The sequence below is a fragment of the Dactylosporangium sp. NPDC000244 genome, assembly GCF_040300725.1.
GTDB lineage: Bacteria > Actinomycetota > Actinomycetes > Mycobacteriales > Micromonosporaceae > Dactylosporangium.
The window spans coordinates 1-57671 of record NZ_JBEPEH010000041.1 but is presented as its reverse complement, the minus strand read 5'-3'; the positions used below and the strand labels follow the sequence as shown (position 1 = coordinate 57671).

Annotated in this window: 44 protein-coding genes (1 of these 44 running past the window's edge); 12 read left to right on the top strand and 32 right to left on the bottom strand. The window is 73.2% G+C overall.

Translation table 11 applies throughout. From position 1 onward, the window contains the following. The 8 genes from fxsT to ABT369_RS44390 form a co-directional block, all read right to left on the bottom strand. A protein-coding gene (fxsT, locus tag ABT369_RS44425) for an FxSxx-COOH system tetratricopeptide repeat protein (protein ID WP_350622258.1) crosses the window boundary here: on the bottom strand, nucleotides 1-3308 show its 5' portion. 625 nt of this gene lie to the left of the window's left edge; only the first 3308 of its 3933 coding nucleotides appear in the window; its start codon is at nucleotides 3306-3308; its stop codon lies off the left edge, out of view. Nucleotides 3309-3316: 8 nt separating this feature from the next. After that, complete coding sequence (locus ABT369_RS44420; protein ID WP_350622256.1) at nucleotides 3317-4540, bottom strand: TIR-like protein FxsC; 1224 nt, start codon at nucleotides 4538-4540, stop codon at nucleotides 3317-3319. Nucleotides 4541-4655: 115 nt separating this feature from the next. Next, complete coding sequence (locus ABT369_RS44415; protein ID WP_350622254.1) at nucleotides 4656-5858, bottom strand: ROK family transcriptional regulator; 1203 nt, start codon at nucleotides 5856-5858, stop codon at nucleotides 4656-4658. Between the two features lie 110 nt (nucleotides 5859-5968). Continuing rightward, nucleotides 5969-9526 (bottom strand): choice-of-anchor D domain-containing protein, encoded by a 3558-nt coding sequence (locus ABT369_RS44410; RefSeq protein WP_350622252.1) that lies wholly within the window; start codon nucleotides 9524-9526, stop codon nucleotides 5969-5971. Nucleotides 9527-9719: 193 nt separating this feature from the next. Continuing rightward, nucleotides 9720-10382 (bottom strand): response regulator transcription factor, encoded by a 663-nt coding sequence (locus ABT369_RS44405; protein ID WP_350622250.1) that lies wholly within the window; start codon nucleotides 10380-10382, stop codon nucleotides 9720-9722. Then, on the bottom strand, nucleotides 10379-11476 hold the full coding sequence (locus tag ABT369_RS44400; RefSeq protein ID WP_350622248.1) for a sensor histidine kinase: 1098 nt from the start codon (nucleotides 11474-11476) through the stop codon (nucleotides 10379-10381). The genes ABT369_RS44405 and ABT369_RS44400 overlap by 4 nt, the downstream gene beginning before the upstream one ends. Nucleotides 11477-11486: 10 nt before the next feature. Continuing rightward, complete coding sequence (locus ABT369_RS44395) at nucleotides 11487-13901, bottom strand: FtsX-like permease family protein (protein ID WP_350622246.1); 2415 nt, start codon at nucleotides 13899-13901, stop codon at nucleotides 11487-11489. A 1-nt stretch (nucleotide 13902) separates the two neighbouring features. Continuing rightward, nucleotides 13903-14631, bottom strand: coding sequence for an ABC transporter ATP-binding protein (locus ABT369_RS44390; RefSeq protein ID WP_350622352.1), 729 nt, complete (start codon nucleotides 14629-14631; stop codon nucleotides 13903-13905). A gap of 117 nt (nucleotides 14632-14748) precedes the next feature. On the opposite strand from ABT369_RS44390, the gene ABT369_RS44385 reads away from it, so the two are divergent. Beyond that, the gene (locus ABT369_RS44385) at nucleotides 14749-15771 is read left to right on the top strand and encodes an alpha/beta hydrolase family protein (protein ID WP_350622244.1); all 1023 of its coding nucleotides are present in this window, start codon (nucleotides 14749-14751) and stop codon (nucleotides 15769-15771) included. 6 nt (nucleotides 15772-15777) lie between these two features. Here the strand turns inward: ABT369_RS44385 and ABT369_RS44380 are convergent, their stop codons facing one another. Together ABT369_RS44380 and ABT369_RS44375 are read right to left on the bottom strand one after the other, a co-directional pair. Further along, entirely contained in the window at nucleotides 15778-16875 is a 1098-nt protein-coding gene (locus ABT369_RS44380) for a nucleotide disphospho-sugar-binding domain-containing protein (protein WP_350622242.1), read from the bottom strand. Between the two features lies 1 nt (nucleotide 16876). Further along, on the bottom strand, nucleotides 16877-18928 hold the full coding sequence (locus ABT369_RS44375; RefSeq protein ID WP_350622240.1) for an alpha/beta fold hydrolase: 2052 nt from the start codon (nucleotides 18926-18928) through the stop codon (nucleotides 16877-16879). A 235-nt stretch (nucleotides 18929-19163) separates the two neighbouring features. On the opposite strand from ABT369_RS44375, the gene ABT369_RS44370 reads away from it, so the two are divergent. Then, nucleotides 19164-19331 (top strand): hypothetical protein, encoded by a 168-nt coding sequence (locus ABT369_RS44370; RefSeq protein ID WP_350622238.1) that lies wholly within the window; start codon nucleotides 19164-19166, stop codon nucleotides 19329-19331. Nucleotides 19332-19594: 263 nt separating this feature from the next. Here ABT369_RS44370 and ABT369_RS44365 read toward each other — a convergent pair whose 3' ends face one another. Further along, nucleotides 19595-20386, bottom strand: coding sequence for an ROK family protein (locus ABT369_RS44365; RefSeq protein ID WP_350622236.1), 792 nt, complete (start codon nucleotides 20384-20386; stop codon nucleotides 19595-19597). An 87-nt stretch (nucleotides 20387-20473) separates the two neighbouring features. Here ABT369_RS44365 and ABT369_RS44360 point away from each other — a divergent pair, with 87 nt between their 5' ends. Continuing rightward, a complete protein-coding gene (locus tag ABT369_RS44360; RefSeq protein WP_350622234.1) occupies nucleotides 20474-22834 on the top strand; it encodes an RICIN domain-containing protein in 2361 nt (786 codons plus the stop codon). A gap of 63 nt (nucleotides 22835-22897) precedes the next feature. Further along, entirely contained in the window at nucleotides 22898-23551 is a 654-nt protein-coding gene (locus tag ABT369_RS44355) for a TetR/AcrR family transcriptional regulator (protein ID WP_350622232.1), read from the top strand. On the opposite strand, the gene ABT369_RS44350 is transcribed toward ABT369_RS44355, so the two are convergent. Continuing rightward, entirely contained in the window at nucleotides 23548-24648 is a 1101-nt protein-coding gene (locus ABT369_RS44350; RefSeq protein WP_350622230.1) for an RICIN domain-containing protein, read from the bottom strand. The two genes, ABT369_RS44355 and ABT369_RS44350, sit on opposite strands and share 4 nt — an antisense overlap. 228 nt (nucleotides 24649-24876) lie before the next feature. Here ABT369_RS44350 and ABT369_RS44345 point away from each other — a divergent pair, with 228 nt between their 5' ends. Beyond that, nucleotides 24877-25629: an ROK family protein gene (locus ABT369_RS44345; RefSeq protein WP_350622228.1), complete on the top strand. Its 753-nt coding sequence runs from the start codon at nucleotides 24877-24879 to the stop codon at nucleotides 25627-25629. Between the two features lie 206 nt (nucleotides 25630-25835). On the opposite strand, the gene ABT369_RS44340 is transcribed toward ABT369_RS44345, so the two are convergent. The 7 genes from ABT369_RS44340 to ABT369_RS44310 all read right to left on the bottom strand — a co-directional run bounded on the left by ABT369_RS44340 (nucleotide 25836) and on the right by ABT369_RS44310 (nucleotide 31706). After that, nucleotides 25836-26633: a hypothetical protein gene (locus ABT369_RS44340; protein ID WP_350622226.1), complete on the bottom strand. Its 798-nt coding sequence runs from the start codon at nucleotides 26631-26633 to the stop codon at nucleotides 25836-25838. Nucleotides 26634-26726: 93 nt separating this feature from the next. Continuing rightward, a complete protein-coding gene (locus ABT369_RS44335) occupies nucleotides 26727-27512 on the bottom strand; it encodes an SDR family oxidoreductase (RefSeq protein WP_350622224.1) in 786 nt (261 codons plus the stop codon). Between the two features lie 418 nt (nucleotides 27513-27930). Further along, on the bottom strand, nucleotides 27931-28629 hold the full coding sequence (locus ABT369_RS44330) for a hypothetical protein (RefSeq protein ID WP_350622222.1): 699 nt from the start codon (nucleotides 28627-28629) through the stop codon (nucleotides 27931-27933). A gap of 183 nt (nucleotides 28630-28812) precedes the next feature. Further along, nucleotides 28813-29250: a hypothetical protein gene (locus ABT369_RS44325; protein ID WP_350622220.1), complete on the bottom strand. Its 438-nt coding sequence runs from the start codon at nucleotides 29248-29250 to the stop codon at nucleotides 28813-28815. A gap of 312 nt (nucleotides 29251-29562) precedes the next feature. Then, nucleotides 29563-30123 carry a permease-like cell division protein FtsX gene (locus ABT369_RS44320; RefSeq protein ID WP_350622218.1) on the bottom strand — a complete coding sequence of 187 codons (561 nt, stop codon included), beginning with the start codon at nucleotides 30121-30123 and terminating at the stop codon, nucleotides 29563-29565. Next, the gene (locus tag ABT369_RS44315; protein ID WP_350622216.1) at nucleotides 30110-30616 is read right to left on the bottom strand and encodes an RNA polymerase sigma factor; all 507 of its coding nucleotides are present in this window, start codon (nucleotides 30614-30616) and stop codon (nucleotides 30110-30112) included. Before ABT369_RS44315 ends, ABT369_RS44320 begins: the two co-directional genes overlap by 14 nt. Nucleotides 30617-30734: 118 nt before the next feature. Continuing rightward, nucleotides 30735-31706 (bottom strand): helix-turn-helix transcriptional regulator, encoded by a 972-nt coding sequence (locus ABT369_RS44310; protein ID WP_350622214.1) that lies wholly within the window; start codon nucleotides 31704-31706, stop codon nucleotides 30735-30737. A 71-nt stretch (nucleotides 31707-31777) separates the two neighbouring features. Between ABT369_RS44310 and ABT369_RS44305 the strand changes: the two genes are divergently transcribed. Beyond that, a complete protein-coding gene (locus ABT369_RS44305; protein ID WP_350622212.1) occupies nucleotides 31778-32458 on the top strand; it encodes an alpha/beta fold hydrolase in 681 nt (226 codons plus the stop codon). A gap of 4 nt (nucleotides 32459-32462) precedes the next feature. On the opposite strand, the gene ABT369_RS44300 is transcribed toward ABT369_RS44305, so the two are convergent. Genes ABT369_RS44300 through ABT369_RS44290 form a run of 3 tightly spaced genes read right to left on the bottom strand, consistent with a single transcriptional unit; the run spans nucleotide 32463 to nucleotide 35166 of the window. Beyond that, nucleotides 32463-33098, bottom strand: a complete 636-nt coding sequence (locus ABT369_RS44300; protein ID WP_350622210.1) for a response regulator — start codon at nucleotides 33096-33098, stop codon at nucleotides 32463-32465. Next, the gene (locus tag ABT369_RS44295; RefSeq protein WP_350622208.1) at nucleotides 33095-34255 is read right to left on the bottom strand and encodes a sensor histidine kinase; all 1161 of its coding nucleotides are present in this window, start codon (nucleotides 34253-34255) and stop codon (nucleotides 33095-33097) included. The genes ABT369_RS44300 and ABT369_RS44295 overlap by 4 nt, the downstream gene beginning before the upstream one ends. Before the next feature lie 5 nt (nucleotides 34256-34260). Further along, nucleotides 34261-35166 (bottom strand): hypothetical protein, encoded by a 906-nt coding sequence (locus ABT369_RS44290; RefSeq protein WP_350622206.1) that lies wholly within the window; start codon nucleotides 35164-35166, stop codon nucleotides 34261-34263. Nucleotides 35167-35349: 183 nt separating this feature from the next. On the opposite strand from ABT369_RS44290, the gene ABT369_RS44285 reads away from it, so the two are divergent. Then, the gene (locus tag ABT369_RS44285; RefSeq protein ID WP_350622204.1) at nucleotides 35350-36414 is read left to right on the top strand and encodes a cellulose binding domain-containing protein; all 1065 of its coding nucleotides are present in this window, start codon (nucleotides 35350-35352) and stop codon (nucleotides 36412-36414) included. Here the strand turns inward: ABT369_RS44285 and ABT369_RS44280 are convergent. The 4 genes from ABT369_RS44280 to ABT369_RS44265 all read right to left on the bottom strand — a co-directional run bounded on the left by ABT369_RS44280 (nucleotide 36411) and on the right by ABT369_RS44265 (nucleotide 42353). Continuing rightward, entirely contained in the window at nucleotides 36411-39029 is a 2619-nt protein-coding gene (locus ABT369_RS44280; protein WP_350622202.1) for an EAL domain-containing protein, read from the bottom strand. The two genes, ABT369_RS44285 and ABT369_RS44280, sit on opposite strands and share 4 nt — an antisense overlap. A gap of 99 nt (nucleotides 39030-39128) precedes the next feature. Continuing rightward, entirely contained in the window at nucleotides 39129-40088 is a 960-nt protein-coding gene (locus ABT369_RS44275) for a carbohydrate ABC transporter permease (RefSeq protein ID WP_350622200.1), read from the bottom strand. A gap of 19 nt (nucleotides 40089-40107) precedes the next feature. Continuing rightward, the gene (locus ABT369_RS44270; RefSeq protein ID WP_350622198.1) at nucleotides 40108-41109 is read right to left on the bottom strand and encodes a carbohydrate ABC transporter permease; all 1002 of its coding nucleotides are present in this window, start codon (nucleotides 41107-41109) and stop codon (nucleotides 40108-40110) included. Further along, the gene (locus ABT369_RS44265; RefSeq protein ID WP_350622196.1) at nucleotides 41106-42353 is read right to left on the bottom strand and encodes an ABC transporter substrate-binding protein; all 1248 of its coding nucleotides are present in this window, start codon (nucleotides 42351-42353) and stop codon (nucleotides 41106-41108) included. Before ABT369_RS44265 ends, ABT369_RS44270 begins: the two co-directional genes overlap by 4 nt. 323 nt (nucleotides 42354-42676) lie before the next feature. On the opposite strand from ABT369_RS44265, the gene ABT369_RS44260 reads away from it, so the two are divergent. Beyond that, nucleotides 42677-42979 (top strand): STAS domain-containing protein, encoded by a 303-nt coding sequence (locus ABT369_RS44260; protein WP_350622194.1) that lies wholly within the window; start codon nucleotides 42677-42679, stop codon nucleotides 42977-42979. A gap of 8 nt (nucleotides 42980-42987) precedes the next feature. On the opposite strand, the gene ABT369_RS44255 is transcribed toward ABT369_RS44260, so the two are convergent. From ABT369_RS44255 to ABT369_RS44245, 3 genes are all read right to left on the bottom strand, one after another. Beyond that, nucleotides 42988-45297 carry an FtsX-like permease family protein gene (locus ABT369_RS44255; RefSeq protein ID WP_350622192.1) on the bottom strand — a complete coding sequence of 770 codons (2310 nt, stop codon included), beginning with the start codon at nucleotides 45295-45297 and terminating at the stop codon, nucleotides 42988-42990. Continuing rightward, nucleotides 45291-46019 (bottom strand): ABC transporter ATP-binding protein, encoded by a 729-nt coding sequence (locus ABT369_RS44250; protein WP_350622190.1) that lies wholly within the window; start codon nucleotides 46017-46019, stop codon nucleotides 45291-45293. Before ABT369_RS44250 ends, ABT369_RS44255 begins: the two co-directional genes overlap by 7 nt. A gap of 108 nt (nucleotides 46020-46127) precedes the next feature. Then, on the bottom strand, nucleotides 46128-46559 hold the full coding sequence (locus ABT369_RS44245; protein WP_350622188.1) for a hypothetical protein: 432 nt from the start codon (nucleotides 46557-46559) through the stop codon (nucleotides 46128-46130). A gap of 34 nt (nucleotides 46560-46593) precedes the next feature. Here ABT369_RS44245 and ABT369_RS44240 point away from each other — a divergent pair, with 34 nt between their 5' ends. After that, nucleotides 46594-47019 (top strand): DUF2716 domain-containing protein, encoded by a 426-nt coding sequence (locus ABT369_RS44240; RefSeq protein ID WP_350622350.1) that lies wholly within the window; start codon nucleotides 46594-46596, stop codon nucleotides 47017-47019. A gap of 9 nt (nucleotides 47020-47028) precedes the next feature. Here ABT369_RS44240 and ABT369_RS44235 read toward each other — a convergent pair whose 3' ends face one another. Beyond that, entirely contained in the window at nucleotides 47029-48207 is a 1179-nt protein-coding gene (locus ABT369_RS44235) for a hypothetical protein (RefSeq protein ID WP_350622186.1), read from the bottom strand. A gap of 93 nt (nucleotides 48208-48300) precedes the next feature. On the opposite strand from ABT369_RS44235, the gene ABT369_RS44230 reads away from it, so the two are divergent. Both ABT369_RS44230 and ABT369_RS44225 read left to right on the top strand, forming a co-directional pair. Beyond that, on the top strand, nucleotides 48301-49062 hold the full coding sequence (locus ABT369_RS44230; RefSeq protein WP_350622184.1) for an SDR family NAD(P)-dependent oxidoreductase: 762 nt from the start codon (nucleotides 48301-48303) through the stop codon (nucleotides 49060-49062). Between the two features lie 197 nt (nucleotides 49063-49259). Then, complete coding sequence (locus ABT369_RS44225; protein ID WP_350622181.1) at nucleotides 49260-52205, top strand: carbohydrate binding domain-containing protein; 2946 nt, start codon at nucleotides 49260-49262, stop codon at nucleotides 52203-52205. 44 nt (nucleotides 52206-52249) lie between these two features. Here the strand turns inward: ABT369_RS44225 and ABT369_RS44220 are convergent, their stop codons facing one another. Both ABT369_RS44220 and ABT369_RS44215 read right to left on the bottom strand, forming a co-directional pair. After that, nucleotides 52250-53458, bottom strand: a complete 1209-nt coding sequence (locus tag ABT369_RS44220) for a PQQ-dependent sugar dehydrogenase (RefSeq protein ID WP_502891904.1) — start codon at nucleotides 53456-53458, stop codon at nucleotides 52250-52252. Between the two features lies 1 nt (nucleotide 53459). Then, a complete protein-coding gene (locus tag ABT369_RS44215; RefSeq protein WP_350622177.1) occupies nucleotides 53460-57104 on the bottom strand; it encodes a choice-of-anchor D domain-containing protein in 3645 nt (1214 codons plus the stop codon). A 248-nt stretch (nucleotides 57105-57352) separates the two neighbouring features. On the opposite strand from ABT369_RS44215, the gene ABT369_RS44210 reads away from it, so the two are divergent. After that, nucleotides 57353-57671: hypothetical protein (locus tag ABT369_RS44210; protein ID WP_350622175.1), on the top strand; the 319-nt coding region annotated here is incomplete at its 3' end.

Sequence of the window (57671 nt, the reverse complement as noted above, 5' to 3'; positions counted from 1 at the left end):
CGAGCGGCCCGGATGTCGCCGAGCTTGCGCAGCGTCACCGCCATGTTCTTCGCCGCGCGCAGGGTCGCCGGGGCCGAGTCACCGAGCAGCGCGCGGTACGACTTGAGCGTCGTCTCGAGCAGTTCGCGGGAGTCCGTGAACCGGCCGACGGCCCGCAGGTCGTGCGCGTAGTTGTTCGCCGCGAACAGGGTGTTGAGGCTGCGTTCGCCGAAGACGCGGCGGCGGCGCGAGAGGGTGTCCTCGTCGTAGTTGGCGGCGCCGTTGAAGTCGCCGACGAGCCGCAGCGAGACCGCGACGTTGTTGGCGGCCATCAGCGTGCGGTCGTGGTCCTCGCCGAAGGTGCGCTGCGCCCGGTCGTAGGTCTCCTCGGCCAGGTCGCGGGCCTCCTCGAACCGGCCCAGCGCCCGCAGATCGGCCGCCACACCGCCCGCCGTCATGACGATGTAGGGGTCGTCCTCCTCCTCCACCGTCTCCTTGAGCCGCTCCAGCGCCCGCTGGTCGATGTCCAGCGCGCGGTCGAACATCGCCTGCGAGCGCAGCGCGTTGCCGAGGTGGAAGTCGAGCAGCAGCGTCACCTGGTCCTCGCCGATGCGCGGATCGCCGCGCCAGATCTCGGCGGTCTCCTCGGCCAGCTCCTGGCTGCTGGAGAAGTCGCCGCGGGACCACAGGTAGCGCACCACGTCCACGACGAACAGGCGGACCTGCATGTCCGAGGAGTGGTTCGCCTTGGAGCCGCGCACGTGCGGCAGGAGCCGGGCGTACGCCGGCCAGCTCGCCACCTCGTCGGGGTCGGAGCGCTCGGCCGTCGCCAGCACCTGGTAGACGTGGCGGCGGTTGTCCTCGCGCTCCTGGGGGGTGAGGCTGTCCTGGATGACCGCCTGCACCAGGCGGTGGATCTGCATGATGGTCTGGCCGGAGTCGACCGACGCGAGGGCGTAGCGGCCGATCTGGCGAATCAGGCGGCCCTGCCGGATCGGGTCGTGCAGCGCCGGGTCGTAGGCCAGCAGGGGCTGGGTGAAGCGCGGGGTGTAGAGCAGCCGCGTCGGGATCGGCTCGGGCGCGAAGAAGGCGCAGATCTCCAGCAGCTTGGCCGCGGCCGGGGACTGCTTGCGCAGCTGATCCAGCGACAGCTGCCAGGTCGCGGCGGTCGAGCGGTCGTAGCCGACGGGCGGGTTCTCGTCGAGAATGCGCAGCGGCTGGGTGTCCAGCAGCTCGAGGTACCGCGTCACCGGCATGCCGGTCTCCGAGAGCCACGCCGCCGCCTGCTCGATCGCGAGCGGCAGGTCGCCGAGGCGGTTGGCCACGGCGTCGGCGTCGGCGACCGCGAGGCCGATCACCCGGCGGGTGAGGAACGTGATGCTCTCGGCCCGGCTGAACGTCGTGATCTCCACGACCTGGGCGTCCTGCGTCCACTCCTGGTTGCGCGAGGTCAGTAACACGTGGCCGGGGCCCTGCGGGATGAACTCGCGGATCGACTCGGGGTCGCCGACGTTGTCGAAGATCAGCAGCCAGCGCCCGGGGCGGCCCTGGCGCAGCGCGTCGCGGACCATCCGGACGCTCTCGCCGAGGGTGTCCGCCTCCTGCAGCCGCAGCTCCCGGGCCAGCTCGCCGAGGGCGGAGCGGACCTGGGACACCTGCTCGGCGGAGATCCACCAGACGAGGTCGTAGTCGGCGGCGAAGCGGTACGCGTACTCGATCGCCACCTGTGTCTTGCCCACGCCGCCGAGGCCGTAGAGGGCCTGCGGCACGACGACCGTGACGCTCGCGGAGAGCCGGTCGCGCAGCTGCTCGAGGGTGTCGCGGCGGCCGGTGAAGCCCGGGTTGCGCTGCGGCACGTTCCAGATCGGCGGGAGCACGCCCGGGAAGCGCGGCCCGGTGTCCTCCGGCTCGCCGACGCCCGCGTGCAGCGGCACGCCCAGCGCGCCCAGGAGGGCCTCGTGGGCCCGGTCGTGGGGCTGGTTGGCCAGCTCGGCCGGCAGCCGCTCGGTGAACGGCGGCGTGATCCGGGTGCTGTCCAGCCGGATCGGCACCACCGCGGGCGTCCCGGCCGAGCTGCGGCTGTCCAGCAGCGCCCACAGCGGGGCGGCCTGCGGCGAGGACACGTAGTCCTTCGACAGCAGCACCAGGGTGCGCCCGACCGTGGCCAGCCGCCGCTCCAGCTCGCTGACGAAGTGCGGGCCGGTGACCGAGTCGATGTCCAGCAGCGTCACCCGCATGTCGATGTCGACGAGCCGCTGCTGAATCCACTCCGCCCACATCCGGTCGACGGCGGCGTAGCTGATGAGCACGTCCGAGGCGCTGCTGGGCCGGGGCCGCTCGAACTTCTGCAGCCAGCGCCGCCGCTCGGACTCCTCCATGGCGGGCATCTCCCGCACGGCCCCGTCGGTGAGCACGCCGACGAGGCGCTCGAACGCGGCCAGCAGCGAGGTCTCCAGGCGCGGGCGCTCGGCGAAGGTCGCGAGGATCTCCTCGTAGGCGAAGTACGGCTTGTACGGCACCTCGACGTCGCCCCAGTACCGGTTCGCCTCGTCCGGGCTGGCGTGCTCGAGGAACGGCCGGAAGCGGCGCCGAGCGTAGTCGCGGCCGATCTCGAGCTTCAGCTGCTCGGCGTCCTCGACCCGCATCAGGGCCGGCAGGAAGCGCAGCGGGCGGCCGCGGCGCTGATGGCGGATCGACTCGCTGACCGCCACGGCGCCGTCGACGCTCTGGATGCTCAGGGTGAAGCAGTTGACGACGACGTCGGGCAGCAGCACGGTGCAGACGCCGGCCGCGTCGCTCAGGCCCGTGCGGCTGTCGACGAGGATGTAGTCGTAGTGCTGGCGCATGTTGCGCGCGAGCGCGTCGATGAACGCGGCGCCGGGCAGCCGGTCGTAGAACTTGGGCCAGTCGAAGGTGCTGACCGCCGCGGCGTAGGAGCGGGTCTGGCGGCCCGACGGCAGCAGGTCGACGCCGCCCTTGCCGGGGAAGCGCCACTCCAGCGACACGGCGTGGTCGAGCACCTGGGCCTGGGCGTCGATCCAGCCGGGGTCCTCGTCGCGGTCGGGCTGCAGCGCGGCGGTGACGAAGCCGGTGAGCATCTCGATGACGCCCGGGGAGTTGCGCAGCTCCTTGTCCAACAGGAACGGGTGGAAGTACCGGTGCAGGCCCGGCGACTCGAGGTCCCAGTCGACCACGAGCACCCGGTGGCCGTTGCTGGCGAGGATCCAGGCCACGTTCGCCATCGTCATGGTGCGGCCGGAGCCGCCCTTGTACGAGTAGAAGGTCACGATCTGGCCGGACCCGGCCGGCGCATGTTCTGTCGCGGTCATCGTGCCTCCTACGGTCCTTCGAGGATGGGGCGCGGGGGGTAGTCGCCGGGGGGTGGCCGCCGCGAGATCCGCCCGTCGGCCACGAGCCGGTTGCGGGCCTCGGCCAGCACCGCGGCCAGGTCGGCCTCGAACGACGGCCAGGTGAGCACGCTGCGGCGGGACAGGACCTCGCCGAGGCGGCGCTCGTTGTTGCCGAGGGTGTCGTGCATGAGGTCGACCAGCCGGGGGCTGTTGGCCTGGGTCTGCGGGTCGGTGGCGCTCATGACCACGAGCATCGCCGACACGTGATCGCGAAGATGGTCGATCTCCAGGAGCCGCTCGCGATGTGCGGCGACATCGGCGCTCCAGGGGTCCACGAGCAGCACGACGATGTGGTTGTACTGCTGCGCCATCTTCACGCGGTCGGCGAGCCGGTCGAGTCCGGTGAACATCGACTCGAAGCCGGCGTCCGAGGCGACCTTCTGCGCGTATTCCCGCAGCGGCTGCGGCTGCCCGGGCCCGAACGGCGACCACTCCAGCGGATCGGCCCCGTAGAAGCCGCCGTCGCGCTCGATCCCCTCCGCCTCCGCGCGGGTCGGCGCGGCGACCACGAAATGGATCATCTGCCCCGTGCCGAACCGGGCGGGCAGTTCGCCGCTGTCCTCGAGGCCGAGCCGGCTGAGGTGGAAGGCGCTGTCCGTCTGCGCGAAGTCCTGGTTCACCGAGCCGCGCGGGGGCGGGGTGCGGGCCGCGGTGACGATGCGCTCGGCGATGTTGGACAGGAACTCCAGATACGCGTCGCGATTGCGTTGTAATCGCAGCAACTGCCGCAGGCCGCGGCGGCGGTAGTCCTCGTCGGCCACGTCGAGGTCGTAGTGCACGGCCTGGACCTCCGGCGGGAGTTCCCGCGGTGGCAGCCAGACGATCGGGATCAGGCCCTGGATGCGCGGGCTCTCGTCGAAATGCGAGCCGTGCGATCGCTGCTCGAACAGTTTCCATTCCTTGCCGCAGGGGCGGCTCAGGAAGTACGCCGGGGAATAGAGCGCGAGAAAGCAGGAACAGTCGGCGATCGCGTCCACCAGGGCCTGCGGCCAGTGCTGGCCGGGCTCGATGTTGTGGTTGTCCAGGAAGCCGACCTCGACGTCGTGCCCGACGCCCGCGTGCGCGCGCACCTCGTTGCAGAGGTCGCTGTAGAACTTTCTGACGAACACGTCGTCCGGGCCGCGGGCGTAGCTGAGAAAAAAATACAGCACACGTCCTCCGCGGGCATGACGAAAGCGACCCCCAAGGCATTCAGTATATAGATCAACATGCCTGGGAACAGCCCTTGCGAATCCCCGTACCGGCGGGAGTGAACCGGGAACGCGATTACGGCTGGTCGGCGGCGGCGAAGGGCACGGTGTCGATGCCCAGGGCCAGGGCCACCGCGCCGAGGGCGGCCGCGCGGGGCGTCAGGGTGCTCTGCACAACCTCGACCGCCTCGGCCGCGGCGGCCAGGGCGGTCTCGGCCAGGCCGCGCTGCAGCGGCTCGCGCAGCAGCTCGGTCGCGGCCCCGAGCTCGTCGCCGAGCAGGACGCGCTGCGGGTTGATGAGGTTCACGAGGTTGCCCAGCGCGTATCCCAGCTGCGTCCCCGCGTCGATGATGAGACGGCGGCAGCCGGGGTCGCCGGCGTGCGCGTACTCGACCAGGCCGCCGAGGTCGAGCAGTTCCGGGTGGCTCTGCCGCGCGTTGGCGAGCAGCGCGCGGCCGCCCACGGCGAGCTCGACGCAGCCGCGGTTGCCGCACCGGCACACCGCGCCGCGCGCGTCCAGCGTCACGTGGCCGAGCTCGCCCGCGGTGCCGGCCGCGCCGCGGTAGAGCCGGCCGTCCAGGACGATCCCCGCGCCGATGCCGGTGGCGAGCTTGACGTAGACGAGGTCGGTGCAGCCGCGGCCGGCGCCCCAGACGTATTCGCCGAGGGCGGCCAGGTTCGCGTCGTTGTCCACGCGCACGGGCAGGCCCAGGCGCGCGTTGAGCTCGTCGGCGGGGCGCAGGTCGGCCCAGCCCGGCAGCATCGGGGGCGAGCCGATGCGCCAGTCGCGGGTGATCGGGGCGGGCACCCCCAGGCCGACGCCGACGACGTCGTCGCGGGTCGCGCCGATGTCGCCCAGCGCCGCGTCGACGAGGACCACGGCGAGCTCGAGGGCGTCGGCGGGGCGGTCGTCGATGTCGAAGTCGGTGCGGGAGCCGCGCTCGGCGATCACCGTGTGGCCGAGGTCGGCGACGGCGACGCGCACGTGGCGGCGGCCGATGTCGGCGCCGACGGCGATGCCGGCGCGGCGGGTCAGCTGGACCACGGACGCGGGGCGGCCGCCGACCGGGCGGGCCGCGGCGCCGACCTTCTCGCTGACGAGCCCGGCGCCGCCGAGGTCGGTGAGCACGGCCGAGACCGTGGGGCGGGACAGGCCGCTGAGGGTGACGAGCTCGGCGCGGGTGCGGGGCCCATACAGGCGCAGCGTCTCGGCGACCCGTCGGGCGGTGCCGCTCAAGCGTCGCCACAGGTCGCGGGGATGCGTCTGCTGTGCCGCCACGGCGCGTAATCCTGCATGGCCGTCAATAGTTATGTCAAGGCCTTACTGAACCCCAGAAGCGTGAGCGCCGCCGGGTCCGAGGACCCGGCGGCGCTCGAAACCCTTGCTGACTAGCTGTTCCAGACCTGGAAGGTGGAGAGCTGACCGGCCGGCCAGCCCGAGTTGGACGTGAACGTCAGGCGGAAGTACCGCTGCGTGCTCGCCGTGAACGTGATCGTCACGGTGTTGTTGGCGCCCGGCGTGAAGCTGTAGTCCGCCGCCGCCTTGAGCTCCGTGAACGACGTGCCGTTGGTGCTGCCCTGCACCTGGATGCGCTGGGTGCGCGCACCCCAGCCGGCGGGCAGCTGCAGCACGACCCGCGACGCGCTCTGCGCCGAGCCGAGGTCGACCTGCACCCACTGCGGGAAGGCGTTGTTCGCGCTCTCCCAGTAGGTGCCCTGGTTGTTGTCGACCACGTTGCCGGACGGGTACACGTCGTTGTGGCTAGACTCGCTGGTCGCCTTGCCCTGGGCCAGGTCGATCGGCGAGCTGCCGGCGCCGGTGCCGCTCAGCGCGACGGTCGTCGGGCTGTTGTTGGCGTTGCTGGTGATCGTGAGCGTGCCGGTGCGGGTGCCCGAGGCCGTCGGGCGGAAGGTCACGCTGACGGAGCACGAGGCGCCGACGGCGATCGAGCCGCACGTGTTGGTCTGGGCGAAGTCACCCGAGACGCTGACCCCGGAGACCGTGGCCGCCGCGGTGCCGGTGTTGGTGATGGTGACCGACTGCGCGGCGCTCGTGGTGTTGAGGGCCTGGGTGGCGTACGACAGCGACGCCGGGCTCGCGCTGAGCACGGGCGCGTTGACCGTGCCGCCGCCGCTCGGGTAGACCTCGAGCTCCGACAGCTGCGCCGCCGGCCAGCCGGTGTTGGCGGTGACGTTCACCCGCACGTAGCGGACGTTCGTCGCCGGCACCGTGATCGCGACGGTGTTGCCCGACGCCGGGTTGAAGGTGCGCCCGGCCGACGCCGACAGGGTGCTGAAGTTGGTGCCGTCGGTGCTGCCGGTGATCGACAGCGTCTGCGTGCGCGTGGCCCACGCGGTGTCCGGCGGCAGCTTCAGGGTGACCTTGCCGATGCTGGTCGCCGCGCCGAGGTCGACCTGAATCCACTGCGGGAAGGCGTTGTTGGCGCTCTCCCAGTAGGTGGCCGCGTTGCCGTCGGTGGCCGTGTTCGGCGTCTGGGTGCCGTTGACCTGGCTGCTCGCGGTGGCGGTCTTGTTCAGCGCGATGTTGGTGTCGGTGCCGATGCCGGAGCCGGAGAGGCCCACGGTGGCCGGGCTGTTGTTGGCGTTGCTGGTGACGGTCAGCGAGCCGGTGCGCGAGCCCGAGGCCGTCGGGGTGAACTTGACGGTCACGGTGCAGGACGCGCCCACGGCGATGCTGCTGCCGCAGGTGTTGGTCTGGCTGAAGTCGCCGGAGGTGGCGATGCCGGAGACGCTCGCCGCGGTGGTGCCCGAGTTGTTCAGCGTGACGGTCTGGGTCGCGGACGACGTGCCCACGACGGTACCGCCGAAGCTGAGGCTGCCGGGGTCGGCGTTCACGATCGGGCCCGGGGCGACGCCGGTGCCGGACAGCGGCACGGTGTTGGTGATGCCCGAGGCGGTGACGGTGAGGGTGCCGGTGCGCGCGCCGGCGACCGTGGGCTTGAACGTGACGCTCACGGTGCAGGAGGCGCCGGCGGCGATGCTGCTGCCGCAGGTGTTGGTCTGGGCGAAGTCGCCGCTGACCGCGATCGTGCCGACCGGGGCCGCGCCGCTGCCGGAGTTGGTGACCGTGACCGTCTGGGCGGCGCTGGTCGAGCCGGTGACGACCGAGCCGAAGCCGACCGCGCTCGGGCTGATGTTGATGCTCGAGCCGTTGTCGGGCAGGTACGGCGGGAAGGTCGGGGTCTGCAGGTTCGAGCACGCGCTCGTGGACAGGCCGCTGTTGCCGCCGCCGTCGGTGAGGGTGAAGCCGACGCCGCAGTTGTAGATCGCGGCCGGGGCCTGCACGCCGGTGGCGGTGGAGTTGGTGATCGTCGCGGCGCCGCCGACCTGCTCCTGGATCGCCCAGGTGCCGGTGTTCTGGATCGTCGCGTTGTTGATCTTCACGTTGGAGATGTTCGAGCCGGAGACGAACTGGATGGCCTCGAACGGGCTCTGCTGGATGAGGATGTTGTCGACGTTGGTCAGGCCGTTCATCACGCCGTCGCGGGCGTCGAACCACAGCGCGCCGACGCCGAACTGCCAGTTCGGGTCGAGGCTGCCGGAGCGGATGATCGTGTTGCGCAGCACGTCGGTGCGGCCCAGCGTCGTGGAGGCGAAGCGCTGCGCGACGTGGATGCCGCCGCCCTGGGTGAGGCCGGCGTCGATGACCCGGTTGTCGGTCACGAAGTTGTCGTGGCCGCCGTAGATCGCGATGCCGTTGGCCAGGATCGGGTACTGCACCGTGTTGTGGTCGAACGAGTTGTTCGCGTCGGCGTTCTGCTCGGCCCAGGTGGCCAGGCCGTCGTCGCCGGCGTTGCGCACGTCGGAGTTGGTGACCACCGAGTTGGTGACGCCGTTGTGGAAGTTCACGCCGTCGGCGGTGAAGTTGCGCAGCCGCAGCCCGCTCATCACCAGCTTGTCGAACGGCCCGTCCATCCAGGCGCCGACCTTGGTGTGCTCGATCCAGACCCGGTCGACGGTGGAGTTGCTCATCGCGCCGCCGATGCCGTTGACCTGGTCGGCGTCGTTGCGCTCCTGGACGTTGCCGAAGATGGCGAAGTCCGACAGGTGCACGTTGCTGCTCGGCGTCGGCGCGTAGTTGCCGTAGAAGCCGATGCGGTCACCGGTGGTGCGCGAGCGCCACATGCCGGCGCCCTTGATGGTGATGTTGTTGACCGCGATGTGGCCGAGGATCTTGAACGTGCCCTCGGGGATCCACACGGTGCCGCCGGCGCCGGCCGAGGCGATCGCGGCGTTCATCGCGGCGGTCGAGTCCTGCGCACCGGTCGGGTCGGCGCCCTTGCTGGTGATCGAGACCGAGCCGGCGGGCTGGGACAGCGCCGCGCCGACGTTCTCGAAGTCGGCGAAGTCGATGGTGTACGACGAGGCGGTGGAGTCCGAGTCGACCTGCAGCTTGAACTTGGTGCCGGCCGGGTAGGTCGTCGGGAAGAGGCGGTTGACCTCGTCGTAGAAGTGGTGCGGGTTGCTGCCCGGCTGGTTGCTGAACGGGTAGCTGCTGTAGTACCAGCTGTACGCGTTCGTCAGCGTGAAGTTCGTGCTGCGCGTGCCGTTGATGTACAGCGAGATCGGCGCCGTGTAGACCGAGCCGCTCGCGGTGTCCGGGATGCTGTAGCGGAAGACGATCGAGTTGGTCGCCACCGGGGTGGTGAACTCGACGTACTTGCCCTGGCCCTGCAGCGTGACGGCCTTGCGGTAGGAGGCCTCGGCCGGCAGCGTGTTGTAGGCCGCGCTGGGCCCGATCACGGTGCCGTTGGTCGTGGCGTTCTCGGCCTGCACCTCGACGTAGGGCAGGGTCGCGCCCACGCCGCCGGTCGCGGCCGCGAGGGCCGGCGACGCGACATACACGACCGCGCCGGCCGCGGCCAGAGCGGCACCGGCGACGAGGGCCGCGGTGCGTGCTCTGGGCCTGAATCTGGGAATGCGCATGGGGTGCCAACTTTCGACGAGCCGGGCGCACGGCCGGGCCCTCGGTTGGCGGCGCGGGGGCCTGAGAACAGTGCGCGGGCTGAACGGGGGATGCACCGGTCGGCGGTTTGGTCGGTGCAAGAGGGACGGTAACCCCAGCGACACTGGCGCGCAATATCCAGACGCATCTTCGCAAGAGATTGACGATCCGGCGTCATCCGCCGGGCCGGACCAGACCCGTCTCGTAGGCCAGCACGACGAGCTGCACCCGGTCGCGCAGGCCCAGCTTGGTCAGCACCCGCCCGACATGCGTCTTGACCGTCGTCTCGGCCACCCGCAGCCGCTCGCCGATCTCCAGGTTCGACAACCCCTCGGCGACCAGCAGCAGCACCTGCCGCTCGCGGTCGGTGAGCAGGTCGAGCCGAACCCCGGGCGGCGCCTTCGCCACCACGGGCCCGGGCACGACGAAGCGGTCGAGCAGGCGGCGGGTCACGCTCGGGGCCACCACGGCGTCGCCGGCCGCGACGACCCGGATCGCGGCCAGCAGGTCGGCCGGGGGCGCGTTCTTGAGCAGGAACCCGCTCGCACCGGCCTGCAGCGCGGCGAAGGCGTCCTCGTCGGTGTCGAAGGTGGTCAGCACCAGCACCCGCGGCCCGTCCGGCCGGCGGGTGAGCTCGGCGGTCGCGGCCACCCCGTCCATGACCGGCATGCGGATGTCCATGACGACGACGTCGGCCGGGGTGTCGCGCAGCAGCCGCAGCGCCTGCGCCCCGTCGCCGGCCTCGCCCGCGACGGTCATGTCGGGCTGGGCGGACAGGATCATCCGGAACCCGGCCCGCACGAGCTCCTGGTCGTCCACGATCACGACGCTGATCATGCGGTCGTCACCGGGATCACGGCCCTGACCTCCCAGCCGCCGCCGGAGCGGGGACCGGCCGCGAACGTCCCGCCGTGCATCGCCACCCGCTCCCGCATCCCGACCAGCCCGTGCCCGGGCTCGCCGGAGGCGTCCGAGCCGGTGCCGTCGTCCGTGGCCGTGATCGTGAGGCGGCCGTCGCACCGCTCCAGCCGTACCGTCAACGTCGCCCCGGCCCCCGCGTGCCGCAGCGTGTTCGTCATCGACTCCTGCACGATCCGGTACGCGGTCAGCTCCTCCGCCGCCCCGAGCGGCCCGGCCTCCCCCTCCACCCGCAGCGTGAGCCCCGAGGCGGCCGCGAGCTCCGCCACATCGGCGAGGCCGACCCGCCGCCGGTCGAGGGTTCCCGGCCCGCGCAGCACCGCGAGCACCCGGCGCATGTCGGTGAGCGCGTCGCGGCCCGTCGCCGCGATGGTGTCGAGGGCCTGCCGCGCCTGGGCCGCCGAGGGGTCCAGGGTGAAGGCCGCGCCGTCCGCCTGCACGATCATGACGCTCAGCCCGTGGGCGATGACGTCGTGCAGCTCCCGCGCGATGGCGGCCCGCTCGTCGGCGGCGGTGAGCCGGGCGAGATGGTCGCGCTCGCGCTGCAGGGTCGCGGCCCGCTCCTCGAGCGAGGCGACGTAGAGCAGGCGCGTGCGCACCGAGAACGCGGTGACCCACGCGGCGACCGTGATCGCGCCCAGGACGGCGAACACGGTCCAGAAGTTGCCGGCGTTGTGGTGCTCGGCGGTCGCGGCCAGCAGCACCCCGATGCCCGCCCCGGCGCCGGCCACGATGCCCCACACGAGACGCGGCTGGTACTTCACCACGGAGTACATGGCGATGAGCGCGGCCACGTCCACCATCCGCACCGCCGGGCGCACCGCGAGCTGCGCGATGGCGAGCCCGCAGACGACCAGGGCGACCGGCACCGGGTAGGCACGGCGGAACAGCAGCGTGAGCGGCATCGCGACCAGGATGGCGGCGAGGGCGGGCGGGCGGGCGAAATCGCGCTCGAGGTAGAGCAGCGCGAGCACGCACGCCGTGACCCCGATGTCGAACAGTCTCGCCCTCACGCCAATGAGCCTAGGCACGTGCCGCGCGCCGGGCGGGCAGGACCGCCGCCAGGACCGCGGCGGCGGCCGCGAGCCCCACGAAGCCGGCCAGCTGGCCGAAGGGCACACTCAGCAGCGGGTGTACCGCCCCGAAGGCCGCCTTCGTCGTGAGCCACCCGTAGAGCACGCCGAACGCCACCCCGCCCAACGCCCCCGCCAGCGCCATGAGCAGGGCCTCGGTCAGCAGCGTGGCCCGCAGCTGCCCGCGGGTCAGCCCCAGCGCGCGCACCAGCCACGACTCCCGGGCCCGCTCCAGCACCGACAGCGAGAGCGTGTTGCCGATCCCGATGACCGCGATGACCAGCGCGAAGGCCAGCAGCGCGGCGATGATCGCGACCATCTGGCCGATCTCGGCGTTGCGCTGGTCGCGCACCTCGGCCAGGTCCGCCACCTGCACCAGCGGGTGTGCGGCCAGGGTGTCGTCGAGCTTCTGCCGCGCGGCCGCGGCCGACAGCCCGGGCGCGGCCTTCACCAGCACCAGGCCGTCGTCGTGCACGTCCGGGAACAGCGTGGCGAAGTCGGCCTCGGCGATCACCGCGTCGCCGACGAGGCTCGAGCTCTGCACGATCGCGGCCACGGTCAGCCGCAGCCGGCGGTCCCCGGCCACGAGCTCGATCGTCGAGCCGGCGGTGGCGCGCACCTGCCCGGCGGCCGGGATGACGGCGGTGCCGGGTCGCACGTCGGCCCCGAACACGTCCGCCCCGGCGCCGACGGTCCCGACCAGCACGTCGCCGGCCTCGCCCTGTTTGACCGGCGCGGCCACCGGGAAGCCCGCGGCCCGCACCTCCCCCGCCACCCCGGCCGGCACCAGCTCGCCGGGCACCGCGGGCGTCAGCAGGTAGTCGACCGGGAAGGCCTTGTTGAGCTGCGCCTCGGCGGTCCGGTTGGCGGTGGCCGCGACGGTACCGCCGCCGGCCATCAGCGCCACCCCGATGAGCAGGGTCGCCGTGGTGGCCGCGGTGCGGGCCGGATGCCGGGCCGCGTTCGCGGTGGCCATCTTCACCGGCACCCCGAACAGCCGCCCCGGCAGCCAGCCCAGCGCCCGCACGACCGGCCCGACGAGCCGGGGCATGAGCAGCAGCAGGGCCGCGAAGTTGCCGATCCCGCCCAGCATCACCAGCGCCATCGCGGCCAGGACCCCGCCGGTGCCGCGCAGCCCGGCGACGGTGATCGCGGTGCCGGCCAGCGCGGCGAGCACGGCCAGCACCAGCGAGGTGCGGCGCAGGGAGCCGGACTCGGGCACCGCGGCCCGCAGCGCCGCCATCGGCCGCACCCGGGACGCGCGCAGCGCCGGGGCGACCGCGGCGCCGACGGTGACCAGCAGCCCGAGGGCCGGGCCGGCCAGCAGCGGCAGCGGGCTGAGCACCACGTCGCCGGCCGGCAGCCCGAGGACCGTGGAGAGCCGGGACATGAGCAGCGCGACGAGCACGCCGAGGCCGGTGCCGAGGACCGCGCCGGCGAGCCCGACCAGCGCGGCCTCGGCCAGCACGAGCCGGAACACCTGCCCGCGCCCGGCGCCGACGCAGCGCAGCAGGGCCGTCTCGCGCAGCCGCTGGGCCATGAGGATGGTGAACGTGTTCACGATGACGAAGCCGGCCACGAGCACGGCCACCAGCGCGAACAGGCCGATGCCGACGAGCAGCCCGCTGAGCTGCCCGGAGGCCGCCTTGGCCAGGTCGTCGCGCAGCTGGATGCCGGTGCGGGCCCGCGCGTCGGACCCGGACCCGAGCCGGTCGCGCACGGCGGCCGCGTCGGCGCCCGGCCGCAGCGCGGCGACGACCTCCCGGTAGCCGGCCGAGCCGGTCAGCCCGGTCAGCTCGGCGTCGGTGAGGACCACGGTGGAGGTGCGGCCGCCGCCGAAGCCGGTGACGTCGACGGTGCCCACGACCCGCAGCCGCTGCCGCCGCTCGCCCGCACCGATGACGGTGATCTCGTCGCCGATCGAAAAGCCGATGCGGGCGGCGGTACGGGTGTCGAGCGCCGCCTCGCCCCCGGTCTGCGGCAGCCGGCCCGCGTGCACGTCGAACGGCCGCAGCCGCGCGACGGTGCCGGCGTTGATGCCGTAGCCGGGCAGCCCGATGTCGGTGACGATCCGGCCCCGCTTGTCCAGCAGCGGCAGCCGCTCGGCCCGGCGCCCGTCGGCCTCGGCCACCCCGGCGTCGGCCCGCGCCCGGTCCAGGGCGGACGGCTCCAGCCGCCCGTCGTCCCGGGCCGTGAGCGCGGCGCCGACGTTGCGGGCGGCGCGGGCGTACTCGTCGTAGAGCGCCGCCTGCGCCGTGTCCCGGTAGATGAGGGTCCCCGCCACGAAGGCCACCGCGAGCACGACGGCGACCAGGGTCGGGACGAGCCGCCGGACCCGCAGCCCGGTGAACGCGGTGCGCAGCACGTCAGCCCCCCAGCCGGCGCAGGCCCGCCAGGACCGCGTCGGGGCTCGGCCGGTGGATCTCCTCGACGATCCGCCCGTCGGCGAGCAGGACCGCGCGATCGGCGTGCCCGGCCGCGACCGGGTCGTGCGTGACCATGACGATCGTCTGGCCGAGCTCGCGCACGCTGCGGCGCAGGAACTCCAGCAGCGCGGCCCCGGAGCGGGAGTCGAGGTTGCCGGTCGGCTCGTCGGCGAAGACCACGTCGGGCCGGCTCAGCAGCGCCCGCGCGCACGCGACCCGCTGCTGCTGGCCGCCGGAGAGCTCGGAGGGCCGGTGCCGCAGCCGCTCGGCGATGCCCAGCGTGGTCACGAGCTCGCGCAGCCAGCCCGGGTCGGCCTTGCGCCCGGCGAGGTCGAGCGGCAGCGTGATGTTCTGCTCGGCGGTCAGCGTCGGCAGCAGGTTGAACGACTGGAACACGAACCCGATCCGCTCTCGCCGCAGCCGCGTGAGGGCCCGGTCGGACAGCCCCGTGATCTCGGTCCCGCCGATGCGCACCGACCCGCCGTCGACCGTGTCGAGCCCGGCCAGGCAGTGCATGAGCGTCGACTTGCCGGAGCCGGACGGCCCCATCACGGCGGTGAACTCCCCGGCCGCGAACTCGACCCCGACCCCGTCGAGCGCGCGCACCGCGGTGTCGCCGCTCCCGTACACCTTCACCACGTCGGCGGCCCGGACCGCCACCCGTCCCATCCCGTTGTTCGTCACGATCCGTGACGCTAGGCGCGCACCGGCCGCGCGTCGTCCACGCGAGGTCGTACTACCTGAGCAGGACGCGCTCCCCCGGGACAGGCTCCTACGGTTCGCCGCATGGATCGACGCTCCTTCCTCGCATCGGCCGCCGCGCTGGCCGCGACGGGCCCCGCGGTCCCGGCGTTGACGCGCACGCACGCCGCCTTCGAGCTGCCGGATCCCGACGGCCCGCACCCGATCGGCACGACCGTGCTGCACCTCGTCGACGGCTCCCGCACCGACCCGTGGGTGAGCGGGAACCGTCCCCGGGAGCTGATGGCGCAGCTGTGGTACCCCACCACGGCGCGATCCGGCCCGCGGGCACCCTGGGTGACGGCGGGCGAGGCCGGGCCGGTCGGCCGCGACCTGATCGAGACGGTCACGGGCACCCCGCGCGACCTACCCGGCCTGGCCGAGGTCCGCACCCACGGACGGCTGCGGGCCCAGCGCCGCCCCGGATGCCCGGTGCTCGTCTTCTCCCCCGGCTTCGGCGCGCTGCGCAACTCCGGCTCGGCGCTGGTCGAGCACCTGGCGGCGCGCGGCTACCTGGTGGTGACCCTCGACCACACCCACGACGGGATCGCGGTCGAGTTCCCGGGCGGGCGCATCGAGCCGAACACGATCGTCCCGCTGCTGCAGGACCCGGACACGATCGCCGAGGTGGCCGCGCGCATGGTGACGGTGCGAGCGGCCGACATCCGCTTCGTGCTCGACCGCCTCGGCGTCCGCGGCCGGGCCGGCGTCTTCGGGCACTCACTCGGCGGCGCGGCCGCGGCCCAGGCCGTGCGCGACGATCCACGGCTCGTGGCCGGGGCCAACCTGGACGGCACGTTCTACGGCCCCGTCGCGCGGACCGGCCTGGACGAGCCGTTCCTGCTGGTCGGCAGCGACGACGCGGACGAGTCCTGGCCCGCGTTCGAGGCGAAGCTGCGCGGCTGGCACCGCACGGTCCGCGTGGCCGGGGCGCGCCACCTCACCTTCCACGACTCGGTGCTGCTGCGCCTGTCCGCGGACGCCTACGGCACGATCCGCCCCGAGGACGCGATCGCCCGGACCCGCCGCCACCTGAGCGGCTTCTTCGACCGCTTCCTGCGCGGCTGATCGCCGTCAGCGCGTGAGGGTGGCGATCGTGTCGGCCACCGCGGACGGGGACGGCATCGCCGCGATCTCGGCGGCCAGCTCGGCCGCGCGCAGGTGGTAGCCGTCGTCGGAAAGCAGCTTGGCCGCCTCGATGCGCACGGCCGCGGCGCAGCGCTCCGCGAAGGGTACCGCGCGGGCCGCGCCCGCGGCCGTGAGCCGCTCGGCGATCGCGAACTGGTCGCACATCTGCGGCATGAGCAGCTGCGGGCGGCCGGCGGTCAGGGCCGCCATCGAGCTGCCGGAGCCGCCGTGGTGCACGAACAGCGCGCAGCCGGGCAGCACCTGGTTGTGCGGGATCCAGCCGATGCGGCGCACCCCGTCGGGCAGCCCGCCGAGGTTGTGCACGCCGGCGCCGGAGACCACGACCTCCACGTCGAGCTCGCGCAGGCCGAGCACCGCGGCGGTGAGGCCGTCGACGCCCTCCGGGATCGGTACGGTGCCCATCGACACGCAGACCCGCGGCCGGTCCGGGGGCTCGAGCAGCCAGCCGGGGATGGTGCAGGCGGCGTTGTACGGCACATAGCGCATCGGCGTCCCGCCCGGCACGGCGCCGAGGCTCGGCGGGCAGGTGTCGACGGTGAGCGCGGGCGGGTCGACCGCGATCCCGCCCTGCAATGTGGACAGACGCGGCCCGGCCTTGTCCAGCGCGGCCCGGTGCACCGGCTCGGGGACCGGCAACCCCCAGTGCTGCAGCACCCACGGCACCCCGGCCCGCGTGGCCGCGAGCGGCCCGGCGTACTCGACCGGCTCGGTCACGACGAGGTCCGGCCGCCAGGCGCGCACGAGCGCGTCGACGTCGTCGCGGGTGCGCTCGGCGAGGGCGACGAACACGTCCAGGTCGAGCTCCTCGTTCCCGCCGAGGCCGACGCCGGACGGCCACAGCTCGAAGAACGAGGCGTCCCCGCCGACCACGGCCGCGGTCAGCCCGGCCCGGCGCACCTGCTGGTGCAGCGGATGCGGGACGGCGACGAGCACCTGGTCGCCGCGCAGGTGCAAAGCCCAGGCCAGCGGCACCATCGAGAACAGGTGGCCCGGGGCCGGGTTCATGGTGAACAGCACGCGCACGTCAGTCCTCCGGTCGTTCGGGCGCCGACAACGTCACCGGCAGGTCCTCGATGCCGCGCAGCATGGTGCCGGGCGCCCGGTAGCGGACCGGCCCGGCGATGCGCAGCGCGGGGAACCGGCGCAGCAGGCGGGGGAAGAGCACCTGGGCGTGCAGCCGGGCCAGCGCCGCGCCCGGGCAGAAGTGCCGGCCGGCGCCGAAGCTCAGCGACGCGCGGCCGGGCTTGCGCAGCACGTCGAAGCGGTCGGGCTTGCCGACGTACGCCGGATCCCGGTTCGCCGCCCCGACGAGCCCGAGCACCGCCATGCCGGGCGCCACCTCGACGTCGCCGAAGCGGGCGGGCGCCATGGCGATGCGCACCGCCACCTGCACCGGCGGCTCGTAGCGCAGGATCTCCTCGACGGCCCGCTCGGCCTGGGCCTCGTCGCCGCCGCGGACCAGGGCGGCCTCGTCGGGGTACGACAGCAGCAGCCGCGCCCCGAGGGACACCAGGCTCGCCGGCGAGTCGTAGCCGGCCCCGAAGAGCAGGACCAGGTCGCCGAGGTACTGCTCGCCGAGGTCGGGCCGCAGCCCCCGCACCATCGCCAGCAGCCCGGTCTCCCGCTCGGCCGCGAGCGCCTCGAGCGCGTCGATGATCTCGTCGCCGGCCGCGGCCATCCCGGTGCGCTGCCGGGGCGTCATGAACGGCTCGAACGCCGCCGACGCGACCCGGGCCGCCTCCCCCAGCCGCAGCGCGTCGGCGTCGGGGATGTCCAGCAGCCGCCCGGTGACGAGCGAGGCGAACGGCACCGCGAGCGCCTCGGCGAGGTTGACCGTCCCGCCGTCGGCGAGCCGCTCCCCCAGCCGGTCCAGGCAGGCCTCGGCGGTGTCGATCGTGTGCCCGCGAAGCTCCTCGGCGCGGCGCGGGACGAGCCGGCGGGCCAGGGCGGCGCGCAGCTCGCTGTGCACGGTGCCCTCGCGCCAGCCGAACGACTGGTAGAGGCAGCGGATGAGCCGCACGTCGCGCCAGTTGGGGGTGAGCCGGGCCGGGTCCTCGCCGGGGCTGGCGAAGATCGGCTCCTGCAGCAGCCGGGCCACGTCGGCGTGCCGGCTGAGCACCACCGCGGCGGCCTTGCCGGGCAGGTCGATGCGCAGCACGGGGGTGCGCTCGCGCAGGGTGCGGTAGTGCGCGTACGGCTCGGCGAGCGCCCGCGGCCGGACCAGGTCGAGGAAGAGCCGCTCGCCGTGGCGGCGCTCGGCCCCGGCCCAGAACCGCAGCAGCGCCGCGACCGTGCGCTCGGGCTGCTCCAGGTTGGGGCTGTGCGACGCGTCCGGGATGATGTCAAGCTCGGCCCCGAGCCGCTGGGCGTAGCCGGCGAAGTCCTGGGTGGACCAGAGGCGCTGGTCGCGGTACCCGTGCATGAGCAGCACCGGCAGCCGCGTGGCGCGCAGGTCGGCGCCGCGGTCCGGCTCGGCGGTGAGCGAGCGCAGCGCCCCGTGCAGGAAGGCCAGGCGCATCCCGTCGAGCCGGCGGCGCCAGAACTCCCGCCGGTCGACGTCCCGCTCGGGCACCAGCCGCCGCACGACGGGCCACATGACGGCCGCGCCCTGCAGCGCGAGGGTCTTGTCGAAGCCGGAGAGCAGCTTGCGGTGCCGGAACCCGTCCATCCCCGGCCCGGCCCCGATGAGCGTGACGGAGAGCAGCAGGTCGGGCCGGGCGAGCGCGGCGGCGCGGGCGACGAACCCGCCGTAGGAGTGCCCGACGAGGTGCACGGGCCGCCCCGCGCTCGCGAGCACGGCCACCAGGTCCTCGGCGTGCCTGGCGATGGTGTGCGCCTCGGGCGACTCGCCGTCGAGCCGGGCGTAGTGGCCGTGGTAGTCGTAGGCGTAGGCGTGGTACCCGGCGGCGGCGAGCGCCGGCAGCACGGGCACGAAGTCCTCCTTGGACCCGACCACCCCGGCGCACAGCACGACGGCCGCGTTGCGGTCCGCCTCGGCGGGCGGCGGCATGTGCAGCGCCGCGACCGGCCCGCGGGCGGTGTCGAGCACCAGTTCGGAGTCACTGAGCGTGAGCACAATACGACGATAGTCCTGTTAGTCCGGTTTGTACGGCTATAACACCACATAAGCCTCGTCAGGCGATAAAAGCCTTAAAGCATGACTCGGGTCCGCCGTGGTGCGGACCGTCGCTCCCGCCAGACACCACTCGGCGCTGGCGCGCCATCGCTGCCAGGCCCGGGGGCGGGCCCGCTGATCCGTGCCGGTCCCACTGTGGTGCGAGCCTCCGGCTCGCGCGCACACCATAGTGACCATGGCTCTCGCCACCACCCAGGGACTGCTGGACAACTGGTCACGTGGCCGCGACCTCCACCCGGTGCAGCCGCACCGGGCCCAGGTCGCAGCGGTGGTCCGCGGCTGGACCCAACCGATCGTCCTGTCTCCCAGCCACGCCACCGCCATCGGCCTCGGCGGACGCTGACCAGTCCCCTTCCGGCAAGCCGCCGACATCGGCGAGCACTCACAGCGACGGCTGCCGCGAGAACGAGAAGCCCCGAGGCCACCCGCCGCGGCCCGAAGGGAGCCGGCGACCACGGGAGCCGGTGGCGGAGGTTGCGGTGCCGGTGGGCTTCATCTGGGGCGGCGCTACCACCCGCGGAGCTGGCAGCGTCGGCGCGCAGCGCCCAGCGGTGTCTGGCGGGAGCGACGGTCCGCACCACCGCGGACCCGAGTCATGCCTACAGCTCAGTGCAGGATCGCGGCCTCGGGAAGGCCGGGTAGCAGCGCCGCGCCGAGCAGTGGGGCCTCCTCGCCCAGTTCGGCCGGGACGACCGTGACCCGCTGGTAGGTCAGGAGCTCGGCCAGGGACTCGCGCAGCGGCGGCCAGAGCGCGGGGCGCCGCAGGGCGATCGCGCCGCCCAGGGCCACCGCCTCCAGGCCGGCGTTCAGGGCGAAGTTCGCCACGCCCAGGGCGAGTGACGAGGCGTACGCGCGCCAGAAGTGCGGGTCGTCGACGTCCTCCAGGGGGCGGCCGAGGCGGCGGTGCAGGGCGCTGCCGCCCGTCAGGGTCTGCAGGCAGCCGATCTGGCCGCAGTCGCACGGGCGCTCGTTGCCCGCGATGAGCTGGTGGCCCGCCTCCGTCGTCAGGTGTACCGTCCCCAGGCGCAGGGCCGCGCCCACCCCGGTCGACAGGGTCAGGTAGCCGCAGCGCTCGAAGCCGCGCAGGGCTCCCGCCGCGCACTCGCCCAGCAGGCCGCACGTCGCGTCGTGGGCCACCCGGACGGGCACGCCGAGCGCGTCGGACAGGTCGGCGGCCAGCGGGCGGCCCTCGTAGCCGCGCAGGTTCAGCGCCACCCGCACGGCACCCGCCGGGGTGACGCGGCCGCCGAAGGACACGCCGATCGCCGATGTGCCCGCGGGCACGGCCGCGATCAGCGCGCGCAGCTGGCGGCCGTAGTCCGGCTCGCTCGGGAATCTCGTCAGGGTGTCGCCGGACCGGACCCGGGTCCAGGTTCCGCCGATATCGATCGCGGTCACAGAAATCGACACGGTTCATTGTAGAAGTGTGTCGATACGTGTGCGAATCTGGTTGGTGGTTCACCCCACCGCCATGGAGGACCACACATGAAGTCTCGCCTCGCTCTGCTCGCCGCGCTCAGTCTCGTCGTCGCGCAGCTCGTCGCGGCCGGGCCCGCGGCCGCGGCCACCACCGTCACGATCAACGGCACCGCCGCCGGGCGCACGTTCGACGGCGTCGGCGCGATCTCCGGGGGCGGCGGCAACAGCCGGCTGCTCTACGACTACCCGGAGCCCCAGCGTACCCAGATCCTCGACTACCTGTTCAAGCCCGGCTACGGCGCCGCCATGCAGATGATGAAGGTCGAGGTCGGCGGCGACACCAACTCGACCAGCGGCGCCGAGCCCAGCCACCAGCACACCGCGGGCGACCTCAACTGCAACCGCGGCTACGAGTGGTGGATGGCCGAGCAGGCCCGGGCCAGAAACCCGCAGATCAAGCTGTACGCCCTCGCCTGGGGCGCCCCCGGCTGGATCGGCAACGGCAACTTCTGGTCGGACGACATGATCAACTACTACCTCGCCTTCCTGGACTGCGCGAAGAACAGCCACGGCCTCGCGTTCGACTACCTCGGGGGCTGGAACGAGCGCGGCTACGACAAGAGCTGGTACGAGCGGCTCAAGGCGGCCCTCAACAGCCACGGCTACGGCAACGTGCAGGTGGTCGCCGACGACACCAGCTTCGACCCGGCCAACGACGTGGTAACAGACCCGGCGTTCGCGGCCGCCGTGGACGTGCTCGGCTCGCACTACGTCTGCGGCTACCGCGGGGCCCAGACGAACTGCCCCAGCAGCACCAACGCGATCAACAGCGGCAAGAAGGTCTGGGCGAGCGAGAACGGCTCCGACGACTACAACCTGGGCGCCGTCGCGCTCGCCCGCGGCATCAACCGCGGCTACCTCGACGGGAAGATGACCGCGTACCTCAACTGGCCGGTCATCGCCGCGATCACCCCGAACATCCCGTTCCCGACGATGGGCGTCGCCCTGGCCGCGCAGCCGTGGTCCGGCAACTACTCGATCGGCAAGAACACCTGGGTGATGGCGCACACCACGCAGTTCACCGCCCCGGGCTGGCGCTACCTCGACTCGGCGTCGGGCTACCTGGGCGGCAACCGGGCCAACGGGTCGTACGTCACCCTGCGCGACCCGGCCGGCGGCAACTACAGCGTGGTCATCGAGACGCTGGACGCCACCGCCGCGCAGCCGTTCACCGCCACCGTCACCGGCGGGCTGTCCACCGGCGCGGTACACGTGTGGTCCTCGCTGCTGAGCAGCACCAGCAACGCCGACTACTTCGCGCACACCGCCGACGTAACCCCGTCGAACGGGTCGTACACGATCACGCTGCAGCCCGGGCGCGTCTACACCCTGAGCACCACGACCGGCCAGGGCAAGGGCACCGCGACGTCCCCGGCCGCGGGCACCCTCGCGCTGCCGTACACCGACGACTTCAACGGCTACGCGATCGGGCGCGAGGCGAAGTACCTGGCCGACATGCAGGGCGCGTTCGAGATCGCCCAGTGCGGCGGGACGAAGTGCGTGCGGCAGATGTCGCCCCGGGCCCCGATCACCTGGGACGACCTCAGCGACCCGTACGCGCTGCTCGGCGACCTCGGCTGGAGCAACTACAAGGTGTCCGCCGACGTGCTGCTGGAACAGGCCGGCTACGCCGAGGTGATCGGCCGGGCCGGGCTCCAGCACGCCTTCGGGCCGGCGGGCCTCAACGCGTACTACCTCCGCCTGACCAACACCGGCGCCTGGACCCTGCTGCGCAACGACGTCAACAACGCCGGCACGGTGCTGCGCAGCGGGACCGTCGCCGCACCGGGGACCGGCACCTGGCACAACGTCGCGCTGACGTTCTCGGGCAGCAACCTCACCGCCCAGATCGACGGGGCCACGGTGGCCACGCTGAGCGACTCGGTGTGGAGCACCGGCCAGGTCGGCATCGGCACCAGCCAGGGTGAGACCGCCCAGTTCGACAACCTGTCGGTGACCGCCGTCGCCGGGCCGCCCCCGCCGGTCAGCGGGCCGCTCACGAGCGCCCAGTCCGGCCGCTGCCTCGACGTGCCCGGCCAGTCGCAGACCAACGGCACCCAGGTCGAGATCTGGGACTGCAACGGCGGGGCGAACCAGCAGTGGACGCAGCTGTCGAACGGGGCGCTGCGGGTGTACTCGAACAAGTGCCTCGACGTGCTGAACAACGCGACGGCGGCCGGCTCGCCGGTGGCCATCTGGGACTGCAACGGCGGGGCCAACCAGCAGTGGACCGTCCGCGCCGACGGCACCATCGCCGGGGTGCAGTCCGGGCTCTGCCTCGACGTGACCGGCCAGGGCACCGCGAACGGCACCCTGGTCGAGATCTGGACGTGCAACGGCGGGGCCAACCAGCGCTGGGCCCGCTAGGCGTCGCTCACCGGGGCTCCCTCGCGGGGGCCCCGGTGAGGAAGTCGGTTCTACAGTTACGGGGTGGGGGAGAGTCAGTCGATATTCCAGCGGCCGCAGCGGGGCACCCGGGGGCCGGCGCCGGGGCACAGCCGCGAGGAGATCGTGGCGGTCGCGGTCGCGCTCGCCGACGCCGACGGGCTCGCGGCCGTGTCGATGCGCGCGGTCGCCGCGAAGCTGGGCACCGGGGCGGGGTCGCTCTACCGGTACCTCTCCTCCCGCGACGACCTGCTCGAGCTCATGGCCGACGCGGTGATCGGCGGCCTGGAGCCGTTCCCGGAGGCCGCCGACCCGATCGACGCGCTGGTGCTGCTCGCCCGCCGCCAGCTGGCCCTCTACCAGCGGCACACGTGGCTGATCGAGGTGGTGCAGCAGGCCAAGGGCTTCGGCCCCAACAGCCTGGCGTACCTCGACCACTGCCTCGGCGTCCTGGCGCCCGTGCGGTGCCCGACGACCGCGAAGTTCGAGGCGGTCGCGATGATCACCGGCGTGGTGTCACTGTTCGCTCGGCCGCAGCCGGAGGGGCTCTCGTTCGCGGCGATCGACCTCTCGCGGTACTCGAACCTGGCCGCGGCGATCACCGGGGCGTCCTCCGGGGCGCAGAAGGCCCCGGAGGACGTGCCGGACCTGTTCGAGCGGACGGTGCGCAGCCTGCTGGCCGGGCTCCTGATGCGCTAGCGGCGGGCCCACTTCTGCGCGCCGGTGCCGTTGCACTGGTAGAGCTGCACCAGGGTGCCGTTGGCGGTGCCGCTCGAGGTCACGTCGACGCACTTGCCCGAGCCGGCCCCGACCACGGTGCCGTCGGTGTTGAACGTGAACTTCTGCGCGGTCGTGCCGTTGCAGTCCCAGAGCTGGACCTTGGTGCCGTTGGCGGTGCCGTTGCCGTTGACGTCGAGGCACTTGCTGCCGAAGAGCCGCAGCTCGTTCGCGGCGGTGCGGGTCCACGACTGGTTGGTGCCGCCGTGGCAGTCCCAGATGATGATCTGGGTGCCGTTGGCGGTGCCGGCCCCGCTGGCGTCGAGGCAGCGCCCGGACTGCGGGTTCGTCACGGCGGCCGCGGTGCCGACCGGGGGCACGCCGCCGCCCTGGAGGCTGGCGGGGACCGACTGCAGCGCGGAGTACCACCGCGCCCCCATCTTGTCGTAGCCGCCCGCGTTCGGGTGCACGCCGTCGGCGAGGTCGGCGGTCGTGATCGCCGAGTGCATGTCGACCAGGTGGGTGTGCGCGCCCTTCTGCGCCACGATGCCGGGCAGGGCGGCGTTGTACGCCTGCACGCGCGACTCGAGGGTCGCGTCGCTCTCCGGGGTGATCTGGGCGACGAACAGCTCGACGCCGGGATCGTTGGCCCGGATCTTGTCGATCAGCGCCGACAGCCGCGCGGGCGCGTTGGCGACGTCGTAGTTCTGGTTCATGTCGTTGGTGCCGATGTGCAGCAGGATCGTGCGCGGGGCGTAGGCCTGCAGCCAGCCGACGATGTTGGCGTCGATCTGGTCGATGCGCCAGCCGGAGTGCCCCTCGTGGTCGTGGTCGCCGAGGCTCGCCGGCCCGTTGGACCCGGAGCCGACGAAGTCCGCGGTGTACCCGCCGCCGGCGAGGCGCTGCCAGAGGTTGATGCGGTAGCCGCCGGGCACGTTGTAGCCGTCGGTGATCGAGTCGCCGAGCGGCATGATCTTCACGCCGCCGTTGGACTCGGCCTGGGCCGCGGTCGCGGTCAGGCCGAGGGTGGCCGCGACCATGGCGGTGGCGAGGCCGATCGAGGTGAGCAGTCGTCGCATGCCGTGTCTCCTCCAGACGGGAGATGGCCTGCACGCCGCCCTGGCGGAGGCGACGTGCAGGGGTCTGCGGATCGATTCTTGGCAATGTCACAGCTTCCGTCGACGGTTGCCGGCCAAGTGCGCGGCGAGCGCCCCGGGTGCTGCGCCGAGCGGTCGCCGCACAGTGATCAACGCGGCTTTTCGGGCTCCCGAGCAGCGCCCGGCCGCCGGGCGGCGCACAATCCACCGGTGGGGAACACGCTGACGATCGACTGTGGCGGCGGCGGCCTGAAGGCGGCCGTGGTCGACGACTCCGACGCGCTGGTCGGCGGGCCGATCCGCGTCGCGACGCCGTACCCGTTCCCGCCCGACCGCTTCATCCGCGCCATGCTGGACATCGAGGGCCAGCTCCCGCCCGCGGACCGGGTCACGGTCGGCCTGCCGGGCATGATCCGCCACGGCCGCGTGGTGGCCACCCCGCACTACGTCAACCGCGCCGGCCCGCACACCCCGGTCGACCCCGAACTCTTCGCGGCCTGGACCGGCTACGACGCCCGGGCCGCGCTCAACCGCGCCTTCGGCCGCCCCGTGCTCGTGCTCAACGACGCCGAGGTGCACGGCGCCGCCCTGGTCGTCGGCACCGGCCTGGAGCTGGTCATCACGCTCGGCACGGGCCTCGGCAACGCCCTGTTCGACGACGGCGTGCTCGCCCCCCACCTGGAGCTCTCGCACGGCCCGATCCGGCGCAAGAAGACCTACGACACGTACATCGGCGAGCTCCAGCGCCGCGAGCTGGGCAACGAGCGCTGGTCCCGGCGGGTCCGGCGGGTCGTCGACGGGCTGCGGCCGGTGTTCCGCTGGGACCGCCTCTACATCGGCGGCGGCAACGCGGCCCTGATCGACGCCGAGTCGGTGGGCCGCATGGGCGAGGACGTGACGATCGTGCCGAACACCGCGGGCGTCCTCGGCGGGGCGCGGGCCTGGAAGCTGATCGGCGCCTGAGGTTTTTCCAGAGCATGGCTCGGGTCCGCGGGGGTGCGGACCGTCGCTCCCGCCAGACACCGCTCGGCGCTGGCGCGCCATCGCTGCCAGGTCCGCGGCTGGTTGCGCGGGCCCAGTTGTGTGAGCCCGTCGGCTCTGGGATGGCCTTTACTGCGATCTAGGCGGTAGCATGCCGGCCGCACCGGGCTCCTGGCGAGATGGCCGGATCAACCGCTCCGGTCAGCGCCGCGTAAGAAGGGCTGCAGAGCCCCGTACTGAGCGGCGGGGGCCGGCACAGAGCCGACGGCGAGGACCCACTCGTCGCCGAGCGTGCCGATCACGAGGTCGCGGTTCCCGAATCGCAGCACGAGACCAGCGCAGACCGCGTCGCCGTCGTGCCCGACGATCACGGCGCCGTCGGTGAGCAGGGCCCCGATGAACCCGGACAGTACGTCCGGAGGTTGTGCCGGACCGACCCTGGCCTCTCCGCACTCGTCCATGTCGTAGGAACGGTATGGATCCTCCTTCGCGAGCAGGAGTTGATCGCCGCGGCCGTGCAGACCGACCGGCACCGCGTATTCGAAGAACAGCCAAGCGTGCAGCAGACTCTCGGCGTCCGGCTCACGTCGTCCCTGGTACCAGTGCCGGGCCTCCGTCACGGCGTCGAGCCGTCGGCCGAACATGTTCTTCAGCCACGACGCAACCATCTCGGGATCGCTGAAGCCCGCGTACGGCGCCCTGTGCTCAACGCGCAGCGCCCGCCGCACGGCGCGGGCAGTGGCCTCGTAGACATCGCCTGTGCTGGTGTCGACCTCAGTGATGACCACGTCGGTCACGGTCACCTTCGCCGCCGCGGGGAGGCCACGCAGAGCCCACCGAGCGCCCAGCTCGGCTTCCCGCCGGTGTTCCTCGGCGGCGATGGCGGTCACCTCGACCTCGGACCGGCTCGACGCCGCTACCTCGACAGTGACCTGAGCGAATCGCGAGGAGCGATTCGTCTGCCGCAGCAGACGGAAGGTCGCCATGATGCTGATGGTTCCAGGCGGGTTCCGCCCTCGACATGTTGGGCCCGAACAAACCGCCAGAGCCGGCCCGCGGCCGGCCTCGTCAGGGCGGAGTCATCGCGCTGACCATCCGCCGTCGGAGGCTATGGTCTGCCCGCTGATCCAGTCCGCCTCGTCGCTGAGGAGCCAGGCGACCAGGCGAGCGGTGTCCGCCGGCGTGCTCCAGCGTCCTCCGGGGCTGATCCGGCTCACCTCGGCCCGGAGGTGGTCGTCGGCGTATCCGGTGTCGTTCGGTCCGGGGTCGACGCAGTTGACGGTGATACCACGGGGCATCAGATGCGTGGCGAGGCTCCGGGTGAGCTCGTGCAGCGCCGCTTTGGAGGCGATGTAGGGAAGCTCTGCGGGCATGGCCCCGTGGTACTGCCCCGAGGTCATCCACAGCACCCGCCCGCCCGGCCGGGTGTCGTCGTGCTGGGCGGCGAAGGCCTTGACCAGCAGCAGCACCGCGCGGGTGTTGACGGCATAGCTCAGATCAAGTTCGCCGGCGGTCAACTCCTCCAGCGTCTGACTACTGCTGCGAGCATGGTTCGCCACCAGGGCATCGACATGGCCGAACGCATCGCGGGCGGCACCGATCAAGGCCGCTGGAGCATCGGGAGCCGCGAGGTCGGCCGAAAGATGCTCGACTCGGCCGCCGCCCTCACGAAGCTCGTCCACGAGGGCTTCTGGGCCGTCCGGATCCACGCCCCATGACTGCTCGGCATCGTGGGGCGCCCACGAGTGCAGGAACACCGCGGCCCCATCGGCGACGAGCCGGCGAGCGATGGCTGCCCCGATCGCGACCCGGCGGCTCGCCCCGGTCACGATCACAACCCGGTCTCTCAACGAAGGCGAAGACACCGCACCATGATCGCCGCCAGGACCCTCACCCCGCGGCGAAATATCTCTGGCTGTGGTGGAGATCCGCAGGCTCGCCGCGATGGTCCAGGAGGGATCTCACCGGTATCTGTGGTTCTGCGGAGACTGATTGCGCCGGCCCAGTTGCGTGAGCCCGTCGGCGCCGTGACCTCCGCCGTCGACTCTTCCGAACCAGCGGCGCCCCTTCCCGCGTGGCGCGGACCCCGCGCTCCAGGCCCGGCCGGGTAAGACCCCCCCGCAACCGGCATCGTCACCAGCAGCGCCGGAGCTGAGCGCGGACAGCGGCTACTTCGCGCAGTTGATCTGTGGTCACGACCGGGCGGGGCGTTGATGAACGGCAGTCACCCAACGCCGGTTCGGGACTGGGCGATGCTGCGGCTGAGGGTCCGTGGGGCTCGGGTCATTGCCGTTCGCGGTACGACAGGTGGTCGCGGATCCGCGCGATCGCCGAGTCGCACTCGGCGATGACGGCGGCGTCGGCGGTCGCGGCGCGAACGGTGTCGAGCAGGCGCAGCGGTGCGTCGCCGGCCATCCACGCCTCGACGCGTCCGAGCGGGTCGTGAACGGGAACCACGTAGTACGCGACGAACGAGGCCAGGTGCCGCGCGGCGGTTTCGGTGGGTGTGGCGGACCAGATGTCGAGATACGGCTGCAGGTCTTCTTCAAACCCGCTCAACGCCTCGACCATGTCCTCCGCGGCCATCGCGGTGGGCCAGGAGGCCAGGAACTCTCGCCACAGCGCGAACCGGTACGACCGGACGGCGGCCTGGTCGTCGGCCGGCCAGCCGGCCACCGCCGTCTTCAGCCGGCCGAGCGTCTTGTCCAGGAGCGTGGGGTCATCGAGCGCGCCGAGCGCGAACAGCTCCAGGATCCGCGGCACGAAATGCAGCCAGTCCCGGTCGTCGCCCCATGTCCCCCCGGCCTTCCACGCGAACCGACGCAGCTGCTCGGCCGACAGGTCCTCCAGCGGGATCTCGCACAGCACCCGGACCTCGTCCTCGTCCACGCAGTGCCGGCAGTACGACATGTCCGGATTCAACGGGTACCGCGCACAGATCCGGTACAGCGGAGCCAATGCCTCACGCACCTCGGGCCGCATACCACCACCCCGTCCCACCACGCACCCGCCGCAACAGACCGCGCCGACGATCCTCCACCCGCCATGTTCCAACAGCGGCACGAACTTGGTCCAGCACGGCCGGAATGCCCACGCGATCGCGATGATCCGCAGTGCCAGGAAAGTACCGGCCAGTGACCCTCGGACCCATCTTGGTCCTGCGTGTCAGTACTCTCTCTCCTCCACGCGCAGCGCGCCGCTATGCAGGTACGCCGTCCAAGTGTGCGACTTGTCGAGCCAGGTCGGGTTCGCGTGGTCAGCGGCGGCCAGCCACGCGCAAGCACGGAGAAGCCCGCCTCCGGTGGTGAGCGCGGCCCCGGCCTCGGCGCGGATTGCGCTGGGAACGGCATAGAGCTTGAGGACGCAACGCGGGCGGTTGGGCGTTCCTCGTGCGAGGTCGTAGGTGCTGCCAATATCCGAGTATCGGACAGCTTGCAGCAGCACGATGTCGGATTGACTGTCGCCGTAAAGGGTGAAGTCCAGCGCGAGCAGGTGCACGCCTGCCGCCCGTAGTGACGCTTCTACGATCGACCGCCCGACCGGATAGGACAAGCCGGACCGGAGCACATTGCGGTGGTAGCTCTCCCACGGTTCCTCCGGCATCTGCGCAACTGTACGGACGTCAGGTCCGCGGGACAGGCGCGCTGGGCTGGTCGTGCGGCCGATGGCGACCGTGCGCGGCACCGGCCCGCCGAGCCGGGCGCCGTGGCGACGACGGGCCGTGGACCCCCGGTGGTGGAGGGTTGCGCAACCGTGGGACCGGCACGGATCGGCGGGCCCACCCGCGGACCTGGCAGCGACGGCGCGCCAGCGCCGAGCGGTGTCTGGCGGGCGTCGGCTTTGCTGGCCCAGCGGCGGTGGGCGACGTCCAACTCTCGTCTGAGGGTGTTAGGAAGCATCCCGCACCGGCCGATGTCAGCTCGGTAGGAGCCGGCAGCTGCAGACCACGTCGGACACGCCGCCGAGCGGGGCGACGAGCCGCTCGACCGTGTCGGCCCCGGCGCGGCCGGCGACGCGGAAGCGGAACGACTCGGGAAGGTTCTCCGGCTTCGTGGCGCCGACCAGGTCCGGCGCGTCGCTGAACTCTCGCTGGAAGTTTCGCCAGGCGGTGACCTGGTCCTCGAACCGCAGGCAGTACACCTCGGCCGAGCTCTCCAGCACAGTGCGTACCTCGGCCCGCTGCTCGTCGGTGGTCCCCTGCTTGAGGAAGACGCTGACGTCAGTACCCGGCCCGTCACAGGACCGGGGCGCGGCGGTCTGCGCCGGCGGCGCCGAGCCGGCGATCCACCAACCCGCGACGCCGCCGAGGAGGAGCAGCGCGACGAGACCGGCAGCGCCGACCGCCCGCCGCCGGTGTTCACGCACGGCGGCGGCGCGGACTGCCTCGACGCCGCCGGGGCGCAGGGCCTCGTAGGACAGGTCGTATTCGGCGCGCAGCGCGGCGCGCAGCACCTGGTCGGTGTCAGAGTCCAGCATCGGTGTGCACCTCTCGGAAGTCGCGAAGGCTGACGGCAAGGGTGAGCCGGGCGCGGTACAGCCACGTCCGCACGGTCCCCGTACGGACGCGGCACACGTCGGCGACCTCGGCGACGGGCAGCCCGACCAGGTAGTGCAGGACAACGGCGCGTCGCTGACCGTCGGGCAGGCCGGCGAGCGCGGCACGGATCGCCACCGCGTGCGGCTCGGGACCGGGCACCGGCGCGACGACCTCGAGGACCTGGTGGCGCCGGGCGACGCGCCAGCGACGCAGGCGCGAGGTACCGAGGTTCCAGGCCACCCTGCGGACCCAGACGGCCGGCTCCTCGTAGCCCGCGATGCGGTCCCAGCGCTGCCAGGCCCGCACAAAAGCTTCCTGGGTCACGTCGCGCGCCTCGTCGAGGTCGCCGAGGTACACGCTGAGCTGCGCGGCGATCTGCCGGAACTGCACGGCGTAGAACTCGGCGAACCCGTCACGGTCAGCCCGACTCATCCTCATACCTACATCACGCGCGACCCGCACGGAACGTCACAGGCAGGTTTCCGTTCGGCTCAGAGGGCAAGCTGCCAGCCGTCCAGCGGGGCCGGCAGGTACCCCGCCCGAGCCCGCTCTACGGCTCTATCGCCTCGACGCGCACGGTGCCGGACAGGGCGACCAGGCGCCGACCGAGCCGCGCGACCTCCGTGCGCAGCTCGTCCGGCCGCACCACCGTGAAGTCCCAGCCCAGCCCGGCCAGCATCACCGCCATGCCGTCCAGGCGCTCGGCCCGGCAGACCAGTCGCGCGCCCGAGGGGGCCGCGGTCACCGTACCGGCGGTGGCGGGCACCCGGCGGCGGACCTCGGCCTCGGGGGCGTGCAGGAGGACCTCGACCTCGTGGCGGTACGGCACCGCCGCGAGCGCCCCGGCCACGTGCCCCGCGGCGTCGAACGACTCCGGGGCCTCGAAGCGCTCCTCGCGCACCGACAGCGAGCCGATGCGGTCCAGCCGCAGGGTGCGGATCTCGCCGCGGCGGTGGTCGAAGCCGCTCGTGTACCACCGGCCCGCGTGGAAGACGACGCCGTAGGGGTCGAAGGCGCGCGTCGAGTCCTCGCCGCGCCACGAGCGGTAGGTGAGCTCGACGCGCCGGTGGTCGCGGGCCGCCTCACCCAGCGACAGCAGGTGGCGGACGTCGAACAGGCCGGCGGGGCGGGGCGGGCGCGTGAAGCCGAGGGTCTCGCGCACGGCCTGGACCCGGTCGCGCAGCGCGGGCGGGAGCACCCGCTCGATCTTGGCCAGGGCCGACGCGCGCGCGGCGGCGGCGATGCCCAGGTTCTCGGCCGCCAGCAGGCCCAGCACGACCGCGACGGCCTCGTCGTCGCCGAGCATGAGTGGGGGCAGCCGATAGCCGGGGGCCAGGCGGTAGCCGCCGTAGCGGCCGCGGCCGGCTTGCACCGGCAGGCCGAGGCCGGCGAGCGCGGCCGCGTAGCGGCGCACGGTGCGCTCGTCGAGGCCGAGCCGCTCGGCGAGCTGCGGGCCGGTCAGCCCCGGCTGGGCCTGCAGCACCTCGAGCAGCGCGAGCACCCGGCCGGTCGACTGTGACACGGGTCACCCTCCGAAACAGGGCCGCAGAATCAGGGCCGAATCTGCCCTGATTCGATCGTAGCGTCGACGGCATGACGAACTTCGTACTGGTTCCCGGGATGTGGCTCGGCGCGTGGGCTTGGGACGAGGTCGCGGAGCCCCTGCGCGCGGCCGGGCACCACGTGACCGCGGTGACGCTGGGCGGGCTGGCCGAGCGCGCGGGCGAGCCGGCGACCCTCGAGTCGCACATCGAGGACGTCGTCGCGGCGGCCGGCGACGCCGCGGCGGTCGTGCTCGTCGGGCACAGCTACGGCGGCCTGCCGGTGCGCGGCGCGGTCGAGCGGCTCGGGGGCCGGGTGACGCGGGTCGCGTACGTCGACAGCGGGCCGGTCCCGGATGGCACCGCGCAGGCCGACTTCTCCGCGGGCGGCCCGGCCGGGTCCGACGTGCCGCCGCCCTCGTTCGACCCGGCCGACGATCCGGTGCTGTTCGCGGGGCTGGAGGGCCGCGCCACGGAGATCCACGGGCGGTGCACGCCGCATCCCTACGCCACCGTCGCCGCGAAGCTCCGCCTCCGTCACCCCCAGCAGCCCCCGACCGACCTCATCGTGAGCACCTTCACGCGCGCGAACGTGGAGCGGATGATCGCGGACGGCCACCCGTTCTTCGCCGGCCTCGACCGGCGCGACTACCGCGTGCGCGAGCTGCCGACCGGACACTGGCCGATGTTCAGCCGCCCGGACGACCTCGCCGGAGCCCTCGGGGGCGCCTGAGCCGTCACCGGCCGGCCGCGTAGACCGCCAGCTGCACCCGGTTGGCGCTCCCGGTCTTGGTCATCAGGTTCGCGACGTGCGTCTTCACCGTGGTCACGCCGAGCCCCAGCCGGGCCGCGACCTCCGGGTTGGACAGCCCCGCGCCGACGAGCGCGAGCACCTCGACCTCGCGGGCGGTCAGGTTCGGCGGCGGCGCGGCCGGGGCGGCGGGCGCCCGCTCGGCGAGCACCGCCCGGGCGACCAGGCGCCGCAGCACGGCCGGGGTGAACGGGCTGTCGCCGGCCGCGGCCCGCCGGACGCCGTCGAGCAGCTCCTGCGGCGTCGCGTCCTTGACGAGGAACCCGCACGCGCCGGCGGCCAGGGCCGGGTAGAGATGGTCGTCGTCGTCGAACGTCGTGAGCACCACGATGCGGACCGAGGGCCGCGCGGCGAGGATGCGCGCGGTCGCGGTGGTGCCGTCGACCCCGGGCATGCGCAGGTCCATGAGCACGACGTCGGGGCGCAGCTGCTCGGCGAGCCGGACCGCGGCGGCGCCGTCGGCGGCCTCCCCCACCACGTCGAGGTCGTCCACGGACTCGCACAGCATGCGCAGCCCGGCGCGGACCAGCCGCTGGTCGTCGACGAGCAGCACCCGGATCACGTCGTCTCCTTCGCCGGTACCCACGCGGAAAGCCGCCACCCGTCCCCCTCCGGCCCCGCCGACAGCTCGCCGCCGAGCACCTCGACCCGCTCCCGGAGCCCGGCCAGCCCGACGCCGCCGGCCCCGGCACCGTCCCGCCCGGCGCCGCTCTCCCGCCCGGCGCCGCCGCCCCCGCGGGAGCGCAGGTCGAACGCGAGGCGGTCGCCGCTCAGCCGGATCGTCAGCGCCGCGAGCGCGCCCGGCCCCGCGTGCCGGGCGGCGTTCGCGAGGCCCTCCTGGGTCAGCCGCAGCACCGCGAGCGCGGTGCGGGCGTCGAGGCGGGTCACGTCCGGGTCGATGCCGGCCTCGACGGTGAGCCCGACCTGCCGGCCCCGGTCCACGGCGGCGTCGAGTGCGACGGGCAGCGCGGCCGGCTCGACCAGGGCCGCGGTCGGCGCGGTGCCGGGCTCGCGGAGCACGGCGACGAGCCGGCGCAGGTCCGCGAGGGCGCCGGAGCCGGTGGCGTGCACGTCGTCGAGCACCTGGCGCACGCGCGGGTCGCCGAGCGGCAGCACGGTGCGCGCCACCCCGACCCGCAGCACGATCGAGGCGACGTGGTGCGCGACGAGGTCGTGCAGCTCGCGGGCGATCGCCGTGCGCTCGTCGGCGCGCACCCGGTCCAGCTCCGCGGCGGCCCGGGCCGCGGCCTGCCCGTTGAGGTCGGCGAGGGCACGCGCGTACAGCCCGATCAGCACCGGCGCCCCGGTCACCGCCAGCCCGGCGAAGACCACGTTCGCCGGGCCGGTCACCAGCTCGTCCAGGTCCGAGACGAGCGAGCCGGCCAGGCCCAGGGCGAGGCCGAGCGGCACCTGGCGGCCGCGGCGCCGGGCGGCCAGCTCGAACAGGGCCCACGCGGTGCCGACCGTGGGCACGGTGTCGTCGTGGGCGCCCGCGAACCAGCCGGCGCCGGAGACCACGGCCAGGGCCGCGACCGTGGCGAGCGGCCAGCGCACGCTCAGAAAGACGAGCGCCAGCGACAGGACCGCGACCGTCCGGTCCACTGTGGACATGGCGCGCCCGTCGGCGGCCACCGTGAGGTAGCCGACCCCGGCCAGCGTCACGAGCGCGAGCCGCAGGACGGTCGAGCGCTCCGCGAACAGCCGCTCGACCCAGCCCATGCCGCTCACCTTAGTGCCGCGACCGCGCCCGCCACGGTGGCCGCGACGAGAACGGCCAGCGCGGTGAGGGTCGCCGCGTCCGGCGCGAGCAGCGGCTGCCCGCGCAGCGCCTGCCAGGTGACGAGCGCGAGCAGGCCCGCGTAGGCGCCGGCGAGGACGACGGTCAGGCGGGTGCGGCGGGCCGGGTCGGCGACCAGGCGGCCGAGCAGCATCGCGACCAGCAGCATGGCCTGCAGCGCGTGGATGCCGACGAAGTGCCCGACGCGCAGGTCGCCGCCGGTCGTGCTCCAGCCGAGCAGCGGCAGGCCGGGGCCGCCGTCGGGGACGCCGACGGCGTGGGCGCCCAGCAGGGTGTCGGCGCCGCGCGCGTCGGCGTCCAGCTGGGCCCGCGTCGGCACCAGCATCAGCAGCCCCTGCGGCATCCCGAGCAGCAGCAGGACGAGGCCCAGCCGCCCGGCCCAGGCCACGGCCCGATCGGCGGGCGGGTCGCGCCACAGCAGGATCGCGATGAGCAGCGTGCCCAGCCACAGCACCAGGATGATCGCGCCCATGCCGCTCCACAGCAGGCCGTCCAGCGGGGTCGTGCTGTTGAAGTGGCTGGACCGGCCCCGGGCCGCCTGACCGGCGATGATCCCGACCTCCAGCACCGACATCGCGGCGACGACCGCGGCCGCGATCCGGGCGGCGCGGCGGCCGCGGCCGAGCCGGTCGAGCAGCCAGGCGAGGGTCAGGGCGTAGACGACGAAGGAGACGGCGAACTTCGCGGGCTTGAGCCAGACGGGCTGGCCGAGCAGGGTCCGGTCGTCGAGGGCGAGACCGGCGAGGCAGACGGCGAGCAGCAGGGTCATGAGTGCGGCGAGCGCGGTGAGGGCCCGGCTGCCGCGCCAGGCCTCGCGCAGGATCGTGGTCATGGCGCCGACGATCCCGGAGCCGGCCGCGGCGCGACTCCTGCCGCCGGCCCCGCGGCCTCCTGCCGCAGGAGGAGGAGCCGTGTAAGGTTCACGGCCCCCGCGCTGGTCCCCGCACCGCCGGCGACACAGCCATTGAGCTGTATCGAAGCGCTTGCTTCAATCCGCGGCATGCGATGGCGGTTGATGTCTACGGTGACGGCGGTCCTGGCCCTACTGGCCGCGTCGGTCGCGCTGGCCTGGCCGAGCTCGGCCGCGCCAGTGGGAGTCCAGCCGGTGCGGATCATGCCGCTGGGCGACTCGATCACGGGCTCGCCGGGCTGCTGGCGGGCGCTGCTGTGGCAGCAGCTGCAGGCGAACGGCTACACGAACATCGACTTCGTCGGCACGCAGGCGCCGCAGGGGTGCTCGGTGCCGTACGACGGCGACGGCGAGGGCCACGGCGGCGCCCTCGTGACCGCGGTCGCCGACCAGAACCAGCTCGTCGGGTGGCTCGACGCGACCCACCCGGACGTGGTCCTCATGCACTTCGGGACCAACGACGTGTGGAGCAACCGCAGCACCGACACGATCCTCGCGGCGTACTCGAAGCTCGTCGACCAGATGCGCGCCTCCAACCCGGCGATGCGCGTCCTCGTCGCGCAGATCATCCCGATGAACCCGTCGACCTGCCCGGAGTGCGCGCAGCGGGTGGTGGCGCTCAACGCGGCGATCCCGGGCTGGGCGGCCGGCAAGACCACGGCGGCCTCGCCGATCACGGTGGTCGACCAGTGGACCGGCTTCAGCACGGCGACCGACACCGGCGACGGCGTGCACCCGAACGACGCCGGCAACCAGAAGATGGCCGCGCGCTGGTATCCGGCGCTCGCCAAGGTCCTGACCGGCGGCGTCCCGACGAGTCCATCTCCGAGCAGGAGCCAGAGCACCTCCCCCAGTCCGAGCGCCCCGGCCGGCACCACCTGCGCCGCCACCTACAGGGTCACCAACCAGTGGCCCGGCGGGTTCCAGGGCGAGGTCACGGTGAAGAACGCCGGCAGCGCGGCGATCAAGGGCTGGACGACCCGGTTCACCTTCGGCTCCGGCGAGACGATCAGCCAGGCCTGGAACGCGACCGTCACCCAGTCCGGCGCCGTGGTCACCGCGGCCAACGCGAGCTGGAACGGCGCCCTGGCCCCGAGCGCGACGGCGACCTTCGGCTTCACCGGCAACGGCACCAGCGGCACCCCGGCCGTGACCTGCACCGCCGCTTAGGACGCGGCGAGCGCGAAGGAGCCCCGGGCCAGCAGCTCCCCGAACTCCCGCTCCGGCACCGGGCGGGAGAAGTGGAAGCCCTGGCCGATCGGGCAGCCCAGGCGTGCGAGCTCGCGCGCCTGGGCCGCGTCCTCGATGCCCTCGGCGACGACCTGCAGGTCCAGCGCCTGGGCGAGGTCGAGGATGGCGCGGGCCAGGGCCGAGTGCTCGGGCCCGCGCGCCACGCCGTCGACGAACGGCTTCGGGATCTTCAGGATGTCGATCGGGAACGCGTGGAGCCGGGACAGCGAGGAGTACCCGGTGCCGAAGTCGTCGACGGCGAGCCGCACCCCGAGCGCCTTGAGCTCGGCCAGGCGGCTCGCGGCCACGTCGGCGTCCTCGCTCAGCAGCGACTCGGTGATCTCCAGCGTGAGCTGCTCCGGCTCGAGGCCGCTGTGCAGGAGGGTCTGCTGGACGTAGAGGGTCACCGCGGGGTCCTGCACCTGGCGGGGTGAGAGGTTCACGCTGATCTTCGGGCGGGCGCCGCCGGCCGGCCAGGCCGCGGCGGTGCGGCAGGCGGTGCCGAGCACCTCGTAGCCGAGCGGCAGGATGAGCCCGGTCTCCTCGGCCAGCGGGATGAACCGGTCCGGCGGGATGAGCCCCTTGCGCGGGTGCGGCCAGCGCACCAGGGCCTCGGCGCCGATGATCGAGCCGTCGCGGAGGTCGACGAACGGCTGGTAGTACACCAGCAGCTCGTGTCGTTCGATGGCCCCGCGCAGGTCCTCGGCGAGGTCGAGGCGCTCCAGGAGCCCGGCCTGCATGCTCGGGGCGTAGTAGGCGAAGCGGTCGCGGCCCTGACGCTTGGCCATGTGCATGGCGACGTCGGCGTTGCGCAGCAGCTCGTCGGCGTCCGGCGGGCGGTCCGGGTCGGGCAGGGCGATGCCGACGCTGGCCTGGGGCTGGATCTCGCGGCCGCCGACGCTGATCGGGCGGCGCATCGCGCTCAGCACGCGCTCGGCGACCCGGGCGGCCTCGGCGGCGTCGTCGAGGTGCTCGAGCAGCATCGCGAACTCGTCGCCGCCGAGCCGGGCCGCGGTGTCCGCCGAGCGCAGGCACGAGCGCAGCCGGTCCGCCGTCGTGCGCAGCAGCGCGTCGCCGGCCGCGCGGCCGAGCGAGTCGTTGATCGTCTTGAAGTCGTCGAGGTCCACGATGAGCAGGGCGATGTGGCGGTACGGCGTGCCCCGCCGCTCCAGCGCGTGGTGGATGCGGTCGGCGAGCAGGGCCCGGTTGGCCAGGCCGGTGAGCCCGTCATGGAACGCCTGGTGGGTGAGCTGCTCCTCCAGGGCCTTGCGCTCGGTGATGTCGCGGGTGGTGAAGAGGTACCCGCTGCCGTCCCCGTCGTCGACCGAGCGCCCGATCGTCTCGGTCAGCACGAAGCCGCCGTCCGCGCGCCGCAGCCGGCACTCGACCGGGCCGACATGCCCGTTCGCGGGGCGGGTCGCGAGCAGCAGCCCCACGCGCTCGCGATCGTCCGGGTGTACCAGCTCGACCAGCGTCCGCCCGAGCACGTCGGCCGGGCGCAGGCCCAGCAGCGACTCGATCGACGGCGTGACGTACTGGATCACCCCGTCCGGCCGGCAGATCGACAACAGGTCGGTGACCTGCTCGGTGAGGCGCTGGAAGCGGCCCTCGGCCCGCTGGCGCTGCACCTCGCGCAGCACGTTGACCACGTCGGCGAGGCGGACCAGGACGAGCACGAACAGCACGCAGGACGCGGTCAGGAACACCGCGAGCTCCCGCGACGCGGCCGCCTTGACGGTGATGACGACCGGGATGAGCAGCGCGGCGACGGCCAGCAGCACGGCCACGCGGCCGCTGGAGAGCCGGGGCGCGGCCGGCGGGAGGCGCTCGTCGACGGTCCGCATCCGCGGGTCGAGCGCGGCGCACCCGACGCACACGTAGAACCCCATCCAGCCGACGTCGACCCAGGTGCCGGCGTGGAAGTCCCCGCGCAGCGACTGCCAGGTGTAGACGGCGTCGGCCGCGAGCAGGCAGGCGAGGCCGGCGAAGAGCAGCCGGACCGGGGTGGCGCGGGTGGTGCCCCGGGCGCCGCCGAGGCGGGCCATCACGGCGAGCACCAGCACGTCGCCGAACGGGTAGGAGATCGCCACGACCCGATCGGTCAGGCTGATCGTGGGGCGGGTGAGGTACGGCTCGATCAGGAACGCCCAGGTGAGCAGCGCGGCGCCGACGGTGACGATGGTGCCGTCGATGAGGGCGGCCCGGTCGCCGCCCGGGCTCTGGCGGCGCACCAGGATCGCGAGGGCGCCGGCCAGGCACGGGTACATCGCCAGGTAGCACACGTCCGCCACGCCCGGCCCGGGCGCGTCCCGGCCCTCGACGAGCTGCGGCCAGTAGAACAGCCAGTCGCCGACGCTGTAGCACGCGAGGCCGGCGGCCGTCAGCCACCACGGCAGCGGGCGGGCGGGCCGGTGCACGGCGATGCCGACCAGCACGGCCACGGCCGACGAGCTCGCGGCGGCGGCCCAGACCAGGGCGCGCAGGGGCGAGTCGGGCGTCAGGAAGTACACGACGCCCAGCACCACGCCGACGGCGGCATACGACCGCAGCAGCACTCGACCCCCTCCGGTGGTCCCCGGAGCCCAATCGGCCGTTTCGAGTGCCGCGTTACCTTTTTGCCCGATAAGTCGGCCGCGCCGTGCGGCCCGGCCGGTTCAGCGCTCCTGCAGCGTGCCCGCCAGCAGCCCGCGCATGAAGAACCGCCCGAGCAGCACGTAGATCGCCAGCGTCGGCAGGCTCACCAGCAGCGCGCCCGCCATCGCCTGACCGAACGGCACCGACTGCCCGCCGGCCACGTTGTTCAGCGCGATCGTCACCGGCCACGAGTCGCGGCTGGTCATCATCGCGCCGAACATGAAGTCGTTCCACGACGACGTGAACTGCCAGATGACGGCGACGGCGAAGGCGGGCTTGGCCAGCGGCACGGCCAGATCCACCCAGGTCCGCAGCACCCCCGCGCCGTCCAGGCGGGCCGACTCCAGCAGCGCGTCGGGCATCGACACGAAGTGGTTGCGGAAGATCAGCGTCGTGATCGGCAGCCCGTAGATGATGTGGATGAGCATCAGGCCGAGCAGGCCCCCGGTCGCGTCCCCGGACCCGCGCAGCCCGACCGCGGTCATGGTCTGCGACACCGGGATGATCACGGCCTGGTACGGCACGAAGATCCCGAACAGGATCAGCGGGAAGACCACATTGGACAGCGGGAAGCGGAACTTCGACAGCACGAACCCGTTCGCGCAGCCGAGCAGGGCCGAGATGAGCGAGGCCGGGATCGACAGGGCGAGGGAGTTGCGGAAGCCCGACGACAGCTTGGGCAGCACCGCCGCGAAGTTGTCGAACGACAGGCTGGTCGGCAGCTCCCAGATCCGGGTCACCGACACGTCCGCCGGGTTCTTGAAGCTGGTCACGATGAGCACGTACACCGGCATCAGGAAGAACGCGGCCAGGGCCCACAGGATGACGTAGCGCAGCGTCGTGCGCACCGGCCCCGGGCGCTGCCAGCGCGGGATCGACGACGGGTCGGGGTCCGGCGCGTCGCCCGGCGTCGGCAGCCGGGTGGGCCGGTAGGTCTGGGCCGCGGTGTTCTGCGGCACGGCGGCGGTTGCGCGAACCATCGGTCCGGTCATGGACTGATCACCGCCGTTCCGTGCGAAGGCTGTACCAGACGTAGGGGCCGACCACGATGGCCACCCCGAGGAGCAGGACCGTGGCGATGGTGGCGCCCCGGTCGTAGAACCCGCCGTCGAACGTGGTGAACCACATGTAGAGCGACGGGGTGTCGATGCGCAGGTTGCCCTGGTCGAGCGCGTAGAGCAGGTCGAACGTCTTCAGCGAGATGTGGATCATGATGAGCATCGCGCTGAACGTGACCGGGCGCAGGGCCGGGCGCACGACGTGCCAGAAGATCTGCGTCTCGCTGGCGCCGTCCATCCGGGCCGACTCGCGCAGGGTGTCGTTGACGCCGCGCATGCCGGCCAGGAACAGGGCCATCACGTAGCCGGACAGCGCCCACCCGGCCGGCAGCGCGACCGCGGAGATCGCCCACACCGAGTCGGACTTGTGCCAGTCGCTGCGCAGGAACCCGAGGCCGACGTCGGCGAGCAGCTTGTTGATGCCGGCCGTGTCGTTGCCCGAGCCGTTGTCGAGCAGCCAGCGCCAGACGATCGCGGTGGCGATGAACGAGATCGCCATCGGGAACAGGAACACGCCGCGCAGGAAGCCCTCGCCGCGCACGCCCCGGTCCAGCAGCATCGCCATGAAGAACCCGAGCAGCAGCGCGGCCGCGACGAACACGACGGTGAAGATGATCAGGTTGCGCATGTCGGCCCGGAAGCGCTCGTCGCGCAGCAGCGCGGCGTAGTTGTCGAAGCCGACGAAGTGGTACCGCGGGGAGAGCCCGCGCCAGTTCGTGAACGACACCCGCACGTTCCAGCCGAGGAACCCGTAGACGAAGACCCCGATGAGGATCAGCGACGGGGAGACCAGCACGAGCCCGGGCAGCCAGCGGGGGCCGTGCTGCTTGCGGGGCCGCCGCTCCTTCATCGCGAAGGCGGGCCGGTCCGGCTCCGAGGAGTGCCGTGCCCGGTGCTGCTGCTGGTTCGGGGGTGCCGGCGCCTGCCGGACGGGGAGGTTCACTGCGTCTCCCGGTACTGCTGCTCGACGGTCCGGGCGAACTTGCCCTGGTCACCGTCCTGGACGAACAGTCCCAGGGCCGAGTCGATCTCCGCGTTGTACGCGTTGTTCGCCACGACGCCATGGGTCAGCGACCCGACGATGCGGGTCTTCGGGTCGCGCCACTGTTGCAGCGCCCAGCCCAGGTAGTCCTTGTAGAGGCCCGCGTCGGCGTCGGTGCGCGCCGGGATCGAGCCCTTGAGCGGGTTGAACAGGTTCTGCCCGTCGGTGGAGCCGCACTCGACCAGCCACCGGCGGGCCAGGTCGGGCCGGCGCGCGCCGGTGGGCAGCGTGAACGTGTCGGACAGGAAGTCGTAGACCCCGGTGCTGCCCGGCGAGGCGACCGCGGCGTAGCCGTCCTGCCACTGCAGGCCCTTGGTCTGCGCCAGGTACGACGAGGACCAGTCGCCCATCACGGCGTACACCGCGGAGCCCGACACCACCCGGTCCAGCTGCGGCTGCCAGTCGCCGGCCGCGGACTTCACGTCGGAGACCGCGAGGATCTTGGCGTACATGTCCAGCGCGGCGGCCACCTCGGGCGCCTGCCAGCTGACCCGCCCCGCCCACAGCCCCTCGTAGGTGCCCGCCCCCAGCTCCCCGAGCAGCACCGTCTCGAGCAGGTGCTTCTGCGTCCACTCGGGCCCGACCGCGAGGGCCACCCGGCCCTTGGCCTTGATGACCTCGGCCTGCTGGAGGAACTCGGCCCAGGTCTTCGGCGGCGCGGCCAGCCCCAGCTCCCGGAGGGTCTTCGGGGTGTACCACATGAGATTGGCCCGGTGGATGTTCACCGGCACCGCGTAGATCCGCCCGTCGATGGTGAGGTTGTCCACGAGCCCCTTCGGGAACACCTTCGCCCAGCCCTCCTGCCGGTACAGGTCCGAGATGTCCTGCACCTTGCCCGAGCGCACGTCGTCGAGCAGCTCGAGCCCGGCGTGGCGCTGGTAGGAGTCCGGCGGGTCGTTGGCCAGCAGCCGGCTGGCGAGGATGGCCTTGGCGTTGGAGCCGGCGCCGCCGGAGACGGCCGCGTTGACGAACCGCACGCCCGCGTTGGAGCTCTCGAAGGACTTGGCCATGGCGGCCAGGCCCTCCTCCTCACCGGGGCCGGTCCACCACGAGTACACCTCGAGCTGATCGTTGCTCGCGCCCCGCACCGCGAACATCGACAGACCGCAGACCAGCGAGACGACCACGATCGTCAGGACCGCCAAGCGCCCCTTCCACACGCCAACCCCTCTTCCACAACCACAGATTGAGGACGCGGCGCGGCGACTCCATCCGGCGGGGCGGCGCACGCATGTCGTCCAGGGACGGTATGCGCGTATACAGCGGTTGCAGATGGAACCTTAAGGCGCTACCGAGCGTCGATCGGACACTTACCCACGCCGAACGGTGGACCTTCTATCACGGCGTAATGAAATTGTTGCAGGCGGTATCTACCAGAGGTTCGTGAAAAATCAACGGTTCACAGACTGGTATGGCATTGGTTACCGTGGCCGTCGGTGCAACATTCACCGACACCTCGGAGGCTCGCGTGCCCCACGAGCGTTCACCGGTCACCCTGCTCCACGATCCGAGTTGCCCAGTAGCCGTCAGCTTCCACGGCGAGATCGACGCGTCGTGGGCGGCCGAGGCCCAGCACAGCCTCGTCGCGGCCCTCGTGCACCACCGCCCCGACCCGATCGTCATCGACCTGCGCGGCGCGACCCGCCTCGACCCGCGCGTGGTCGGCGCCATCCTGGCCACGATCGACGCCGCCGACGACTTGGACGTGCCCGTGCAGGTGCTCCTGGGCGCGGCCGACCCGACCGGAGGCCTGCTGGCCGCACCCGCCTGAGGGCCCGTCTAGTCGCGCACCGCCGCCATGCGCGCGGCCGGGGTCCGCAGCGCGAACGCCGCCGGGACCAGGGCGGCGACCACCGCCACGACCGCGCACACGGCCGCGACGACGAGCACCGGCGTCCACGGCACCACCACGGTCACCGCCGCTCCCCCGGCGCTCAGGTGCGGCACCATCGCCAGCAGGACCCCGCCGGCGAGCGCCCCGGCCAGCGCCAGGCCGGCGACCGTGGACAGCAGGGCCTCGATGCCGACCATGCCGAGGATCTGGCCGGGAGTGGTGCCGGCCAGCCGCAGCACGGCGAGGTCGCGGGAGCGGTCGGCGGTGGCCATGACCAGGGTGTTGGCGATGGCGATGGTGGTGTACAGCAGCGCCATCCCGAGCACCGTGAGCAGGGCGAGGTCGTTCATGCGGCGCTGGCCGGCCTCGAGCCCGGCGAAGTACTCGGCCGGCGTGAGCACCGTGCCCGAGGCGTCCGTGACCGGGCCGGTCAGGGGGCCGGTCAGGGGGCCGGTCAGGTAGACGGCGTCGGCGTGGCCGGGCCCGAGCGACCAGGGCAGCAGCACGCTGTCGTCGAGGTCGACGGAGGGCGCGAGGACACCGGCGACGCGCAGCCGCACCGGGGTCGAGTCGTCGAGCCAGAGGTCCGCGGGGGCGCCCGGGGTCCAGTGCATCGACGCGGCGAGGCCGTGGCCGACGACCACGGTGCCGTCGACCGGCTCGGCGCTCACCCGCATGACGCTCGCGAGGCCGGGGCCGGCGAAGAGCGCGTCGAACGGCTCGGCGTAGTCGGACTGGTTCACGTACACCACCGAGCGCGCCACCGGCACGCCGCCCGCCGGGACCCGGGCCGGGCCGACGAGCACGCCGGTCGCGCTCAGCCGGGCGGCGCTCGCGTCGGCCTCGGCCCGCCAGATCGTCGCGGTGGCGGACAGGGTCGTGGCGGCGATGCCGGCGGTGACGAGGATGGGCGCGACGGTCGACGCGGTCCGCCGCACCGCGATCCGGGCGCCGTCGCGCGCGAGGGCGGCGGTCACCCCGGGGATCGGGCGGCCGGCCAGCCAGGCGGCGCCGGGGGCCAGCAGCGGGGCGAACAGGGCGATGCCGGTGATGGCGAGCTGGGCATCGAGCAGCACGAGGGCGATCGCCTCCGGCCCGTCGACCGGGACCCAGATGAGCAGCGCCGCCGTCCCGCCCAGGCAGGCCAGCCCGCACACCCAGCGCCCGGCGGTCATGACGCGCCGCTCGGCGGCGGCCTCCCGCAGCGCCTCGATCGGCCGCACCCGCCCGGCCCGCCGCGCCGCGACCATCGCCCCGGCCAGCGCGACGAGCAGCCCGGCGCCGAACGCGGCCAGCAGCGGCCACCACACGAACCCGGCGGTGAACCCGGGCGGGGCGAAGCCGTTGCGGGCCATCGAGTGCGCGAACACCGGCGCCGCGACGAGTCCGGCCCCGCACCCGGCGAGCCCCGCGACGACGCCGACGACGACCGCCTCGCCGAGCACGAGCCGGCGCACCTGCCGCGGCGTGGCCCCGGCCGCCCGCAGCAGCGCGAGCTCCCGGCGGCGCTGGGCCACGGCGAACGCGAACGTGCCCGCGACCACGAACACCGCGACGAACGCCGCCACGCCCGCCGTGGTGCCCATGAGCGAGGCGGCGAGGGCGAGCAGGTCGCCGTCCGGGTTCGGCTCCGCCTCGGCGCGCGCGTCGCCGGTCAGGACTCGCGGCCCGTCGCCGATCGCGGCCCGCACCTGGGCCGCGGTCATGCCCCGCACCGCGAGCGCGTCGATGCGTCCGCCGCTGAGCTCCTCGGCGGCGCGGTCGGTGAGGTACACGGCCTTCGGCCCGCCGACGATGCCGGCCACCGTGAACGCGCGGCCCGCGACGGTGATCCGGTCGCCCGCGCGCCCGTCGGTGGCCACGACCTCGTCGTCGCGGGCCGGGCCGGCGCCGGCCGGGATGCCGTGCAGCGCCGCGGCCGACCAGGGGTGGGCGTTGCCGGGCAGCCAGCGGTCGGCGATCGCCCCGGGCAGCCGCGCGGCCAGGTCCGCGGGCAGCGATCGGGCGCGGTTCGTCGTCGTGGAGGCGGTGTACTCGTCCTCGGTGCCCGGGTCCACCACGACCGTGATGCTGTTCTGCCCCGCGACCACGACGTCGGCGGTGTCGTACCACGCGGGCGCCCGGCCCTCGCCGACGCTGGAGGCGAGCGTGAGGCCGGTGGTCGCGAGCAGCGTCACGCCGAGCCCGAGCGCGATGAAGACGCCCGCGAAGGAGATCCAGCGCGCGCGTACCGTCTGCAGCGCGATGCTCAGCATGGCGTCGCCGTCTCGAGGGCGGTCATCCGCTCGGCGACGGCCTGCGGCGTGGGCGCGGCCATCTCGGCGACCACGCGCCCGTCGGCCAGGAAGACGACGCGGTCGGCGTGGGCCGCGGCGACCGGGTCGTGGGTGACCATGACGACCGTCTGGCCCTGGCGCTCGACCGTGCTCCGCAGCAGCCCCAGCACCTCGCGGCCGGTCCGCGAGTCCAGGGCCCCGGTCGGCTCGTCGGCGAAGAGCACGTCGGGCCGCGTGATGACGGCCCGCGCGATGGCGACGCGCTGCTGCTGGCCGCCGGAGAGCTCGGCGGGCCGGTGCCGGGCCCGGTCCTCGAGCCCGACGGCCGCGAGCACCGCGCGCACCTCGCGGCGGGACGGCCGGCGGCCGGCCAGGCGCAGCGGCAGGGCCACGTTCTGCTCGGCGGTCAGCGACGAGAGCAGGTTGAAGGCCTGGAACACGAAGCCGATCCGGTCCCGGCGCAGCCGCGTGAGCCCGGTCTCGTTCAGCGTGGCCAGGTCGGTTCCGGCGACGCACACGCGGCCGGCGGTGGGCCGCTCCAGCCCCGCGGCCGCCTGCAGCAGCGTCGACTTGCCGGAGCCGGACGGGCCCATGACGGCCGTGAACGTTGCACGGGCGAACCCCAGCGTCACCGAGTCGAGCGCGACCACGGTGCCGAACCGCTTCCCCACGCCCTCGAGCGCCACGACGTCTTCGGTCATGCGCCCATCACACCGCGCGCGGGGCCGGCGGTTCACGCCCGCGGGCAGGCGTCCTGGCGGTGGGGGCAGCCCCACCCCGGCCGGGCCCTGTCCTGGCTGGGATAGGGCTCAGCTCGGGACGGGGTAGACCGCCCAGGGCTTGGTCTTCAGGCCGCCCCGCGAGTCGACGCTGGTCTTGAGCCGCTCGCCGGTCTCGTGGGAGATGCCCGGCGACTCGTACGTCGGGACCTCGACCGCGCTCGCGGTGAACTGCTGCTTGTCGGTCCCCTCGTAGTCGATGCGCACGACGGTCGGGCCCTGCGCCGTCTCCAGCAGCAGGAACACGTGGCCGGGCCCGCTGATCGGCGGGGTGCGGCGGCCCAGGTCGATGCAACTGGTCACCTCGCCGAACGGCGACGAGCGGGCAAACAGGGAGCAGGCCTGCCGCTCCTGGTCGGCCAGGAACGACGAGCGCTGCGGAAAGCTCACGGCGAACGGACCGCCGCCACACACCAGCACTACCGCCGCCGCGGCCGTGACCGCCCACCCGAGTCGATTCATGCCGACATTGTTAGCAGATATCCTGCTGCGTGTGATGCCGTGGGAGGACCTCGGGTTCGACACGTACGACGAACTGTGGGCCCGCGTGCCCGCCGACCCGCGGCCGTCGGTCACGTTCGACCTGGCCGGCTTCTTCACCGCCGAGGTCCAGGCCGAGTTCAACGCGGCCGAACGGGCGGTCGACAGCCTCGCCCACCTGGCCTTCGTCCGGGTGCTGCCGCCGGGCACGCCGCTGCTCGTGCTCACCTGGGAGCACGCCTCGCACCGCTTCTGGCCGCAACGCCAGACCGAGGCGCCGCCGTGGCTGGTCGTGCCCAACGGCGACCACTACGTCGTCGGCACCGAGGATTTCACCCTGGGCACCCGCGGTCACCCCTGGGAGCAGACCCTCCAGGTGTGGGGTGAGCCCCTCCTCGACGTGCTGGTGCCGATGCTGAGCTGGCTTCCCCGCAAGGCGTGACGCGGCCGCTCAGTACTCGACGTCGCTGGTCGCCTCGAACGGGCCGACGACGATGCCGCGGCGGAAGGTGCCGTCGGCCCCGGTGATCGCCTGGAGCGTGAACTGCTGGAGCACCCGCAGCTGGCGCCCGGCGATCCGGAGGGGCCGGCGCACCTCGTAGAGCGGCGACCACGGGCACTCGTAGTAGCAGCTGCTGCCGTCGCGGGTGTGCAGCGGCACGATGTCGCCGGCCGCGAAGGCGGCGTCGACCTCGCTCTTGAGGGCGAGGGTGGCGGCCGGGTCGGGGTCCTCGCGCCACAGCAGGGCGATCGCCTCCCTCGCCTGGCGGTCCTTCTGCCAGCGCTTGAGCGTGACGGGGTCGGTCAGGCACCACGGGTCGAAGTGGCCGCCGCCGGGCAGGGCCCGCACGTCGGGGCGCCCGGCCGGGCGCAGCGACTCGTAGGAGCCGAGCAGCGACGGCATCGCGGCCAGCTGGCCGACGTGGAACCACAGCTCGAGGGCGGTCTTGAGGTTGTTCTCGATGAGCTCGTGCAGCTGCGCGTTGTGCCGCTCGGTGCGCAGCGCCACGGCGTAGTCGGCGGCCGCGGCGGCCTCGGCGTTGAGCTGCTTGAGCCGGTTCACCGCGGCGCGGTGCTCGTCGGGGACGCCGGCGCGCTCCAGGCCGTAGAGGGAGACGTCGATGTGCTGGCGCAGCGGCGGCACGGCGGCGAGCAGCGCGGTGAGGTGCTCCGGCGGGCAGGGCCGGACCTCGGCCCAGTCCGGCAGGCCCGCGGGCAGGGCAAGCTCGGCGGCGATGTCGTAGTCGGGGTTGACCCGGGCCTGCCGCGCCCGCGACACCCAGCCCTCGACCGCCGCCAGCCAGGCCGACACCTGGTCGAAGGTCACCGCGGGCACGTAGCCGACGGTGCCGGGGCGGGCCGCGTAGTCGGCGTCGAGGAACTGCTCGCCGAGGGTCTGCAGCATGTAGCCGTTCCACGCCGCGAGCAGCAGGCTCCCGGTCGCCGGGGGTGCGTTCCACAGCGTCCGCCCGTCGGCGACGAGCTGGTCGCGGGCCCGGTCCGCCTCCATCATCTCGTCGTAGGCGGCCTTGCCCGCGCCGCGCAGGGCCTCCAGCACCACCGCGTCGCGCTCCTTGGCCAGCGAGGCACGCATCTTCGTCAGGAGCGAGGGGCGCATCGGGTCGGCCATGCGACACAAGGTAGCGGCTCGCTGCCATGCCGATGAGTTCGCGGGCCGCTCGGGGTTGCACGGGTAGGAGCAGCCGACACGAGGGAGTACGAGATGTTGCTACAAGGGCGCAGCGCGGTCGTCTACGGGGGCGGCGGCCACGTCGGCGGAGCCATGGCCCGGGCGTTCGCGCGCCACGGGGCCACCGTGCACCTGGCCGGGCGGACGCTCGCGACGGTGCGGGCGGTGGCGGACGAGATCACCGCGGCCGGCGGGACGGCCTTCGCCGACGCGGTCGACGCGCTCGACGAGCACGCCGTCGACGAGCACATGGGCCGGGTGACCGAGCGCTGCGGGCGGCTCGACGTGTCCGTGAACGTGATCAGCGACCAGGACGTGCAGGGCGTCGCGATGGCGCGGATGACGGCCGCGGACTACCTGCGGCCGATCGTCACCGCGGTGACGTCGAAGTTCCTGACCGCCCGGGCCGCCGCGCGGGTCATGGTGCCGCGGCGCTCGGGGCTCATCCTGTACTTCGGGGGCACCTTCGACTGGTCCGTGGCCCGGCGCTTCAGCGTGGGCGGGATGGGGGTCACGTTCGACGCGGTCGAGTCGATGCGCAAGCAGCTCGCCTGCGAGCTCGGGCCGAGCGGGGTCCGGGTCGTCACGCTGCGCACCGGCGGGCTGCCCGAGACGATCCCGGCCGGGTTCGAGGGGCGCGACGAGCTCGTCGGATGGCTCACCGGCCAGACGCTCACCGGGCGCACGGCGACGCTCGCGGAGGTCGGCGAGCTCGCCGCGTTCGTGGCGTCGGACCACGCCGGGATGATGACCGGCGCCGAGCTCGACATGAGCGCCGGAACGTCGATCCGATGAGTTGATCATTGAAAGATCTTGCCGACCTTCCAATCCATTCGCGCAGCTCAGCCCGCATACACGCCGCTGAGCTGCGCGAATTCCTGCAAGAAGCTTGACAAGGATGAATGTCAGGCCCGAACCTTCCTCCACGCGTTGCAACGCCTTGGCTTTCGTTCGGCCGCCACCGTCCGGATCGCGCAAGGAGTGACCACCCCATGCCCCGTCGCAGACCCGTCCTCATCCTCGTGCTGTGCCTGCTCGCCGCGCTGCTGCCGGCCCGCGCGCTGGCCGCCGCCGGCAACAGCCTGACCGTCTACTACAAGCCGCCGAGCGGCTGGAGCACCGTGAACGTGCACTGGGCGCCCACCGGCGGCGCCTGGACCGCCGTGCCCGGCGTGGCCATGTCGGCCGCGAGCTGCGCCGGCTGGTACACCCGGGTGCTCGACCTCGGCTCCGCCGCCGGGGCCCAGCTGACCTTCAACAACGGCGCCGGCACCTGGGACAACCACTCCGGGGCCAACTACTCGGTCGCCGCCGGGCTGGTCGCGATCAGCAACGGCGCGATCGCGACCACGAACCCGTGCTCCGCCACCCCGCCGTCGTCCTCGCCCCCGGGCGGCAACACGGCCACCGTCTTCTACTCGACCGCCGGCCGGGCCTGGAGCACCGTGAACATCCACTACGCGCCCGACGGCGAGGCGTGGACGGCGGTTCCGGGCGTGGCGATGAACGAGACCGCCTGCACCGGCTGGGTGAAGAAGACCGTCCAGCTCGGCGCGGCCACCGGCATGCAGGCGGTGTTCAACGACGGCGCCGGGACGTGGGACAACAACAACGGCGCCAACTACCGCATCGCCGCCGGCACGAGCCGGGTCGCGGGCGGCAGCGTCACCGCCGCCGCGACCGACCCGTGCACCGCGGTCCCGCCGGACACCACGGCGCCGGCCGCGCCCGCGAACGTCACCGCGACCGTCGACCACGTGACCGTGAGCCTGGCCTGGAGCGCCTCCACCGACGACCGGGGCGTCACCGGCTACCAGATCACCCGCGACCCGGGCGGGACCGTGCTCACCAGCGCGTACCCCGGCTACATCGACGGCGGCCTCGCGGCGCGCACCACGTACACGTACACCGTGCGGGCCGTGGACGCGGCCGGGAACCGCTCGGCCGCGTCCGCCACCGTCACCGCCACGACCGGCGACGCGCCGCCGCTGCCCGAAGGCGGGGCGATGCTCGGCGGCGACCCGCGCAAGGAGAGCATCTACTTCGTGCTCACCGCGCGCTTCTACGACGGCGACCCGTCCAACGACCGCGGCGGCAGCCAGCACGTGAGCTCCGGCAACGCGGCGAACAACGACCCGATGTTCCGCGGGGACTTCAAGGGGCTCGTCGACCGGCTCGACTACATCAAGGGCCTCGGCTTCTCGGCCATCTGGATCACCCCGGTGGTGCTGAACCGGTCCGACTACGACTACCACGGGTACCACGGCTGGGACTTCTACCGCGTCGACCCGCGGCTGGAGTCGCCGGGCGCGACCTACCAGGACCTCATCAACGCCGCCCACGCCAAGGGGCTGAAGATCTACCAGGACGTCGTCTACAACCACAGCTCCCGCTGGGGAGCCAAGGGCCTGTTCACGCCGACCGTGTGGGGCGCGCGCGACGGGCAGTGGGACTGGATGTACAGCGAGAAGATCCCCGGCGCCGTGTACGACCCGATGCAGGAGAACGCGCTCGGCCGCGCCTACAACGGGGACCTGTGGTCGACGACCGCCCCGGCCGGCAACACGTGCCCGAACTACGGCCTGCCGAACGGGCAGAAGAGCCCGGAGGGGTACACCATCCACTCCTGCCAGTGGCCCAGCCCGACGGCCTCGATGTTCCCCGCGAACCTCTACCACCAGTGCTGGATCGGCAACTGGGAGGGCGAGGACTCCCGCTCCTGCTGGCTCGCCGACGACCTCGCGGACCTCAACACCGAGAACCCGGTCGTGCAGCAGTACCTCATCAACGCGTACAACACCTACATCGACATGGGCGTGGACGGCTTCCGCGTCGACACCGCCGTGCACATCCCGCGGGTGACGTGGAACCGGCGCTTCCTGCCGGCCCTGCAACAGCACCTGGTGCAGAAGTACGGCGCGGCCAAGGCCCAGGACTTCTACGTCTTCGGCGAGGTGGCCGCGTTCGTCAACGACAAGTGGAACCGCGGCTCGGTGAACCACTCCGCGCAGTTCTTCACCTGGAAGGAGCGCAGGTCCTATGTGGACGACGACGTCCAGGCCGCGCTCGACCAGTACAACTACGAGGAGCAGCTCGGCACCGGCAACCAGCCGGCGTCCACGAACGCGTTCCTGAACGGCAACGCCTACCACGCGCCGGACCACAGCCAGTTCTCCGGCATGAACATCATCGACATGCGGATGCACATGAACTTCGGCGACGCCCCGAACGCGTTCCGCAACGGCATGGACTCGGACGACTCCACCAACGACGCCACCTACAACGCGGTGTACGTGGACTCGCACGACTACGGGCCGAACAAGTCCTCGACGCGGTACGCGGGCGGCACCGACGCGTGGGCCGAGAACATGGCGCTGATGTGGACCTTCCGGGGCGTGCCGGTGCTGTACTACGGCTCGGAGATCGAGTTCCAGGCCGGCAAGCAGATCGACTGCGGCCCGGCCTGTCCCCTGGCCACGACCGGCCGCGCGTACTACGGCGACAAGCTGGCCGGGTCGGTGACGGCCTCGGACTACGGCGTGGTCTCCTCGTCCTCGGGCGCGGTGGCGACCACTCTGGCCCAGCCCCTGGTCAAACACGTCCAGCGGCTCAACCAGATCCGCCGGGCGATCCCGGCCCTGCAGATGGGGCAGTACTCCACGGCTGGCGTCTCGGGCGGCCAGATGGCGTTCAAGCGGCGGTACACCAGCGGCTCGGTCGACAGCTTCGTGCTCGTGACCATCTCGTCGAGCGCCACCTTCACCGGCATCCCGAACGGCACCTACACCGACGCCGTCACCGGTGACGTCAAGGTGGTGTCCAACGGCACCCTGACGGCGACGGTCGCGGCAAAGGGCGACCTGCGCGCGTACGTGCTGTCCCTGCCGGGCAACCCGGCGCCGGGGAAGGTCGGCTCGGACGGGCCGTACCTGCGCTGAGCGCACCGCGGTGGGCCCGGTTCCCAGAGGGCCGGGCCCACCCCTCAGTGCAGGGTGAGCCGCAGCACGCGGTCGTCGTCCGGCACCGGGCCGCCGGGCCGGCGGCCGTCGCGGTTCGAGGTCGTCATCCACACGCTGCCGTCCGGCGCCGTGACCGCGGTGCGCAGGCGCCCGTAGCGCTCGGTCAGCGCCTCCACCGGGCGGCCGGCGACGCCCGAGCCGGTGCGCCACCGCACCGAAGCCGTGTCGGAGAAGGAGGAGGCGACGACCGGGGACGGGCCCAGCGGCACGAGGTAGATCCGCTGGCCGCGCAGGCACGTCACGACCGCCGTGGTTCCCGTGATCGCCACGCCCGCGGCCACCCCGACCTCCGGGTGCCAGACCACCACCGGGTCGACGTAGCGCGGGTTGCCCCCGATCCCCTCGACGGCCGGCCAGCCGTAGTCGCCGCCCGGGCGGATGATGTTGAGCTCGTCCCACACCGCCTGGCCGATCTCGGACGAGTACATGACCCCATTCGCGTCCCAGGCCAGGCCCTCGGGGTTGCGGTGGCCGTAGGACCACACGAGCGAGCGCGGGAACGGGTTGCCCGGCGGGGGCTTGCCGTCGGTGGTCATCCGCAGGATCTTGCCGCCGAGGATGTGGAGGTCCTGGGCCGCCTCGGTGCGGGAGGCCTCGCCGGTGGTCGCGTACAGGTAGCCGTCGGGGCCGAACGCGAGCCGCCCGCCGTCGTGGATGCCGCCCCTCGGGATGCCGGTCACGATCGGCTGCGGGCGGCTGTGGCCGTCGAGCTTGAGCCGCGCGATGCGGTTGTCGACCTTCGTCGTGTAGTAGACGTAGACCGTCCGGTCCTTCTTGTACCCGCGCGACACCGCGATGCCCAGCAGCCCGCCCTCGTTGTCCGAGTTCGCCTCGCCGATGCGGGCCACGGGGGTGACCGCGCCGGTGGTCGCCACGTGCAGGATGCGCAGGGTCCGGCGCTCGGTCACCAGCGCGCTGCCGTCGGGCAGGAACGACAGTCCCCACGGGACGTCGAGGTGCCGCGCGATCGTCGAGACGCTCACCCGCCCGTCCGCGCCGCCGGACGGGTCGGCCGCCCCGCGGTGGAAGTCGGTCGGGTTGATCGGCGGCAGCGGCCGTCCCTCGGCCCCCGCCGGCGAGGAACATCCGGCCAGCACACAGACGGACAGCAACGCGATCCCGGCTCGGCGCACGGGGCAACCGTGCGCCGGGCCGGGATGAGCCGCCGTCATCCTAGGAGGCGTAGACCTCCAGCTCCGAGAGCTGCCCGGCCGGCCAGCCGGTGTTCCCGGTGACCGTGACGCGCAGGTAGCGCACCCCGGCCGCGGGGAACGTGAGCGTCACCGCGTTGCCGGTGGCCGGGTCGAAGGCGCAGGCCCGGCTCGCGACGAGCACCGCGCCGGTGGTGAAGTCGGTGATCGTCACCGTCTCGGTGCGCGCCGCCCACGCCGTCGCCGGCGGGAGTTTCAGCACCACGCGGCTCACGGCGGTGGTCGCGCCGAGGTCCACCTGCAGCCACTGCGGGAACGCGTTGTTCACGCTCTCCCAGTAGGTGTCCGCGCTGCCGTCGACGGCGTTGCCGGCCGCGTAGTTCTGCGTGTTCGACGACTGCGTGACCGGCCGGCGCAGGGCCAGGTTGGTGGCGGTCGCGGCCACCCCGGTACCGCTGAGCGCGACGGTGGCCTCGGCGTTGGCGGCGGTACTGCGCACGCTCAGCGTCCCCGTCCGGTTCCCGGCCGCGCTGGGGTGGAACGTGACCGTCGCCGTGCAGTTGGCGCCCGGCGCGATGGCGGTGCCGCACGTGGTCGTGACGGTGAAGTCGCCCGACGCCGTCACGGACTGGACCGTCGCCGGGGCGGTGCCGGTGTTGGTGACGGTCACGGTCTGCCAGTCGCTGTTGGTGTTCACGTCGGTGTCCTCGAACTGCAGCGACGCGGGGCTGAGCGCCAGGGTGGCCGTGCCGCCGCCGGTGCCGTACACCTCGAGGGACGACAGCTGCCCGGCCGGCCAGCCGGTGTTCGCGGTGATGCTCAGGCGGACATAGCGCGCGGTGACCGCCGGGAACGTGGCACTCGCGGTGTTGCCCGTGGCCGGGTCGAACAGGTAGTCGGCGGCGCCCGCGGCGGTGCTCCACTGGGTGCCGTCCACGCTCGTCAGCACCGCGACCGTCTGCCGCCGGGCGGCCCAGGCGGACGCCGGTGGCACGCGCATCGTGACCTTGCCGACGCTCGCGGAGGAGCCCAGGTCGACCTGCACCCACTGCGGGAACGCGTTGTTCGCGCTCTCCCAGTAGCTGTTCGGGTCCGCGTCGGTGAGGTTGCCGGCCGGGTAGCCGGCCTGCGTCGACTGCGCGGTGGCGGGGCGCCCGGCGGCCAGGTTCGTCGTGCTCGAGGGCGGCACGCCGGTGCCGGTGAGCTGGACGAGGACGGCGCCCTGGCCGTCGTCGCCGGTGATGGAGTACACCGCGGACTGCGCGCCCTGGGTGCTCGGCGTGAACGTGACGGTCTGGTGGATGACGTCACCGGGCGAGAGCTGCTGGCCCTCGGAGACCGGCGTCGTGGTGTTGAACGCGCCGACCGGCGGGGCCGCCTTGGTCAGGGTCAGCGTGATGTTGCCCGTGTTGGCGATGTCGAAGGTCTGGGTCGCGGAGGTACCGACGACGACCGACCCGAACGCGACCGGGTTCGGCGTGATCGTCAGGTGGGCGGCGCCCGTGACCGCGGTGCCGCTGAGCGGGACTGTGACCGGGCCGGCCGAGCTGGTGACGGTGATCGAGCCGGTGTGGTTGCCGGCCGCCGTCGGGGCGTACTTCACCGAGACCGACACGGACGCCCCGGCCGCGATCGTGGTGCCGTTGGCCGGGAAGCCGGTGGCGCTGAACGGGGCCGCGGGCGCGGTCGAGCCGGTGACCGTGACGGCGCTCGTGCCGGTGTTGGTGATGCTGACGCCGAGGGTCTTGCTGGCGCCGGTCGGCACCGTGCCGAACGACAGCGCCGCCGGGGTGGCGCCGAGGCCGGGCTTGGTGCCGGTGCCGTGCAGGTCCAGCGCGACGGTCCCGGCGTCGGTGGTGAAGGTGAGGCTGCCCGCGGCGCCCCCGGCCGCGGTGGGCGTGAACCGGACCGGCACCGCGAGGGTCTGCCCGGTGGCGAGGCTCACCGGCAGCGCGGGCGCGGTGACGCCGAAGGGCGCGGCGGCGCTCACGGCGGTGATGCGCACGGCCCGGGTCGCGGTCACGGTCACCGTCGCGTTGGCGGTGCTGCCGACGGCGACGCTGCCGAAGTCCGTCGGCGGGGCGCTCAGCGCGGCGGTGGTCGGGCGGCCGAAGCCGAAGATGCGGCCGTCGCGGTTGCCCACGTAGACGCGGCCGTTGTCGGTCGCGGGCACGGCGAACTTCGTGGCGGTGCCGATCGGCGCGGAGTACCGCAGGTGCAGCTGGCCGCCGGTGGGCAGGGCGTCGTAGGCGCGCAGCTGGCCGCCCGAGCCCGTGGAGCCGTCGCTGTAGACGGCCCAGACGATCGCCGAGCCCGAGGTCGTGCCGGAGGAGGTGACGACCGGGGAGCCGGAGGTGTAGCCGAACGTCGAGGGGCTGGTCGCGGCCGAGGTCAGCACGGGCAGGCCGGAGCCGTTCACGCCGTACTTGAACGCGCGCAGGAAGCCCTGGTTCTCGACCTGGTACACGTAGCCGCCGTCGCCGCCCCAGACCGCCGGGTGGCCCCAGACCCCGTTGTAGGGCCCGGCCGGCGGGACCAGCGAGGCGTCGGTGCCGCCCGGGCCCTGGGCCATGCCGCCGAGGTTGTCGCGGTCGAGGAGGAACACCCGGCCGTCCTTGCCGGCCTGCACCATCAGGCGCGGGTGGGCCGCGGTGCCGAACGAGGCCGGCAGGGCCACCGGGCCGCCGGAGCCGAAGTCGGTGTCGTCCTGGTCGAGCTTGCCGTTGTTGGCCGGGCTGAAGAAGTCCTTGGCGCTCAGCGAGCCATCGCCGTTGACCTGCAGCCGGATCACCGACTCGGCGAGCGTGCCGGGCGGGCTGGTGCCCGGGCCGGGCGCCGGGGACACGCCGTTGCCGGTGGCCACGAAGATCCGGCCGGACCCGTCGGAGACCAGGCCGCCGCCGGACTGCCAGATGCCGCCCATCCCGGTCGAGCGGCCGGCCTCGGTGGACCACAGCGTCGACATGGCGGGGGTGGCGGTCTTGACGCCGGCGACGTACCCGACGTAGGGCCCGTAGTCGCAGTGGCTCGCGAAGCCGGCGTAGACGACGCCGTCGAGCAGCAGCAGGCCCGGGCGCTGGGCCGCGGTCTTCGGGTTGAAGGTGTTGGCCGGGTCGTTGGTCGGCGAGCCCTGGATCGTCACCGGCCAGCCCGAGCGCTCGGCCCCGGTCGCCGGGTCGATCTTGTGCATGTAGAAGTGCGGGTGGTTGGCGTCCGCGCCGTCGTTGACCTTGGCGGTGAAGAAGACCGAGCTCGTCGCCGGGTCGTAGACCGGGGTGCTCGTGACGCCGATGTTCGGCACCAGGTCGCCGCAGCCGATCGCGGACGCGGGCCAGGCGGGGCCGACGCTGCGGGACCAGACGATGGCGCCGGTCTGCGGGTTGAGGCCGTACACCCAGTTGTTCTCGGTCGCGGCGATCAGGGTGCCCGCGGCGACGATCGGCTGGGCGTAGATCTGGCCGTTGAGGTCGGTGGCGAAGAGCTGGCCGAAGTCGGCGGCGGAGACCGCGGACGGGCCGAGGGCGGCCTCGTTCGGGTCCCAGGCGGTGCGCAGGGTGTCGACGGAGACCGTCGTGACATCGGCGGCGGCGGGCGGGGCGAGCACGGCGGCGGTGCCGAGCGCGAGGAGGGGTGGCAGGAGGGCGGCGGCCAACCGGCGTGCGGCCATGACGGCTCCAGAGAGGGGGGTCGAAGAGCGTCGATCGGGACAGCACCGTAACGCGACCGACATCTCTGCGCAAGATGCCAACGAAAGACGGAAATACTTGCACTCATCAACCGCAAAAGCCATCGACGGTACCGCCGGGGCCCGCACCACCCCGTCCGGGGCATTGATCGTTACGGACCTGTGCTGCCTGGGTACCACACTCGAACCGACCAGGGCCTTCGCGGTCTCTCGCGGAAGGGGACGGTGCGATGACCGAACCGGGAAGCCGGCGGCTGTCCGCCCGCGACAACCGCACCGCGGTCGCGGCCGGGGGCGCCGCGCTCATCGTGATGCTGCTTGCCCTGCTGGCCTACTGCCAGTTCACCGGCTCGGGCTCCGGCGACCGCGCCGCCCCGGGCCCCTCCGTCTCGGCCTCGGTCTCGGCCTCGGTCTCAGCCTCTGCTTCGGCATCGGTCTCGGCATCCGTCGCGGCCAGTGTGTCGGCCGCCCGGTCCGCCGACGCCGCCCGGTCCGCCGCGGCCGCCGCCGAGCGGGAGCGCTCCGCCGCCGCCTCGCGCTCGGCGGCCG

Excerpts from the sequence above, each read along its gene's own strand:
- ABT369_RS44410 (WP_350622252.1), bottom strand. The coding sequence starts at position 9,526 with ATGCGCATTCCCAGATTCAGGCCCAGAGCACGCACCGCGGCCCTCGTC.
- ABT369_RS44405 (WP_350622250.1), bottom strand. The coding sequence starts at position 10,382 with ATGATCAGCGTCGTGATCGTGGACGACCAGGAGCTCGTGCGGGCCGGG.
- ABT369_RS44390 (WP_350622352.1), bottom strand. The coding sequence starts at position 14,631 with ATGGGACGGGTGGCGGTCCGGGCCGCCGACGTGGTGAAGGTGTACGGG.
- ABT369_RS44385 (WP_350622244.1), top strand. The coding sequence starts at position 14,749 with ATGGATCGACGCTCCTTCCTCGCATCGGCCGCCGCGCTGGCCGCGACG.
- ABT369_RS44370 (WP_350622238.1), top strand. The coding sequence starts at position 19,164 with ATGGCTCTCGCCACCACCCAGGGACTGCTGGACAACTGGTCACGTGGC.
- ABT369_RS44360 (WP_350622234.1), top strand. The coding sequence starts at position 20,474 with ATGAAGTCTCGCCTCGCTCTGCTCGCCGCGCTCAGTCTCGTCGTCGCG.
- ABT369_RS44350 (WP_350622230.1), bottom strand. The coding sequence starts at position 24,648 with ATGCGACGACTGCTCACCTCGATCGGCCTCGCCACCGCCATGGTCGCG.
- ABT369_RS44340 (WP_350622226.1), bottom strand. The coding sequence starts at position 26,633 with ATGGCGACCTTCCGTCTGCTGCGGCAGACGAATCGCTCCTCGCGATTC.
- ABT369_RS44330 (WP_350622222.1), bottom strand. The coding sequence starts at position 28,629 with ATGCGGCCCGAGGTGCGTGAGGCATTGGCTCCGCTGTACCGGATCTGT.
- ABT369_RS44325 (WP_350622220.1), bottom strand. The coding sequence starts at position 29,250 with ATGCCGGAGGAACCGTGGGAGAGCTACCACCGCAATGTGCTCCGGTCC.
- ABT369_RS44320 (WP_350622218.1), bottom strand. The coding sequence starts at position 30,123 with ATGCTGGACTCTGACACCGACCAGGTGCTGCGCGCCGCGCTGCGCGCC.
- ABT369_RS44315 (WP_350622216.1), bottom strand. The coding sequence starts at position 30,616 with ATGAGTCGGGCTGACCGTGACGGGTTCGCCGAGTTCTACGCCGTGCAG.
- ABT369_RS44305 (WP_350622212.1), top strand. The coding sequence starts at position 31,778 with ATGACGAACTTCGTACTGGTTCCCGGGATGTGGCTCGGCGCGTGGGCT.
- ABT369_RS44295 (WP_350622208.1), bottom strand. The coding sequence starts at position 34,255 with ATGGGCTGGGTCGAGCGGCTGTTCGCGGAGCGCTCGACCGTCCTGCGG.
- ABT369_RS44290 (WP_350622206.1), bottom strand. The coding sequence starts at position 35,166 with ATGACCACGATCCTGCGCGAGGCCTGGCGCGGCAGCCGGGCCCTCACC.
- ABT369_RS44285 (WP_350622204.1), top strand. The coding sequence starts at position 35,350 with ATGTCTACGGTGACGGCGGTCCTGGCCCTACTGGCCGCGTCGGTCGCG.
- ABT369_RS44275 (WP_350622200.1), bottom strand. The coding sequence starts at position 40,088 with ATGGTTCGCGCAACCGCCGCCGTGCCGCAGAACACCGCGGCCCAGACC.
- ABT369_RS44255 (WP_350622192.1), bottom strand. The coding sequence starts at position 45,297 with ATGCTGAGCATCGCGCTGCAGACGGTACGCGCGCGCTGGATCTCCTTC.
- ABT369_RS44250 (WP_350622190.1), bottom strand. The coding sequence starts at position 46,019 with ATGACCGAAGACGTCGTGGCGCTCGAGGGCGTGGGGAAGCGGTTCGGC.
- ABT369_RS44245 (WP_350622188.1), bottom strand. The coding sequence starts at position 46,559 with ATGAATCGACTCGGGTGGGCGGTCACGGCCGCGGCGGCGGTAGTGCTG.
- ABT369_RS44240 (WP_350622350.1), top strand. The coding sequence starts at position 46,594 with ATGCCGTGGGAGGACCTCGGGTTCGACACGTACGACGAACTGTGGGCC.
- ABT369_RS44235 (WP_350622186.1), bottom strand. The coding sequence starts at position 48,207 with ATGGCCGACCCGATGCGCCCCTCGCTCCTGACGAAGATGCGTGCCTCG.
- ABT369_RS44230 (WP_350622184.1), top strand. The coding sequence starts at position 48,301 with ATGTTGCTACAAGGGCGCAGCGCGGTCGTCTACGGGGGCGGCGGCCAC.
- ABT369_RS44225 (WP_350622181.1), top strand. The coding sequence starts at position 49,260 with ATGCCCCGTCGCAGACCCGTCCTCATCCTCGTGCTGTGCCTGCTCGCC.
- ABT369_RS44220 (WP_502891904.1), bottom strand. The coding sequence starts at position 53,458 with ATGACGGCGGCTCATCCCGGCCCGGCGCACGGTTGCCCCGTGCGCCGA.
- ABT369_RS44215 (WP_350622177.1), bottom strand. The coding sequence starts at position 57,104 with ATGGCCGCACGCCGGTTGGCCGCCGCCCTCCTGCCACCCCTCCTCGCG.